The organism is Streptomyces sp. NPDC056600 (genome assembly GCF_042792855.1).
Lineage (GTDB): Bacteria > Actinomycetota > Actinomycetes > Streptomycetales > Streptomycetaceae > Streptomyces.
Genome location: NZ_JBHTVQ010000045.1, coordinates 1 through 57128 on the forward strand (window position 1 = coordinate 1; position 57128 = coordinate 57128).

Annotated in this window: 48 protein-coding genes (1 of these 48 running past the window's edge); 16 read left to right on the plus strand and 32 right to left on the minus strand. The window is 74.4% G+C overall.

The features are described from left to right. Window positions 1-67: 67 nt before the first annotated feature. Together typA and ACFRAV_RS21705 are read right to left on the minus strand one after the other, a co-directional pair. A complete protein-coding gene (gene typA, locus ACFRAV_RS21700; RefSeq protein WP_382557913.1) occupies window positions 68-1975 on the minus strand; it encodes a translational GTPase TypA in 1908 nt (635 codons plus the stop codon). 293 nt (window positions 1976-2268) lie between these two features. Continuing rightward, window positions 2269-4536, minus strand: a complete 2268-nt coding sequence (locus tag ACFRAV_RS21705; protein ID WP_382557965.1) for an ABC transporter family substrate-binding protein — start codon at window positions 4534-4536, stop codon at window positions 2269-2271. Between the two features lie 368 nt (window positions 4537-4904). Here ACFRAV_RS21705 and ACFRAV_RS21710 point away from each other — a divergent pair, with 368 nt between their 5' ends. Then, complete coding sequence (locus ACFRAV_RS21710; protein WP_382557914.1) at window positions 4905-6683, plus strand: hypothetical protein; 1779 nt, start codon at window positions 4905-4907, stop codon at window positions 6681-6683. 72 nt (window positions 6684-6755) lie between these two features. Here the strand turns inward: ACFRAV_RS21710 and ACFRAV_RS21715 are convergent, their stop codons facing one another. The 7 genes from ACFRAV_RS21715 to ACFRAV_RS21745 all read right to left on the minus strand — a co-directional run bounded on the left by ACFRAV_RS21715 (window position 6756) and on the right by ACFRAV_RS21745 (window position 15292). Beyond that, on the minus strand, window positions 6756-9356 hold the full coding sequence (locus ACFRAV_RS21715; RefSeq protein WP_382557915.1) for a SpoIIE family protein phosphatase: 2601 nt from the start codon (window positions 9354-9356) through the stop codon (window positions 6756-6758). A gap of 188 nt (window positions 9357-9544) precedes the next feature. Beyond that, complete coding sequence (locus tag ACFRAV_RS21720; RefSeq protein ID WP_382557916.1) at window positions 9545-10015, minus strand: ATP-binding protein; 471 nt, start codon at window positions 10013-10015, stop codon at window positions 9545-9547. 62 nt (window positions 10016-10077) lie between these two features. Further along, window positions 10078-10485, minus strand: a complete 408-nt coding sequence (locus tag ACFRAV_RS21725) for a (deoxy)nucleoside triphosphate pyrophosphohydrolase (protein WP_382557917.1) — start codon at window positions 10483-10485, stop codon at window positions 10078-10080. A 24-nt stretch (window positions 10486-10509) separates the two neighbouring features. Further along, the gene (locus ACFRAV_RS21730; RefSeq protein WP_382557918.1) at window positions 10510-10722 is read right to left on the minus strand and encodes an SPOR domain-containing protein; all 213 of its coding nucleotides are present in this window, start codon (window positions 10720-10722) and stop codon (window positions 10510-10512) included. 251 nt (window positions 10723-10973) lie between these two features. Beyond that, the gene (locus ACFRAV_RS21735) at window positions 10974-11726 is read right to left on the minus strand and encodes a GntR family transcriptional regulator (protein WP_351114758.1); all 753 of its coding nucleotides are present in this window, start codon (window positions 11724-11726) and stop codon (window positions 10974-10976) included. A gap of 326 nt (window positions 11727-12052) precedes the next feature. Continuing rightward, window positions 12053-13126: a DUF4190 domain-containing protein gene (locus tag ACFRAV_RS21740; RefSeq protein ID WP_382557919.1), complete on the minus strand. Its 1074-nt coding sequence runs from the start codon at window positions 13124-13126 to the stop codon at window positions 12053-12055. Window positions 13127-13726: 600 nt separating this feature from the next. Then, window positions 13727-15292, minus strand: coding sequence for a S8 family serine peptidase (locus tag ACFRAV_RS21745; protein ID WP_382557920.1), 1566 nt, complete (start codon window positions 15290-15292; stop codon window positions 13727-13729). A 539-nt stretch (window positions 15293-15831) separates the two neighbouring features. Between ACFRAV_RS21745 and ACFRAV_RS21750 the strand changes: the two genes are divergently transcribed. Together ACFRAV_RS21750 and ACFRAV_RS21755 are read left to right on the plus strand one after the other, a co-directional pair. After that, the gene (locus ACFRAV_RS21750) at window positions 15832-17178 is read left to right on the plus strand and encodes a glycoside hydrolase family 18 protein (protein WP_382557921.1); all 1347 of its coding nucleotides are present in this window, start codon (window positions 15832-15834) and stop codon (window positions 17176-17178) included. A gap of 269 nt (window positions 17179-17447) precedes the next feature. Continuing rightward, complete coding sequence (locus ACFRAV_RS21755) at window positions 17448-18980, plus strand: von Willebrand factor type A domain-containing protein (RefSeq protein ID WP_382557922.1); 1533 nt, start codon at window positions 17448-17450, stop codon at window positions 18978-18980. Between the two features lie 15 nt (window positions 18981-18995). Here the strand turns inward: ACFRAV_RS21755 and ACFRAV_RS21760 are convergent, their stop codons facing one another. From ACFRAV_RS21760 to ACFRAV_RS21770, 3 genes are all read right to left on the minus strand, one after another. After that, window positions 18996-19805: a GNAT family N-acetyltransferase gene (locus tag ACFRAV_RS21760; protein ID WP_382557923.1), complete on the minus strand. Its 810-nt coding sequence runs from the start codon at window positions 19803-19805 to the stop codon at window positions 18996-18998. A 44-nt stretch (window positions 19806-19849) separates the two neighbouring features. Further along, a complete protein-coding gene (locus ACFRAV_RS21765; protein WP_382557924.1) occupies window positions 19850-21934 on the minus strand; it encodes an MMPL family transporter in 2085 nt (694 codons plus the stop codon). Between the two features lie 157 nt (window positions 21935-22091). Then, window positions 22092-22517: a DUF6281 family protein gene (locus ACFRAV_RS21770; protein ID WP_382557925.1), complete on the minus strand. Its 426-nt coding sequence runs from the start codon at window positions 22515-22517 to the stop codon at window positions 22092-22094. A gap of 183 nt (window positions 22518-22700) precedes the next feature. Between ACFRAV_RS21770 and ACFRAV_RS21775 the strand changes: the two genes are divergently transcribed. Further along, on the plus strand, window positions 22701-23477 hold the full coding sequence (locus tag ACFRAV_RS21775; RefSeq protein ID WP_382557926.1) for a restriction endonuclease: 777 nt from the start codon (window positions 22701-22703) through the stop codon (window positions 23475-23477). 42 nt (window positions 23478-23519) lie between these two features. Here ACFRAV_RS21775 and ACFRAV_RS21780 read toward each other — a convergent pair whose 3' ends face one another. Together ACFRAV_RS21780 and ACFRAV_RS21785 are read right to left on the minus strand one after the other, a co-directional pair. Then, window positions 23520-23885, minus strand: coding sequence for a hypothetical protein (locus tag ACFRAV_RS21780; protein WP_382557927.1), 366 nt, complete (start codon window positions 23883-23885; stop codon window positions 23520-23522). 171 nt (window positions 23886-24056) lie between these two features. Beyond that, the gene (locus tag ACFRAV_RS21785; RefSeq protein ID WP_382557966.1) at window positions 24057-24878 is read right to left on the minus strand and encodes a DMT family transporter; all 822 of its coding nucleotides are present in this window, start codon (window positions 24876-24878) and stop codon (window positions 24057-24059) included. 73 nt (window positions 24879-24951) lie between these two features. Here ACFRAV_RS21785 and ACFRAV_RS21790 point away from each other — a divergent pair, with 73 nt between their 5' ends. The 5 genes from ACFRAV_RS21790 to efeU all read left to right on the plus strand — a co-directional run bounded on the left by ACFRAV_RS21790 (window position 24952) and on the right by efeU (window position 30612). Then, entirely contained in the window at window positions 24952-26409 is a 1458-nt protein-coding gene (locus ACFRAV_RS21790; RefSeq protein ID WP_382557928.1) for a PLP-dependent aminotransferase family protein, read from the plus strand. Between the two features lie 148 nt (window positions 26410-26557). Then, window positions 26558-26995 (plus strand): hypothetical protein, encoded by a 438-nt coding sequence (locus ACFRAV_RS21795; protein WP_382557929.1) that lies wholly within the window; start codon window positions 26558-26560, stop codon window positions 26993-26995. A gap of 240 nt (window positions 26996-27235) precedes the next feature. Beyond that, the gene (gene efeO, locus ACFRAV_RS21800) at window positions 27236-28399 is read left to right on the plus strand and encodes an iron uptake system protein EfeO (RefSeq protein ID WP_382557930.1); all 1164 of its coding nucleotides are present in this window, start codon (window positions 27236-27238) and stop codon (window positions 28397-28399) included. A 46-nt stretch (window positions 28400-28445) separates the two neighbouring features. Further along, window positions 28446-29684, plus strand: a complete 1239-nt coding sequence (efeB, locus tag ACFRAV_RS21805; RefSeq protein ID WP_382557931.1) for an iron uptake transporter deferrochelatase/peroxidase subunit — start codon at window positions 28446-28448, stop codon at window positions 29682-29684. 61 nt (window positions 29685-29745) lie between these two features. Then, window positions 29746-30612 (plus strand): iron uptake transporter permease EfeU, encoded by an 867-nt coding sequence (gene efeU / locus ACFRAV_RS21810; RefSeq protein WP_382557932.1) that lies wholly within the window; start codon window positions 29746-29748, stop codon window positions 30610-30612. Between the two features lie 95 nt (window positions 30613-30707). On the opposite strand, the gene ACFRAV_RS21815 is transcribed toward efeU, so the two are convergent. Then, window positions 30708-32075 carry a M28 family metallopeptidase gene (locus tag ACFRAV_RS21815; RefSeq protein ID WP_382557933.1) on the minus strand — a complete coding sequence of 456 codons (1368 nt, stop codon included), beginning with the start codon at window positions 32073-32075 and terminating at the stop codon, window positions 30708-30710. Between the two features lie 186 nt (window positions 32076-32261). Between ACFRAV_RS21815 and ACFRAV_RS21820 the strand changes: the two genes are divergently transcribed. Continuing rightward, entirely contained in the window at window positions 32262-33320 is a 1059-nt protein-coding gene (locus tag ACFRAV_RS21820; protein WP_382557934.1) for an aminoglycoside phosphotransferase family protein, read from the plus strand. Between the two features lie 24 nt (window positions 33321-33344). Here ACFRAV_RS21820 and ACFRAV_RS21825 read toward each other — a convergent pair whose 3' ends face one another. From ACFRAV_RS21825 to ACFRAV_RS21875, 11 genes are all read right to left on the minus strand, one after another. Beyond that, window positions 33345-34244: an alpha/beta fold hydrolase gene (locus tag ACFRAV_RS21825; protein WP_382557935.1), complete on the minus strand. Its 900-nt coding sequence runs from the start codon at window positions 34242-34244 to the stop codon at window positions 33345-33347. A gap of 130 nt (window positions 34245-34374) precedes the next feature. Beyond that, window positions 34375-35556, minus strand: a complete 1182-nt coding sequence (locus tag ACFRAV_RS21830; RefSeq protein WP_382557936.1) for a PDR/VanB family oxidoreductase — start codon at window positions 35554-35556, stop codon at window positions 34375-34377. An 82-nt stretch (window positions 35557-35638) separates the two neighbouring features. Beyond that, on the minus strand, window positions 35639-36517 hold the full coding sequence (locus ACFRAV_RS21835; RefSeq protein WP_382557937.1) for a metal-dependent hydrolase: 879 nt from the start codon (window positions 36515-36517) through the stop codon (window positions 35639-35641). 210 nt (window positions 36518-36727) lie between these two features. After that, window positions 36728-37666 carry a MerR family transcriptional regulator gene (locus ACFRAV_RS21840; protein ID WP_382557938.1) on the minus strand — a complete coding sequence of 313 codons (939 nt, stop codon included), beginning with the start codon at window positions 37664-37666 and terminating at the stop codon, window positions 36728-36730. Window positions 37667-37758: 92 nt separating this feature from the next. Then, complete coding sequence (locus ACFRAV_RS21845; RefSeq protein WP_382557939.1) at window positions 37759-38064, minus strand: chorismate mutase; 306 nt, start codon at window positions 38062-38064, stop codon at window positions 37759-37761. Between the two features lie 167 nt (window positions 38065-38231). Continuing rightward, a complete protein-coding gene (locus ACFRAV_RS21850) occupies window positions 38232-38648 on the minus strand; it encodes a hypothetical protein (protein WP_382557940.1) in 417 nt (138 codons plus the stop codon). Window positions 38649-38702: 54 nt separating this feature from the next. Beyond that, window positions 38703-39170: a PLDc N-terminal domain-containing protein gene (locus ACFRAV_RS21855; RefSeq protein ID WP_382557941.1), complete on the minus strand. Its 468-nt coding sequence runs from the start codon at window positions 39168-39170 to the stop codon at window positions 38703-38705. A 156-nt stretch (window positions 39171-39326) separates the two neighbouring features. Continuing rightward, window positions 39327-39524: a hypothetical protein gene (locus ACFRAV_RS21860; protein ID WP_108954570.1), complete on the minus strand. Its 198-nt coding sequence runs from the start codon at window positions 39522-39524 to the stop codon at window positions 39327-39329. 142 nt (window positions 39525-39666) lie between these two features. Further along, the gene (locus ACFRAV_RS21865) at window positions 39667-40179 is read right to left on the minus strand and encodes a hypothetical protein (protein ID WP_382557942.1); all 513 of its coding nucleotides are present in this window, start codon (window positions 40177-40179) and stop codon (window positions 39667-39669) included. 12 nt (window positions 40180-40191) lie between these two features. Continuing rightward, window positions 40192-41517 carry a diacylglycerol/lipid kinase family protein gene (locus tag ACFRAV_RS21870; RefSeq protein WP_382557943.1) on the minus strand — a complete coding sequence of 442 codons (1326 nt, stop codon included), beginning with the start codon at window positions 41515-41517 and terminating at the stop codon, window positions 40192-40194. A gap of 132 nt (window positions 41518-41649) precedes the next feature. Then, on the minus strand, window positions 41650-42078 hold the full coding sequence (locus ACFRAV_RS21875; protein WP_382557944.1) for a hypothetical protein: 429 nt from the start codon (window positions 42076-42078) through the stop codon (window positions 41650-41652). 279 nt (window positions 42079-42357) lie between these two features. Between ACFRAV_RS21875 and ACFRAV_RS21880 the strand changes: the two genes are divergently transcribed. Further along, window positions 42358-43764 (plus strand): DUF2252 domain-containing protein, encoded by a 1407-nt coding sequence (locus ACFRAV_RS21880; RefSeq protein WP_382557945.1) that lies wholly within the window; start codon window positions 42358-42360, stop codon window positions 43762-43764. Window positions 43765-43811: 47 nt separating this feature from the next. Here the strand turns inward: ACFRAV_RS21880 and ACFRAV_RS21885 are convergent, their stop codons facing one another. From ACFRAV_RS21885 to ACFRAV_RS21895, 3 genes are all read right to left on the minus strand, one after another. Then, a complete protein-coding gene (locus tag ACFRAV_RS21885; protein ID WP_382557967.1) occupies window positions 43812-46490 on the minus strand; it encodes a LuxR C-terminal-related transcriptional regulator in 2679 nt (892 codons plus the stop codon). Window positions 46491-47041: 551 nt separating this feature from the next. Then, window positions 47042-47638, minus strand: coding sequence for an NAD(P)H-dependent oxidoreductase (locus ACFRAV_RS21890; RefSeq protein ID WP_382557946.1), 597 nt, complete (start codon window positions 47636-47638; stop codon window positions 47042-47044). Between the two features lie 166 nt (window positions 47639-47804). Then, entirely contained in the window at window positions 47805-50198 is a 2394-nt protein-coding gene (locus ACFRAV_RS21895) for an FhaA domain-containing protein (RefSeq protein WP_382557947.1), read from the minus strand. A 434-nt stretch (window positions 50199-50632) separates the two neighbouring features. Here ACFRAV_RS21895 and ACFRAV_RS21900 point away from each other — a divergent pair, with 434 nt between their 5' ends. Both ACFRAV_RS21900 and ACFRAV_RS21905 read left to right on the plus strand, forming a co-directional pair. Beyond that, window positions 50633-51790, plus strand: coding sequence for a hypothetical protein (locus tag ACFRAV_RS21900; protein ID WP_382557948.1), 1158 nt, complete (start codon window positions 50633-50635; stop codon window positions 51788-51790). A 132-nt stretch (window positions 51791-51922) separates the two neighbouring features. After that, window positions 51923-52993 carry a hypothetical protein gene (locus ACFRAV_RS21905; protein ID WP_382557968.1) on the plus strand — a complete coding sequence of 357 codons (1071 nt, stop codon included), beginning with the start codon at window positions 51923-51925 and terminating at the stop codon, window positions 52991-52993. A 121-nt stretch (window positions 52994-53114) separates the two neighbouring features. Here ACFRAV_RS21905 and ACFRAV_RS21910 read toward each other — a convergent pair whose 3' ends face one another. After that, window positions 53115-53714, minus strand: coding sequence for an adenylate kinase (locus ACFRAV_RS21910; protein ID WP_382557949.1), 600 nt, complete (start codon window positions 53712-53714; stop codon window positions 53115-53117). 211 nt (window positions 53715-53925) lie between these two features. On the opposite strand from ACFRAV_RS21910, the gene ACFRAV_RS21915 reads away from it, so the two are divergent. After that, window positions 53926-54378, plus strand: a complete 453-nt coding sequence (locus tag ACFRAV_RS21915; RefSeq protein WP_382557950.1) for a VOC family protein — start codon at window positions 53926-53928, stop codon at window positions 54376-54378. Between the two features lie 45 nt (window positions 54379-54423). Here the strand turns inward: ACFRAV_RS21915 and ACFRAV_RS21920 are convergent, their stop codons facing one another. After that, window positions 54424-55413: a DUF5937 family protein gene (locus ACFRAV_RS21920; protein WP_382557951.1), complete on the minus strand. Its 990-nt coding sequence runs from the start codon at window positions 55411-55413 to the stop codon at window positions 54424-54426. Between the two features lie 383 nt (window positions 55414-55796). Here ACFRAV_RS21920 and ACFRAV_RS21925 point away from each other — a divergent pair, with 383 nt between their 5' ends. Together ACFRAV_RS21925 and ACFRAV_RS21930 are read left to right on the plus strand one after the other, a co-directional pair. After that, entirely contained in the window at window positions 55797-56063 is a 267-nt protein-coding gene (locus ACFRAV_RS21925) for a hypothetical protein (protein WP_382557952.1), read from the plus strand. Beyond that, the gene (locus tag ACFRAV_RS21930) at window positions 56060-56452 is read left to right on the plus strand and encodes a twitching motility protein PilT (protein ID WP_382557953.1); all 393 of its coding nucleotides are present in this window, start codon (window positions 56060-56062) and stop codon (window positions 56450-56452) included. The genes ACFRAV_RS21925 and ACFRAV_RS21930 overlap by 4 nt, the downstream gene beginning before the upstream one ends. A 165-nt stretch (window positions 56453-56617) precedes the next feature. Here ACFRAV_RS21930 and ychF read toward each other — a convergent pair whose 3' ends face one another. After that, a protein-coding gene (ychF, locus tag ACFRAV_RS21935) for a redox-regulated ATPase YchF (protein WP_382557954.1) crosses the window boundary here: on the minus strand, window positions 56618-57128 show its 3' portion. It continues 578 nt past the right edge of the window; 511 of the gene's 1089 nt are visible here — the last part of the coding sequence; the start codon falls outside the window, past its right edge; it ends in the stop codon at window positions 56618-56620.

Consider the following 57128-nt stretch of genomic DNA (forward strand, 5'->3'; position numbering starts at 1 on the left):
CCCCGTCGGGGCGCCCGGGCTTCCGGGAACAGGCCGTGCGCGGCCGCGTGGCGGCCGGCGCGGTGGGTCAGGAGTGCTTGGCGCGGGAGGCCGAGCGGGCGCGGTCACGCTGGTCGAGGACGGCCTTGCGGATGCGGACGGCCTCCGGGGTCACCTCGACGCACTCGTCGTCGCGGCAGAACTCCAGGGACTGCTCCAGCGACAGCTTGCGCGGCGGCACGATCGCCTCGAACGAGTCGGCCGAGGCCGACCGCATGTTGGTGAGCTTCTTCTCCTTGGTGATGTTGACGTCCATGTCGTCGGAGCGCGAGTTCTCGCCGACGATCATGCCCTCGTACACCTCGGTGCCCGGCTCCACGAAGAGCACGCCGCGCTCCTGGAGGTTGGTCATCGCGAAGGCGGTGACGGCGCCGGAGCGGTCGGCGACCAGCGAGCCGTTGTTGCGCGTGGTCAGCGTGCCGAACCAGGGCTCGTGGCCCTCGTGGATGGAGTGGGCGATGCCGGTGCCGCGGGTCTGGGTCAGGAACTCCGTGCGGAAGCCGATCAGACCGCGGGAGGGCACGACGAACTCCAGGCGCACCCAGCCGGAGCCGTGGTTCGACATGTTGTCCATGCGGCCCTTGCGGACGCCCATGAGCTGGGTGACGGCGCCCATGTGCTCCTCGGGCACGTCGACGGTCAGGCGCTCGACGGGCTCGTGGACCTTGCCGTCGACCTCCTTGGTGACCACCTGCGGCTTGCCGACGGTCAGCTCGTAGCCCTCGCGGCGCATCTGCTCGACCAGGATGGCCAGCGCCAGCTCGCCGCGGCCCTGCACCTCCCAGGCGTCGGGGCGCTCGGTGTCCAGGACGCGGAGCGAGACGTTGCCGATGAGCTCGCGGTCCAGGCGGTCCTTGACCTGGCGGGCGGTGACCTTGCGGTCCTTGACGGCCGCCTTGTTGTCGGCGCCCTTGCCGGTGGCGCCGCGGCCGACCAGCGGGGAGGTGTTGGTGCCGATGACCATGGAGATGGCCGGCTCGTCCACCTGGATCAGCGGCAGGGCGACCGGGTTCTCCGGGTCGGCCAGCGTCTCGCCGATGGTGATCTCGGGGATGCCCGCGACGGCGCAGATGTCACCGGGGCCGGCCACCTCGGCCGGCTTGCGGGTGAGCGCCTCGGTCATCAGCAGCTCGCTGATGCGGACGTTCGTCACCGAGCCGTCGCGCTTCATCCAGGCCACGGACTGGCCCTTGCGCAGCTCGCCGTTCTTCACGCGCAGCAGCGCGATGCGGCCGAGGAAGTTGTCGGCGTCCAGGTTGGTGACGTGCGCCTGGAGCGGGGCGCTCTCCTCGTACGTCGGCGCCGGGATGTGCTCCAGGATGGTGGAGAAGAACGGCTCCAGGTTGGTGCTGTCCTCGGGGACCGTGCCGTCGGCGGGCTTGGTCAGCGAGGCGACGCCGTCACGGCCGCAGGCGTAGACGATCGGGAACTCGATCTGCTCCTCGTCGGCGTCCAGGTCGAGGAACAGGTCGTAGGTCTCGTTGACGACCTCGTCGATCCGGGCGTCGGGGCGGTCCGTCTTGTTGATGCACAGGATGACGGGCTTGCGGGCCATCAGCGCCTTGCGCAGCACGAAGCGGGTCTGCGGCAGCGGACCCTCGGAGGCGTCCACCAGCAGGACGACGCCGTCCACCATCGACAGACCACGCTCGACCTCGCCGCCGAAGTCGGCGTGGCCGGGGGTGTCGATGATGTTGATGGTGATGGGCTCCCCGCCGTCCTTGGGGTGGTACTTCACCGCCGTGTTCTTGGCGAGGATCGTGATGCCCTTCTCACGCTCCAGGTCGTTCGAGTCCATGACGCGGTCGTCGACGGACTCCAGCTGGTGCGCGGCGAAGGCGCCGGCCTGCTTGAGCATGGCATCGACGATGGTCGTCTTGCCGTGGTCGACGTGGGCGACGATGGCGACGTTACGGATGTCGTGGCGCGTGGCCATATTGCGACTATCTCCCGGAGTGTGAGGTGGCCGACGCACGCCTCGGTGGGTGGCGCGGGGCCTTCTGCCGGGCTGTTGCACGCCACGGCCTTACCCCATCGTACGGGGGTACGGCGGCTTTTCCCGCCCCAGGGAGAGTCTGCCCAGCTCATCGCCCATTTGTCCGCCTCCGCCGAGCCGCCCGCCGGCCCGTGCGGCGCCCGTCGCCGGTCCCTGCGGCGCCCGGGGCGGTGGGCAGCCCGTGCCGGAGCGGCCCCGCTCCCGGGGAGGGGCGGGGCCGCGGCGGGCGGGGATCACTTCTTCAGGAAACCCATGTCCTCGTGGACGGGGGTGCCGAACCCGAACGCCCCGGCGTTGGCGACGGTGCGACCGACGGCCACCAGCTGCGGCCGCTGGTACAGCGGGACCGACCCGGCCGCCGTCCAGATCCGCTCGTCGGCCCGCCGCATCAGCTCGCGCCCCTCCTCCTCGTCCAGCTCGGCGACGGCCCGGTCGAAGAGCTGGTCCACCTCGTCCGTGCCGACCCGGGTGTAGTTCTGCTCGACGACCAGCGACCCGTCGGCCGCCGGGACCGGCTTGGCGAAGATCGGCCGGGCGTCGGTGGCCGGGTAGGCCGAGACCGGCCAGGAGTACAGCGCCAGGTCGTACTGGCCGTTGGCGACGTGGTCCTTGAAGTAGCCGTCGTCCGGCACCCGGGTGATCTCGGTGCGGATACCGACCCGCCGCAGCATCTGCTGGACGCGGTCGCCGACCGCCCGCAGCGACTCCGAGCCCGGGCCGGACGGCAGCACGAACCGCAGCGAGAGCGGGCGGCCGTCCTTGGCGAGCTGCGCCGTCTCCGCGCCGGCGGGCGCCGCGGTGCCCCGCGGGGCGTAGGCGCCGGGCATGCCGCCGCCCTGCTGCTCGTGCGCGTCCCGGGCGGGCTTGTTGTCCTCCCCGACCACGTAGGTCGCGTCACCGTCGTCCTCCTCGGCGACCGAGGGGGACGGTGAGGACGGCTCGGACGGCTCGGACGACGAGGACGACGCCGGGGCGGAGGGGGCGCCGGTGGAGTCGCCGGTACCCGCCGGGCGGGAGGCGCCGGGGGACGGCGAGGTCACGGGCTTCCCGCCGGGCCCGTTGCCCGCCGCGCCCGCCACGCCGGCGGGCGGCTTCTCCTTGACCGGGCCGCCCGCCTTCCAGCCGGCCTCGGCCAGCAGCGACAGCGCCTTCTCGGTGTCGTGGCCGCCGAGGGCCCCGCTGCCGTCGGCGTAGTACGGCTGCCCGGCGAGCGCGACGTGGCTGCCGACCGGATCGGTGGGCAGGCCCAGCGGTCCCAGCACGGTCTTCGCCAGTTCCTCGCGGTCCAGCGCCCTGGCCACCGCGCGGCGCACCCGCTCGTCGGCGAGCGGGCCCTGGGAGCCGTTGAGGGCGAGCTGGGTGTAGGCGGGCTCCAGGGACTTGCGCACCGTGTACCGCGCCAGTCCCTGCTGCTCGGCGGCGAACTTCTTCTCCGCCTCGGCCCGCTTCGCGCGCGCCGTCCGCTCGGCCGCGGCGGCCTTGGCGTCGGAGCCGTGCAGGGCGGCCCAGGACAGGGTGGCCGCGGCGGCCCGCACCGTGCCGGCGGCGCCCGCCCCGGGCGCGCCGGTCAGCAGCAGGGGCGCGGCCGCCTTCGCGGCGCCGGGGCCCATCAGCGGCCGGCCGGACCCGCCGGGCGCGGGGCTGCCCTTGGGGCCGGGGGCCGCGGAGGTGATCCGGCGGGCCTGGGCGGCGTCCACCTCGGCCACGTCCAGCCTGCCCGCGACCAGCTCGGCCGTCCGCTTCTCGCGCGGCACCGCGCGCAGCTCGATCCGGTCCAGCTTGGCGGCGTCGCCCCACCACCGCCTGTTCCGCTCCAGGGTGACGTCGCCTCCCTTCCGGTCGACCTCCTTCACGGCGAAGGGACCGGCGGTCACCCGCAGCTCGTTGCGGGCCCCGTTGTTGAAGGCCTCGGCAGTGCCCATGACGTCCTTGGGGTACAGCGGGGTGAACAGCGAGCGCCAGTCGGCGTAGCGGCGGGCGAAGGTGACCTCGACCTCCTGGTCGGTCTTGCCGCGCCGGACCCGTTCGATCCGGTCGTAGCCCGCGTTGTGGGCGGTCCAGAAGGCGCTGTTGCGTCCGGAGAGCGCCTGCCACTGGGCGGCGAAGTCGGCCGCGCCGAGCTTCCTGCCGTCGCTCCAGACCGCCGCCCGGTCGAGCTTGTAGAGCACCACCTGCTTGGGCTCGGTCCGCACCACCTCCGCCGACTCCAGGAACTCGGCGGCGCGCTGCGGGCGGCCCCGGGAGTCCAGCCGGAACATGGCGGGGAGCACCGCCTGGGCGACGCGGGTGGTGGTGGCGTCGGCGTCGGACTGGAAGGTGTTCAGGGTCTGCGGGACGGAGTCGACGGCCCAGCGGAGGGTGCCGCCGTCCTTGATCCGGTCACGGGTGGCGGGCGCGATGTCCGGGCCGGCCAGCGGCTCGCTCGACCGCTCCCCGGAGCCGCAGCCGGACAGTGTGGTCACCGCGAGCAGGCCCGCGGTGAGAAAGACGACCGAGCGCATGACGGCGCGCGGTCCGACACGGTGGTGGTACGTCACTGCTGCCTCCGGGGCGAGCCGCTCCTCGTACGTCCGGGCAACGCGGCCTGCGGTCGATTTTCCCGATTTACCGATGAGATTTATGGCTCACTGAAGGCGACATCACGCACTCCTGTCCCCCGACTCGGCGACAGTTCGCCGCGGATCCCACCCGTTGGGAGCAACGTGCGGCCGAACGGGGAGGGGCCGAGGCCGTTGCGGGCGCGGGGGTGCGGTGATGCGGACCGGACCGCTGTCGATCACTTCGCGTCCACTCCGCGACCTGCACATGGCCTGATTCAGACGCATACCGGTCGCGAGCGGACGCACCCGGCCATACGCTCCCCTCTGTGATGCCCACCCCGTCACCATCGCCCCGCACCCGGCCCCACCGGCGCACCCCTCTGCCGGCCAGGGCCGCCGCCCTCCTTCTCCTCCTGACCACCCCGGCGTGGAGCCCGCCCGCCGCCGCGGCGACCGCCACGGTGGCCGCGGCGGCGGCCGACGGGCGGGTCGAGGATCCCGCGGCCGACCGTGCCCGCGGATCCGCCGGGGGTCCGGCCGGGACGGCACGGGGTTCCGCCGCCGACCGGACGCACCGCCCCGCCGCCGACCGGGGCGCCGGTGTCGCCGCGCGACCGGCCGGGAGCCCCGCCGCGGCGCGGGCCGCCGCGTCGGTGGCCGACGTGGCGCTGCCGGTCGCGATCGGGGGCGCGGTCGGCGTACTGGCCGGGTACGGCTACGTCCGCCGCACCCGGCGCTCCCGGACCCGGACCGTGCGCACCGGGGCGGACTCCCCCGCCGCGCCGGCCGCCGGGGCGCCGCCCGAGCCCGCCGTGCAGGGCGGCGCGCTGACCCGGCTGCGGGCCAGGTCGGGTCGCGGCGACGTGCCGGTCCCGGAGCTCGAGGCGCGGGCCGGGGCGGCGCTGGTCGCGGCCGACGACTGCGTGCACACCAGCCGCGAGGAGCTGGGGTTCGCCGAGGCGAGATTCGGTGCGGCCGCCGTCCAGGGCTTCGCCCGCGCGGTCCGCGGCGCCGAGAGCGAGGTCGCCGCGGTGTTCGCCCTGCTCCACGACGCCGGCGAGCCGCCCGCCGAGGGCACGCCGCCCGGGCCCGGGCGGATCGCCGTGCTGCACGACGTGCTGGAGCGGTGCCGTGCGGTGGGGCGGCGGCTGGACGAGGAGTCCGAGGAGTTCGACCGGCTGCGCGCCCTGGAGGACGGGACCGGCATCCCCGAGGCGCTGACCGTGGCGGAGCAGCGGTTCCGCGCCCTGACCGGGCGGGTCGGCGCGAGCGAGGCCAATCTGGCGGCGATCGGGGCGCGGTACGCGCCGTCCGCGGTGATGACGGTGTCGGGTCAGATGGAGCTGGCCAAGGAGCGGCTGGTCTTCGCGACCAGCCGGCTCAACCGGTCACGGCAGACCGGCGACCTGGGCGACCCGGTCGCCGCGGCGATGCACCTGCGGGCCGCCGAGGGGGCGATCTCGCAGGTCGGCGCACTGGTGAACGGTGTGGACCGGCTGGCGGCGGAGCTGGCCGAGGCCGACGAGGCGATCCCGCAGACCTTCGAGGCGGCGTTCGCCCGGGTGGGCAAGGACGCGCTGGCGGCGCTGCGGGCGGAGGTGGACCAGGGGGCGTGCGACCCGCTGGACGTGCTGCGGCGGGTGGTGCGGACGGCGACCACGGCGGTGCCGCTGCCGGAGGCGGTGCCGCCCGGGGAGGACGACGCGCTGTTCCCGGCGGCGGTGCTGGTGGCGCGCTGCTCCGCGGCGGCCGCCGAGGACTACGTGGGGGCGCACCGCGGTGCGGTGGGGGTGCGGGCCCGGGTGCGGCTGGCCGAGGCGCACCGGCTGCTGGGCCGCGCGGTGCAGGAGCGGGCGCCGGAGGACGCGCGGGACGCGGACGGGCTGGCGCGGCAGGCGCGGAGGCTGGCGGAGGAGGACGTGCGGGCGTACCGGGACGCGTACGGGCCGCAGGGCGGGGGCGTCGGCGGCGCGGTGCTCGGGGGTGTGCTGCTGGGCGGCGGCGCGGACGGGGGGCCGCCCGGCTCCTTCGGCGGCCCCGTCACCCGTGGGCGCCGCGGCTCCACCACCGCCCCCCGCGAGGCCGACCCGGGCGGCATCGCCCCCTGATCGCGCCGGGGACGACGCGCCCGGGCGGCCGGAGGGGGACCCGGGCGGTCGGAAGAGGTCTCGGAAGAGTTCTCAGAAGAGGTCGAGGAAGGCCGCGGTGGGGTCGGGGGCGGGGGCGCCGGCCTTGGGCAGGGCGAGCTCGAACCAGACGGTCTTGCCCCGGTGGGTGCGCCGCGACCCCCAGGCCGCGGACAGCAGCTGCACCAGCTGAAGCCCCCGGCCGCCCTCGTCCGTGTCCCGCGCGCGCCGCCGCCGCGGCTGCACCAGCCCCGCGTCCCACACCTCGCACACCATCGTCCGGTCCAGCAGCAGCCGCAGCCGTATGTCGCCCTCGCCGTACCGCAGCGCGTTGGTGACCAGCTCGCTGACCAGCAGCTCGGCCGTGTCGTCCAGCGCGTCCAGTCCCCACGAGGCCAGCTGCTCGCGCGTGTGGTCGCGGGCCCGGCCGACGCTGCGCGCCTCGGCGGGGAAGGTCCAGTCCCCCACCGCCTCGCGCGGCAGTCCGCGGATCCGGGCCAGCAGCAGCGCGATGTCGTCCTCGCCGTGGTGGGTGTCCAGCGCGCCCAGGACCTGGTCGCAGACCTCCTCCAGCGGCCGTGTCGGGTCGGTGATCGCGGCGACGAACGCGTCGAGCCCGTCGTCCAGCGGCTGGTGGCGGGACTCGACCAGGCCGTCGGTGTACAGGGCCAGCAGCGCCCCGTCGGGGAGTTCGACCTCGACCTCCTCGAACGGTTCGCCCCCGACGCCCAGCGGCATCCCGGGCGGCACCTCCAGCATGCGCCCGGGGCGGCCGCCCGGTTCCACGACCACCGGCGGCAGGTGCCCGGCATTCGCGAAGACGCAGCGCCGGGTGACCGAGTCGTAGACGGCGTAGACGCACGTCGCGAGGTACACCTCGGCCGGGTCGGCGCCGTCCGGCCGCCGTGCCGTGCGGCCGCTCTTCTGCGCGGGCAGTCCCGGCGAGCCGAGGCCGCGGGCGATCTCGTCGAGCGCGCCCAGCACCTCGGCGGGGCTGAGGTCGAGCAGGGCCAGGGTGCGGACGGCGGTGCGCAGCTCGCCCATGGCGACGGCGGCCCGCAGACCTCGGCCCATCACGTCGCCGACCACCAGGGCGGTGCGGTGACCGGGCAGCTCGATCACGTCGAACCAGTCGCCGCCCACCTCGGCGGTGGAGCTGCCGGGGAGGTAGCGGCAGGCGATGTCCAGGCCCGCCGCCTCCGGGTCGCCCGGCGGCAGCAGGGAGCGCTGCATGATCAGCGCCCGCTGGTGCTCGCGCCGGTACAGGCGCGCGTTGTCGATGCAGACGGCGGCCCGGGAGGCCAGCTGCGCGGCCAGCGCCCGGTCCCGCTCGCCGAAGGGCTCGCTGCCGGTGACCCGGGCGAACTTCACCAGGCCGACCACGGTGTCGTGGGCGACCATCGGCACGGCCAGTGTGGAGAGGGTCCTGCGGTGGCCCCCGGTGGGCGGCACCAGCCGCGGCTCGGCGGTGCGCAGCGCGTCCGCGCAGGGGGAGTTGAACGGGTAGTGGTGCACCGTGCCGACCTCGTGGGGCGCGTCGTCGGCGGGGAAGGCCAGATCGGCGACGGCGCTGGAGAAGCCGACCCGGCGCAGCGCGGCGCTGCCGTCGGCGAGCCCGGGGGCGGCCTCGTCGCCCACGAGGAGCGCCTCGTAGAGGTCGACGGTGGCCAGGTCGCAGAAGTGCGGGACGACGACGTCCAGCAGCTCGCGCGCGGTGGTCTGCAGGTCGAGGCTGTTGCCGATGCGGGCGCCGGCCTCGTTGAGCAGTTGCAGGTTGCGGCGGGCCGCGGCGGCCTCGCGGGCGGCCTCCTTGCGGGCGGTGACGTCGATGCCGAGCCAGGCCACGCCGATCGGGCGGCCGCTGCCGGCGTGCACGCGGTAGAGGTTGATCGACCAGTCGCGGGGCTCCGCCCCGTCGCCGACGCTGCCGGTGACGTGCATGTCGGTGACCGAGTGACCGGTCTCCAGGACCTGGCGCAGCGCGGTGGCGACGCGTTCGGCCTCCGGGGGCGCCAGGTAGTCGTGGACGCCGTGGCCGAGGTGGTCCTCGGGGCGGCCGCCGAAGACCGAGGCGAAGCGCTGGTTGGCGCGCTGGATCCGCAGGTCGGTGTCGATCAGCAGGAAGCCGAACGGGGACTGTCCGAATATCGCCTGGGAGGCGGCCAGGTCCGCCTCGAGTCCCTGGAGCGTGCGGACGTCGATCACGAGACAGAGCGCGGCGCGCTCCCCCTCGGCGTTGCGGGTCGGCATCACGTGGATCTCGGCCAGGGCCTCGGTCCGGCCGGCGCTCTGGCCCGGGCGGTCCGCCGTACCGTCGGCGCTTCCGGCGCCCTCGGCGCCCTCGGCGGGCCGGAGGTAGGGGACGACGCCGGTCCATTCACGGCCGTCGAGTATCTCGGCCATCTTGCGGCGGACGCCGCCGCGCAGCTCGGGCCGTACGAAGGTCTCCACCGGGTCGCGTCCGACGGCCAGCCGGGCCGGCACGCCGAGCAGACTCTCGGCGCGGGCGCTCCACTGGTCGACCAGCCCGTCCGGGCCGAGTGAGAACGTGGCGATGCCCAGCGCGTCGCTCAGAGATCCGGGCGGCCCGCTCTGCCACACCCCGTCGACCTCCGGGGCCTCTTCTCCCGGGCCCCTCGGTGGTATCCCGCCCACGCGAACCGTCCCCTCCAGCACACCCACCCGGGCCGGTCACCTCGGGCGGCTGCCCGCAGTATCCAGCACCGCGCCGCCGTGCGACACCGTCCTTCACTCCCCCGGTCTCCTAACCACCCATATCCCGCCCGAACCGCCAGCACGTCGAGTGGCCTGAGAGATCTCGAGCCGCGACCGGCGCGGGGCCCTCACCCGGGCACCGCCAGCTCGAACCACACCGTCTTCCCCCGGGGTCCTGGGTGCACACCCCACGCCCTCGCGAAGGAGGTGAGGAGCAGCAGTCCGCGTCCGCTCTCGTCCTCCGGCCGCACCTCCTCCCGCGGCCGCGGCGGAAGGGGGTCCTCGTCGCGGACCTCGATCCGCACGGTCCCCTGGCCGCCCCCGCCGGGACCCGGGCCGAGGATCGCCAGGTCGATGGGGCCGCCCCGTCCGTGCCGGACGGAATTGGTGATCACTTCGGTGACGAGCAGGGCCGCGGTGTCCCGCACGCCGTCCAGGCCCCACTGCTCCAACCGTCGCACGACCGCCGACCGGGCGGCCGGCACCGCGCGGGGCGACGACGGGAAGGTCCAGTCGGCGCGGTGCGTCTCCCGTGCGTCGAGCACCACGACCACCTCTCCCCGGAAGAGCCCGACCGCCCACCGGACGACCGATGACATAAGGGCTCATACCCGCACAGAAAGGTGATTACCGTGAGATTCGCCGGGATGTTCGGGAATGTTCAGCGGGCGGCGGGACGGTGCTCCAGCGCCTCGCGCACGGCCGGCACGTCCTGGTCCAGCCAGTCGACGTCCCAGATCTCCCCGGGGGACAGCCAGCGCAGCACGTCGTGGTCCTGCAGCGGTTCGGGGGCGGGGGATCCCGGCTCCAGGAGGGCCGTCCAGACCCGCAGGACATAGGGCTCGCGCAGCGGCCACTCGCCGGGGACCCGCCCGACGGTGCGCGCCTCGACGCCCAGTTCCTCGCGCAGCTCGCGCACCAGGGCCTGCTCGGGCGCCTCGCCCTTCTCCACCTTGCCGCCGGGCAGCTCCCAGCGGCCCGCCAGCTCGGGCGGCGCGCTGCGGCGCGCGGCCAGCAGTCTGCCCTCGTCGAAGAGGGCCGCCCCGACCACGGTGACATCAGCCGTCATGCGTCGGAGCATAAGGGGCGCGGCTCAGGCCGCGCCGGACGGGCCGGGGAAGCCGGCCGGACCCGCGGTCCCGCCGATCCGCTCGACCCAGTACAGCTGCTTGGGCCCGCGCGAGTCGAGGTTGTCGGCGATCTTCTGGGCCTCCGCGCGCGTGGCGTACTGGCCCACCCGGTAGCGGTTGCCGTTGTCGTCCTGGCGGATGACCTGCCAGGGAAGGGTGATCGTGCCGTCGCTCATCGCGCCTCTCCGATTGCCGGCCTCGCCGATGAAACCGCTGTACGCATATGCCCGAGCGTACGCCCAACCTTCACGCAGCGAACACGACTTCAGCCAAAGAGGCAGGCAACCGGCCATAACGAGGGGGCGCACGCCCCCCTCCGGCGCACGCCTGACCTTCACGCTCCCGTGCCGCGGAACAGCCCACAGGCCATCAGGTCGTCCGAAATCCGACGCCCGCGACAGGCCGCCCACCGCGGCCGGTAAGGGAGTTACCGCACCGGAAGATGGTAGGAGACCCGGTACCGGTCGGCCGGAACCACCACGTCCGCGGTCTCGACCGGCCGCCCCGAGGCGAAGAACGTCCTGCGGATCACCAGCACCACGTGGCCGGGCACGCCGCCCAGTTCCAGCAGTTCCTCGGCCAGCCCGGGGCGGGCCGACACCTCCTCGGTGACGTTGTCGACCACGACGTCGATCCCGGCCATCCGCTCGACCACGCCCATCCCGCCGAGCGGCCCCTCCTCCGGCAGCATCACGGGGGTCCGCCCGGTGACCTCGAGGGGCTCGAAGGAGGTGGAGAGCATCATCGGCTCCCCGTTCTCGCGGAACACGTAGCGGGTGCGCATCACCCGGTCCCCGGGCTCGATACGCAGCCGCTCGGCGATCTCCGGCTCCGCCTCGGCCTGCTCGCTGCGGGACTCCCAGGTGCCGCGGGACTTCTCGTCGGCCTGCTCCTGGCGGAACGGGTTGGCGCCGCCCGCCGGGCGGTAACCGGAGCGGGCGACCGGGCGCGGCACCGGGCGCTCGCGCACGTAGGTGCCGGAGCCGGAACGGCCTTCGACCAGCCCTTCGGCCATCAGCACCTTGCGGGCCTCCAGGGCGACCGTGTCGGAGACCCCGTACTCCTCGCGGATCCGGGCCTGCGAGGGGAGTCGGGTGTGCGGCGCGAGCGAGCCGTCGACGATCTTCTTCCGGAGATCACCCGCGACGCGCAGATACGCCGGCTGCTCACCGAATGTCACTGGCCGCTCCGCTTCGCTCGGGCTGTACAGGCAGCCACAGAGTGGCAACCGTGAGTATCTGCACGCAAGCAAGGGCCAGCGTTTCACTCGATGTGATGAACCACGGTTGACCAGGCTCTGGACGGGCAATCCCTGCCCAGCGTGGGCCCCGTTCAGTCCGCCGCCCACGGCCTGTCCCGGCGCGTTCCGGTACGCCCGGCGCGCCCGGGCGCCACAGGCGGACGCCCGTGCGCCGGGGCTCGTCACCTCACGGAGCGGAACCGGCCGCACGACACCGCCCCCGTCGCGGCGAACCACGGCGGGGGCGGACGGGAGGCGGGCGGTGCCTAGAGGGCGCCGGCGGGGGTCACGGTGTCGGAGTCGGCCTCCGGACGCTCGGTGCTCAGCTTCAGCGCCTTCCGCAGGTCCTTCGCGCCGTCGGTGCGGTCGGTGAGCGCGAAGAGGGCCGCCGACCAGCCGACGCGGAACTCGTCGGCACTCCTCGCGCTGTCCAGCTCCTCCCACAGGCCGCGGGCCACGTCGACCTGGTCCGCGAGCTGCCCGGCGGCCGGGCTCGCCCCGGGGTCCCAGTCATGGTCCCGCAACGCCCGCGATACGGCCGAGAGTTCGCCGGTCACCTCGGCCGCCCACTCCTGGTGGGCGGCCAGATCCTCGTCCACGCCGGCGAACGGCGCCCCGGCGAGTGCGGTGTTGAGACCCGCGACCGGCTCCAGGTAGGCCAGCTGGTCGCCGCCGAGGACGGTTTCGTCCAGCCGCACCGGCCCGGCCAACTGTCCCTCCTCCGCGGCGACGGCGCAGACGACGGAGCGGTCGCCGAGCGACCAGGCGGCCTGCGACGGGTAGTTGTAGAAGTAGTCCGCCGCCTCGGGGGCGAGTTTCCACGCGTCCATGGCGTACCGGGACAGATGCGCGACGCAGCGCCGGTCGGCCTCGTCGATCACGCCGTCCTGCCCGGGGTAGGCGTCCTCACTGAGATCGAAGCGCGCGAAGGCCTCGCCGTCGTGGGGAACGTCGCAGGACACCTCTTCGATCAGGTCGGCCTGCGCGTCCTCCTCCACGCCGTCCCAGTCGCCCGGCCGGTCGAAGCAGTCGCCCGGCTGGAGCGTGGCGGTGGCGTCGGTCTCGCGGAGGCCCTCCTCGAAGCCGCCCTTGAACGACGTCCACCCACCGGTGGTGAAGAACAGCACGGTGAGGAGCGTGCCGATCGTGGAGAGCGCGATGCCGGCGACGGCCAGGCCCTTGCCGCGCTGCCCCGTCTTCCTGATCTGCGCAAGGGCGATCACGCCGAGGATCACGCCGACCAGCGGGACGCAGCACAGCAGGCCGAGCACCAGGGCGGTGATCGCCAGACCGTTGTAGGGCGGCTTCTGCGGGGCGAACTGGCCGAACGGCGCGGGCACGCCGTACGGGTACGGACCCGCGCCGTGCGGACCGGGCGGCGTCGGCGGCCCGAACCCTCCGGCGGGCGACCCGGGACAGGGCGCGGGGGCCGGGGGCGCGGGCGCCCGCGGAACGCTCCCGGGCTCCGGCGGGGCCCACAGGTCCTGTGGGGCCGCGGGCGCCGGCGGGACCACGGGCGCCGGCGGCGGGCCGACCGGGGCGGGGGGCGGCACGGCATCGGAACGCGCGGGGGTCGGCATGGCGTCGGAGGGCGCGGACGGCTCGACAGGTGAGGGCTGGTCGCCCGAGGTGGCCGCGGGCTTGCTGAAGGACACCGCCGGGGGTGTGGGTGCGGCGGCGTCCGCGCCGTCGCGCTCGGGACTGCCGGGGTGCGGCGGCGGGGTGGGCGGTTCGGTGGCCACTGGGCGGTGCTCCTCGTGCGGGGTGGGCGGTGTCGCGTCGGCGCGGGTGCCGGGGCCCGCGGGGGTGAGGAGCGCATGCTAATCGAGCGGTCTTTCCCCCACCGACCGGGTGTCCACCGGCTCCTGGCACCCCAAAGGCCCCGCCCCCGTCACGACGGACGTGACGGGGGCGGGGCGGTGGGACGGGACAGGACGACCTCAGAAGGTCAGACCCCAGCTGTTGATGTAGCCGGTGTCGCCCGCGGCGTTGTCGCTGACCCGCAGCTTCCACGTGCCGTTGGCCACCTCGGAGGAGGCGTTCACCGTGTAGGTGGTGTTGATGTTGTCCGTGGAGGTGCCGGTGCCGTACGCCTTCAGCGTGTAGGCCGAGCCGTCGGGGGCGATCAGCTGGACCTGGAGGTCACCGATGTAGGTGTGGACGATGTTGACCGGCACCTGCAGGGTGGCCGGCGCGTTGCCGGTGACGCCGCTGACGGTGATCGAGGACTCGACGGTCTTGTTGTCGCCGATCGTGTAGTCCGTGGCGTTGCTGAACGACTTGCCGGCCGGCGGGGTGGTGCCGCCCGCGCCCACGTACAGCAGGCGGTTGGGCGAACCGGTGCCCGGGCTCGTGACCTTGCCGGAGACCGAGTTGGCGATCAGCGCCGAGGCGACCGTCGCCGGCGAGGCCGAGGTGTTGTCGGCCAGGTACAGCGCCGCGGCGCCCGCGACGTGCGGGGTGGCCATCGAGGTGCCGGAGATGGTGTTGGTCGCCGAGTCGCCGGTGTTCCAGGTCGACGTGATGGACGAGCCGGGGGCGAAGATGTCCAGGGCCGAGCCGTAGTTGGAGTAGCTGGCGCGCGCGTCGGTGCTGGTGGTGGCGCCGACGGTGATGGCCTCGCTCACCCGGGCCGGCGAACCGGTCGCGGTGACGGACTCGTTGCCCGCGGCGACCGCGAAGGTCACGCCGGAGGCGATGGCGTTGCGCACCGCGGTGTCCAGGGTGGTGGAGGCGCCGCCGCCGAGGGACATGTTGGCGACGGCCGGCTTGACCGCGTTGGACGCGACCCAGTCGACGCCGTCGATCACCCCGGCGGTGGTGCCCTCGCCGTTGTTGTCCAGCACGCGGACGCCGACGATGTTCGCCTTCTTGGCCACACCGTAGGTGGAGCCCGCGATGGTGCCGGCGACGTGGGTGCCGTGGCCGTTGCCGTCCTGGGCGACGCTGTCGCCGTCGACCGCGTCGTAACCGTTGCGGGCACGGCCGCCGAAGTCGGTGTGCGAGATGCGCACGCCGGTGTCGATGACGTACGCCGTGACGCCGGCGCCGGCCGTGTCGTCGTAGGTGTACGAGCTGTTCAGCGGCAGCGCGGTCTGGTCGATGCGGTCCAGGCCCCAGGTGGGGTTGGTCTGCGTCGTCAAGGTGGTGAAGGTGCGGTTCTGCTCGACCAGCGCGACGGCCGGGTCGGCGGCCAGCTTGGCGGCCTCGGCCTCGGTGGCCTCGATCGTGTAGCCGTTGACCGCCTTGCGGAAGGTCTTCTCGACCTGGGCGCCGTGCTTCTTGGCGACGTCCTTGCCCTTGGCCGAGCCGGCCTTGGTGTCCGACTTCAGCGTGACGATGTAGCTGCCCTTGACCGCGTTGTCCGCGTTCGCGTAGGCGATCGTGCCGGTGGCCCCGGCAGCCTGGGCGGGAAGCGCGGTGACCAGGCCGCCGGTGAGGGCGGCCGCGACCAGGGCGCCGACGCCGGCGAGCATTCTGCTACGGGAGCTCCGCATGACTGCCATCCGAGGGTTCCTCCTGCTGGGGGGAGCGGTGTCGGGAGGACCGGTCGGGTCCGCCCCGGGGCACGAACGGCGAACAGGTACATGCCAATCATGGTCGGATCGACCTCGACGGCTTCCCTGTCGCCAAGCCGAAAGATTGGTGGGTCTACGCGGATTGCACAAGAGGCTCCGCGGCGTCACCGGCCGACTTTCGCACGGCCGTAACACCGGTTTCATATAGCGGGACGACACAACGCCACCAAACGGCACACACACGCTCGGTAAACGAGACGAGGGTCACACCTCTCCGCGCGGGAGCACACCGCCGCGCTTCCGGCATGCGGCGCCATTGGTCTGACCTGGCACGAACCGCGCCCACGCGCCCAGCGGACCGCTTTCCGGGCACCGGCGCCCACCCCTCGCCCCGACGGCCACCCGGCACACAGAGTCACCTTCACGCCGCCCGCCTACCCGCCCCGGAGCTCTCAACTCCTCCTCCCACTCCTCCCGTTCACCCCTTCCCCCTTGACCCACGTGGTCCAGACCAATAGCTTCCGCGCATGCGTCTGCCTCGAAGACTCTTCTCCGCAGCGGGAGTTGTCGCTCCCGCGCTCGCACTGGTCGTCGGGCTCGCCCCGGCCTCGTCCGCCGCTCCCGGCGACGCGCCCTCCACCACCGCCTCGTCCCGCTCGCACCACACCCCGCGGCAGGTCGGCTACTTCACCCAGTGGGGCGTCTACGGCCGTGACTACCAGGTCCAGGACGTCGACCTCAGCGGTACGGCCGAGCGGCTGACCCACCTCAACTACGCCTTCGGCAACGTGAGTCCGCAGGGCGAGTGCCTGACGGGCAACATCCCCGGCGAGGCCGACGCCTGGGCGGACTACGTGCGGCCGGTGGCCGCCGCGGACTCGGTGGACGGCGTGGCCGACACCTGGGACCAGCCGCTGGCGGGCAACTTCCTGCAGCTGAAGAAGCTCAAGGAGAAGCACCCGGACCTCAAGGTGATGATCTCGCTGGGCGGCTGGTCCTGGTCGACCCACTTCTCCGACGCGGCCCGCACCGAGGCCTCCCGCAAGCGCTTCGTCTCCTCCTGCGTCGACCTGTACCTGAAGGGCGACCTGCCCGCGGACAGCGGCCGCGGCGGCCCGGGCTCGGCGGCCGGCGTCTTCGACGGCATCGACCTCGACTGGGAGTGGCCCGGCTCCTCCGGCGACACCGACACGGTCTTCCGTCCGGAGGACCGCAGGAACTTCACCAAGCTGGTCGCGGAGTTCCGTCGGCAGCTCGACGCGCTCGGCCGGCGGCAGGACAAGCACTACGACCTGTCCGCGTTCGTGCCCACCGCCGAGGCCAAGATCGACGCGGGCTTCGACGTCCCGAGGATCATGCGGGACCTGGACTTCGTGACCCTGCAGGGCTACGACTTCCACGTCAGCGGCGAGCCGGTCACCGCCCAGCAGTCCGCCCTGTTCGCGGCCGGCGACTACAGCGTCCACGGCACCGTGGAGGCCTGGCGCAAGCGGGGCGCCCCGCTGCGCAAGCTCGTGGTGGGCGTCCCCTTCTACGGCCAGGGCTGGACCGGCGTGAGCGGCGGCGGCGACGGCCTCGGGCAGCCGGCCGCGGGCCCGGCGCCCGCGCTCTGGGCGAACGGCTACGCCGACTACGAGGAGCTCAAGGCGCTGGCCGGCTCGGGCGGCTTCACCGTCCACCGGGACCGCGCCGGCGGCCACGCCTGGATCTTCGACGGCACCACGCTGTGGACCTACGACGATCCGCAGGTGCTGGCCCGCAAGGCCGCGTACGTGAAGTCCCGCGGGCTCGGCGGGGCGATGATCTGGTCGCTCGACGGGGACACCCCGGACGGAGAGCTGATCAAGGCCCTGGACAAGGGTCTGAACGGCTGATCCCCCGCGGCGCACCGCCGATGGCCGCCCGCGTCCGCACCCGCCTGCCGGGGCGGGCGCGGGCGGCTCCGTCCTCGCGCCCGCGCCGGCCCGTGAGCGGAACGTCTCCTGCCGCTCACGGGCCGGTCACGGGCGCGGCACACCGTGTCCGCTCCGATACCGAAGCGCAACCGGCCGTGCCGCACGTTCCGCCGCTCCCCCGCGTCACAGTGGCACAAGGGCACTCCACAGGCGTCCGAGGACGCCGACATCCCAGGGGGGAACGGGAGATGAGCATCCCGCACACGACAGGAACCGTCACCGCGCCGGCCGGCCCGCGCCGGCTGCGCGCCCTGCTCGCGGGGGCGGCGGCCGCGGGGCTGCTGCTCACCGGCTGCTCGGGGAGCGGCAGCGGCAGCGGCGTGGCACAGGACAAGTCCGCCGCCCAGGAGGGCGCGCCCGCCCCCTCCGCCGCGCCCTCACGCGGCGAGGACGACCGGGGCGGCGACCAATTGTCCACGTTCGCGCTGGACGTGGACACCGCCTCCTACGGCTACGCCCGCAGTGCGCTGGCCGACGGGCGGCTGCCCGAGCCGTCGACGGTGCGGGCGGAGGAGTTCGTCAACAGCTTCCGGCAGGACTACCGCAGGCCGAAGGGCGACGGCTTCTCGGTGAGCCTGGACGGGGCGCGGGCCGGGGAGGCGGGCTGGGCGCTGATGCGGGTGGGGCTGGCCACCCGGCCCGAACCGGGCGCCGGTGACGGTGAACGGAAGCCGGCCGCGCTCACCTTCGTCGTGGACGTCTCCGGCTCGATGGCCGACGAGGGCCGGCTCGACCTGGTCCAGGAGGGTCTGCGCACGATGGCCGGCCGGCTGCGTGACGAGGACTCCGTCGCGCTGGTCGCCTTCAGCGACGAGGCCGAGACCGTCCTGCCGATGACCCGCGTCGGCGGGCACCGCGGCGAGGTCCGCGACGCCGTCGACCGGCTGGAGGCGCTGTCCTCCACCAACCTGGCCGCGGGTGTGCGCGCCGGGTACACCGCGGCGCTGGACGGGCTGCGCGACGGCGCCACCAACCGGGTGGTGCTGATGTCGGACGCCCTGGCCAACACGGGGGAGACGGACGCCGACGACATCCTCCAGGAGGTGGCGCACGCCCGGAAGGACAACGGGATCACCCTCTTCGGGGTGGGCGTGGGCAGCGAGTACGGGGACGACCTGATGGAGCGGCTCACCAACCGGGGCGACGGCCACACCGTCTACGTCTCCTCCACCGAGGAGGCGGAGCGGGTCTTCTCCGAGGACCTGCCCCGCAACGTGGACCTGGTGGCGCGGGACGCCAAGGCACAGGTGGCCTTCGACCCCCGGACGGTGTCCGAGCACCGGCTGATCGGTTACGAGAACCGGCGGGTGGCCGACGAGGACTTCCGAGACGACCGGGTCGACGGGGGCGAGGTCGGCCCCGGGCACACGGTCACCGCCCTGTACGCGGTGCGGCTGAAGGAGGGGAAGTCGGGGCGCCTGGCCACCGCGACGGTGCGGTGGCTGGACCCGGAGACGAAGGAGGCCCGGGAGGCCTCGCGGTCGCTGGGGACCGGCGCGCTGCACGCCTCGGTCCGTGAGGCGTCGGCGCGGTTCCAGGTCACGGCGGTGGCGGCGCACTTCGCGGCGGCGCTGCGGGAGAGCGGGTTCGGCCCCGCGACGCCGAAGCTGTCGAGCCTCGCGGACCACGCGGACGCGCTGGCGGAGCGCACGGAGGACCCGCAGGTGCGGGAACTCGCCGAGGCGCTCCACCAGGCGGTCGCCCTCCGCGGCGGGGAGTGACGCCCCGCGGCCCGGTCACTGCCCCGGGCCGCGGGACCATTCGTACGGCGTCGTCGTGGTGACCCGGAGGAAGCCGTAGCGTTCGAGGATGGGGCGGCTGTACTCGGTGGAGTCGCTGTGGACCAGCCGCTTGCCGCGGGCGATCGCGGACCGGGCCCGCGCGGCCGTGAGGGCCCGGTAGACGCCCCGGCCGCGCCACTCCTTCCGGGTGCAGCCGCCCCAGATCCCCGCGAACTCGGTGCCCTTCACCGGCTCGAGCCGTCCGGCGCTCACCACCCGGCCGTCCTCCGTCTCGGCGACCCACAGTTCCAGGTCCTCGCCCGCGGCCAGCCGCCGCAGCTGCTCGTCGGCGTCGCGGGCGCCCCCGTCGGCGGCGTGGCCGAACACCTCGGCCTGCATGCGGCACATGGCGCGGACGTCCGCCTCCCCGGTCACCTGCCGCAGCGTCACGCCCGGCGGCAGCGGGACCTCGACGGCGAGCGCGCGGGCGTCACCGACCATCACCGACTCGGGGTCCTCGGGGACGAACCCGTGCTCCAGCAGCGTCTCGTGGAGGCCGGGCGCGTGGTCGTGGCCGCGGGTCTTCCACTCCGCGCGGACCACCGAGGGGTCCGCCCGGAAGTGTTCCACCGCCCCGGCGACCAGCCGGCGCACCTCGGCGGCGTCGGGGCGGCCGAGGTCCTGGTAGGTGACGAAGCCGCGGCCGCCCTCGTAGCGGGCGAGGTGGAGCGGGCCCAGCCGGGTCACGGCGAGGGCGCTGGAGGTCTCCGCGTCGGTGCGCAGCTGGGTGTCGTAGGCCCGCAGGAGGGCGGTGGCATGGTCCATGGGGGCGAACTCTGCGGCCCCGCCCTCCCGGGGGCAACCGAATATCAGGGCCGCATCGACCGGTTGGGCCACCACACCCGCGACCCGAGGTCCCGCGCCAGCGACGGCACCAGCAGCGAGCGCACCACCAGCGTGTCCAGCAGCACGCCGAACGCGACGATGAAGGCGATGAACGCCATGAAGGCCAGCGGGATGACGGTGAGCGCCGCGAAGGTGGCGGCCAGCACCACGCCCGCCGAGGTGATCACCCCGCCGGTGGCGGCGAGCCCGGTGCGGATGCCCTCCCGGGTGCCGTGCCGCAGGGTCTCCTCGCGGACCCGGGTCATCAGGAAGATGTTGTAGTCGACGCCCAGCGCCACCAGGAACACGAACCCGTACAGCGGCACGGAGGCGTCGGTGCCGGTGAAGCCGAAGCCGAAGCGGAAGAGCAGCGCGGTCACGCCGAGGGTGGCCAGGTAGTTGAGGCCCACCGTGAGCACCAGCAGGACGGGCAGGAGCAGGCCCCGCAGCAGTACCACGAGGATCACCAGGATGATCGCCAGCACCACCGGCACGATCAGCGTGCGGTCCCGCGCGGCGGTGGCCTGGGTGTCGTACTGCTGGGCGGTGTAGCCGCCGACCAGCGCGTCGGCGCCCTTCACCTCGTGCACGGCGTCGCGCAGCCGGGGGACGGTCGCCTTGGCGGCGTCGCTGTCCGCGGCCGCCTCCAGCGTGGCGTCGATCCGCACCTCGCCGTCGACCACCAGCGGCTTCCCGCGCCCGGGGCCCTCCGCGGAGACCGGCACGGCGCGGCTGACGCCCTCGGTCGCGGCGGCCGCCCGGGTGACCTCCTGGACCTTGTCGGCGCGGGCGACGATCACCGCGGGGTTGCCGGAGCCGGCGGGGAAGTGCCGCCCCAGCGCCTGCTGCCCGGTCACCGAGGGGGCGTCGTTGACGAAGATCTCGTCCAGCGGGGTCCCCTTGGCGTTGAGCAGCGGGGAGAAGGCGGCGCAGGCGGCGAGGCCGATCAGTGCGGTGATCCAGATCCGGCGCGGCCGGCGGTCCACCAGGTCCGCCACGCGGTGCCACAGACCGTGTTCGCGGCGGTCCTTGGCCTTGGCCGAGGCGGGACGGGTGGGCCAGTAGGCGGCGTTGCCCAGCAGGACCAGGACGGCGGGCAGGAAGGTGAGCGCGGCGGCCATCGCGCAGACCACGCCGATCGCGCCGACCGGGCCGAGCGCGCGGTTGTTGGAGAGGTCGCTGACCATCAGGGCCAGCAGGCCGAGGGCGACCGTGAGCCCGCTCGCGGTGACCGCGCCGGCGGTCTGCCGCAGGGCGGTGCGCATCGCGGCGTACTTCTCGTGGCCCAGGGTGAGTTCCTCGCGGAACCGGGCGGTGAGCAGCAGGGCGTAGTCGGTGGCCGCGCCGATCACCAGGATGAAGAGGATGCCCTGCACCTGACCGTCGACGGAGACCACGTCCCGCCGGGCCAGCGCGTAGACGACGGCGCAGGCGAGGGAGAGCGCGAACACCGACGTGATGATGACGACCAGCGGCAGCAGGACGCTCCGGTAGACGACCAGCAGGATGAGCAGCACCACGCAGAGCGCCACCAGGAGCAGGATGCCGTCGATCCCCGCGAAGGCCTCGGAGAGGTCGGCGCGGGTGGCGGCCGGGCCGGTGACGTAGACGTTCATGCCGTCGACCCGGGCGGCGTCGGAGCGGATGGAGTCGACGGCGGCCTTGGACTCCTCCTCGTCGGCGGACTCCAGCGGCAGCACGGCGGACAGGGCCCGCCCGTCCTCGGAGGGGATCAGCTGCCCGGCGCCGGGGGTGTCGGCCTTCACGCCGGGTGTCCTGGCGGCCTCGGCGAGCGCCTCTCCGGCGGCCTGGCGCTGGGCCGCAGTGACGCGTCCTTCCTCGGCCACCCAGACGAGGATGGCGGGCACGGTCTCGTCGCGCTGGAACCTCCGCTGTTCCTCCGCGACCTTGGTCGACTCCGCGCTCTCGGGCAGGAACGCGGCCTGGTCGTTGGTGGCGACGCCGCTGAGCTTGCCGGCGTACGGACCGAGGAGGCCTCCCGCCAGCAACCAGACGACCACCACGAGCAGGACGGGAACGAGCCGCCGCCACCGGCGGGATGCTTGCATGGGCTGTCTCCTCCGCTGCACCGTCAGGTCTTGCCGCCCTGTGCGGACCCTACGGTTCCGAGTGCCCGGTGCCCCGCCTGGCGCGCCCCATCCCCCGCGGTTGGGTGCGCCGTCCTCCGGCGCCGGTGCGGCGGGCCGCCGGTGCCGTGGACCGCCGTCAGGGCCCGGGGCTCAACTCCCCCGGGTCCGTGCCCTCGCCCTCCGAGACCACCAGAACGGCGCTCTCCGGGTCCGGGCCCACCGCGAGCGCCACGGCCGGGTCGATGCCCTCGATCCGGTAGGCGCCGGTCGCCTGCCCCGGAGTCTCCCGCGGCTCCTCCCCGACGCAGCCGGTGTCGTCGCAGCGCGGGACGACGGCGACGCCGAGCCTCTCCCCGACGGTGAAGTCCTTGAGGGTCACCCCGTCGTGGTACGTCCGCCCGTCGTACTCCGCCCGCAGCGGGCAGTCGGCGGCCGCGAGGGCCTCCTCCCGCCCGCCGCAGACCACCGTCCCGTCCAGCAGGGCCGTCACCGCCACCCCCACCGCGGCCACCGCCCCCACCGCTGGCCCCGCCGCCCGGGCCACGCGCGTTCCCCGTCTCATGAGCTTCCGCCTCTCCGGAGGCCGCCCGGCCCCACGGAACCTCGACGCGGCGGACCGCCTCTTCGTTCACCGTCCCGAACGACCCCGTGAACACGCGTTCGGTGAAACGCCGTCACCTGGGTAGACGGCCGTCGACGGCGGCCGGACGGCGGCCCGTCGGGCGACGGCGAGGGGGAGGACGGCATGACCACCACACCCGGTGAGCGGATACCGGCGACGGGCCGCCGTCGCCGCTTCGACCTGCACTCGACGGCGATGCAGTTCGGCCTGCTCGCGGTGCTGGTGCTGATGCTGGGCCTGGTGGCCCGGGTCGCCGCGGGGGCGATCGGCCGCCGGCCCGGGTGGATCGCCGTGCTGGCGCTGCTCGCGGTCTTCGTCCTGCTGGCCGTGCGGCGACGGCGGCGCCGCCGCTCGGTCGCCCAGCTGGCCCGCACCACCGCCGACGCGCTCGACCTCGCCACCGAGACGGCGATGGACGAGCTGGAGACGGAGCCGGCGGAGCCGGCGCACACCACCGACCTGCCCGCCTCCGCCCCCGAGCCGACGGTCGCGCTCCCTCCGCTGCCCGACTACGACGCCATGGACGCCGACGAGTTCGAACAGGCGGTGGCGGCGTTGTGCGAGCGGGACGGCTGCACCGGCGTCGAGGTGGTGGGCGGCGCGGGCGACCTGGGGGCGGACGTCCTCGCCGTCGCCCCGGACGGCCGCCGGGTGGTGGTGCAGTGCAAGCGCTACAGCACCACCAACAAGGTCGGCTCCCAGGACCTCCAGCGCTTCGGCGGCACCTGCTTCACCGTCCACGAGGCGCACGTCGCCGCCCTCGTCACCACCAGCGACTTCACCGCCCCCGCCCTGGAGTACGCCGAGCAGTGCGGCATCCTCTGCCTGGACCGCGAGGCGCTGCTCGCCTGGACGCTGGGCGCCGCGCTGCCGCCCTGGGGCGCGCCCGCCCCCGCCTGACCGGCAGGCCCCGGGGCGACGCGATCGCCCAGCCGACCGGCTTCAGCACCTCGCAGGCCACCGTCCGGCGCGCCCCGGCCAGTTCGGCGGCGATCCGTCCCTCGCGGGCCGCGTCGACGTCGATCCGGGGGATTCGGCGGGGCCCAGCGCCAGGCACCGCCGGCGCAGGTGGGTGGGCGGGTGGGTGGAGTCGACGGTGTGGCCCTGGCGGGCGCGGGCCCGGCGCAGCCGCTCGATCTCGTGGTCGGGGACGGAGGCGATCTCCTCGGCCAGCCGCTCCCACAGGCCCTCGGCCCGTCGTGCGGTGTCCGCGGCACGCGAGGTCCTCATCAGACCGCGATTGCGCTCGCGGCCCAGCCTGGTCACGACCGACTCGCAGCGGGTGTCGGCCTCGATCCGCTCCCGCACTCGGGACAGGGCTGGTCGATCCGCTCGGCGGCTGGAGCACTCATGGGACGGATGTCCTCCTCCGACGGCTCCTGGCGAGCCGTACTCCAGTTCGGGGCGCGACATCATCACACGAGCCGGACGGTGACGTCCGCTCGAACAACGCACGCCGGAGCGGTACTTCAGGTGAGGTCAGGTCCGGGCCCGCTGCGTCACCGCGATGCAGGCCAGCACCACCAGGGCGGTCAGCGGGGCGAGGGGCGAGAGGCGCTCCCCCATCAGCAGGACCGCCCAGCCGATCGTCAGCAGCGGCTGGGCGAGCTGGAGCTGGCTGGCGCGCGGCACCCCGACGACGGCCATCCCCCGGTACCAGACCACGAAGCCGCCGAACTGCGAGACGGCGGCGACGTACGCCATCCCGGCCAGCGCCCGGCCGCTCGGGTGCACCGGCTCGACCGGCAGGGCGAGCGCGGTGACCAGCGCCGAGACGGGCAGCGCGGCGACCACGCCCCAGCCGATGACCTGCCAGCCGGGCATGTGCGCGGCCAGCCGTCCGCCCTGCGCGTACCCGGCGGCGCAGACCAGCAGGGCGGCGAACAGGTAGAGGTCCCCCAGGGCCGGCAGGCCGCCGCTGTGGTGGAGCGTGAAGACCAGCACGGCGAGCGCCCCCGTCCCGGCCGCCGCCCAGAACGCGCGGGAGGGCCGTCTGCCGGTCAGCGCGGAGGAGAACACGGCGGTGGCCAGCGGCAGCAGGCCGACGACCACGGCGGAGTGGGCGGTGGTGGACACCCGCAGCGCCAGCGTGGTCAGCAGGGGGAAGCCGACGACGCAGCCGCCGGCCACGGTGAGCAGGGCGGGCCAGTGCTCGCGGGCGGGCACCGGCACCCGGGCCAGGCGCAGGCAGAGGGCGGCGAGCAGACCGGCGAGCAGGCCGCGGACGCCGGTGGCGGTCCAGGGGCCGAAGCCGTCCAGCGCCCACACGGTGGCCGGGAAGCTCAGCGAGAAGGAGACCACGCCGAGGGCGGCGGGGAGAGTACCGCTGCGGAAGTCCGGTGCGGTCGCGACGGTAGCGCTATCGTGTGCTGTCATGAATGACGGTAGCAGTGTGGACCGGCTGGCCGCGATCCTGCGCAGGGAGCTGGAGCACTGCCCTTTGGGGCACAAGCTGCCGTCCAGCCGGGAGCTGACCGACCGCCACCAGGTGAGTCCGGTGACGGTCTCCCGGGCGGTCGCCGTGCTGGCCGACGAGGGGCTGGTCGTGACCCGGCCGGGCGCCGGCGTCTTCCGCGCCGCCGCCCCGCCCCGGGCCGCGGCCTCCGGCGACCTGTCCTGGCAGGAGGTCGCGCTGAGCGCCGACCCTCCGCACGCCGCGCTGGACGTGGGGGCGCGCGCCGCGGACGCCTCCGGCATCCTGACCACCCTCTCCGTGCCGCCGCCCGAGGTGGTCGACCTCAGCGGCGGCTACCCGCACGCCTCGCTGCAGCCCGAGCGCGCCCTCGCGGCCGCCCTCGCCCGGGCCGGTCGGCGCCCGGGCACCTGGTCGCGCCCTCCGGTGGAGGGGCTGCCGGAACTGCGGGAGTGGTTCGCCCGCGACATCGGCGGCCCCGGCGGAGCGCTGACCGCCGGCGACGTGCTGATCACCGCCGGCGGGCAGAGCGCGCTGACCACCGCGTTGCGCGCCCTGGCCGCCCCGGGGTCGCCGGTGCTGGTGGAGTCCCCCACCTATCCGGGCACGCTCGCCGTGGCCCGGGCCGCCGGACTGCGCCCGGTGCCGGTCCCGGTGGACGGGGACGGCGTCCGGACCGACCTGCTGGCCGAGGCCTTCGCCGCCACCCGGGCCCGCCTGCTGGTCTGTCAGCCCCTCTTCCAGAACCCCACCGGCGCGGTGCTCTCCCCCGCGCGCCGGGAGGAGGTACTGGGCGTCGCCCGCCGGGCGGGCGCCTTCGTGGTGGAGGACGACTTCGCCCGCCGCCTGGTCCACGCGGACGCCCCGGCGCCGCCGCGGCCGCTGGCCGCCGACGACCCGGACGGGGTGGTCGTGCACATCCGCTCGCTCACCAAGGCGTCGGCGCCGAGCCTGCGGGTGGGCGCCCTCACCGCGCGAGGCCCGGCGCTGGAGCGGCTGCGCGCGGTGCACGCGGTCGACAGCCTCTTCGTACCGCGCCCGTTGCAGGAGACCGCCCTCGAACTGGTCTGCTCCCCCGCCTGGTCACGTCACCTGCGGACGCTCGCCGCGGCCCTGCGCGACCGCCGCGCCACCCTGCTGACCGCCCTGGCCTCCGTACTGCCCGGCCTGCTGCCCGCGCGCCCGCCGCACGGCGGCTACCACCTGTGGCTGCGCCTGCCCGGCGGCCTCGACGAGCGGGACGTCACCGCCGCCGCCTTGCGCCTGGGCGTGGCCGTCACCCCCGGCGCCCCGTACTTCCCCGCCGGGCCGTCCGCGGCCCACCTGCGCCTCAGCTACGTCGGCACGCCCGGCGCCGCCCAGCTGGAGGACGGCGCCCAGCGGCTGGCTCAGGCGCTCGGGAGCCCGGCCGCCCCCTGAGGCCGGCGCACCGGACCGCAACGGAGACGTGATCAAAAATGACTGCACGCCAACAAGGGTGATCACCTACGCTGCCCTGCGGCCCGTCCCCGGTGGGGGACGGGCGCCCCAACCGTCACACCCGTGCACCAACCCCAGGGGGGGTCCCGTGGAACGCCTCTTCGCGCTCCGGCAGTTCCTGATCATGATCGTCGGCCTGGTCGGCGGCGTCTGTCTGATCGGCTTCAGCATCATCCGTATGGACACGCAGCTCACCGGCACGCCCGGTCAGTTCACGGCCCAGCACTGCGAGAGCGAGAAGACCCGCCGCGGCGGCGTCAATTGGTCCTGCACCGGGTCGTTCGTGGCCGACGACACGTCGTTCACCCTCGAGTCTGCCGAGATGGACACCACCTTCGACTCCGAGCCCACCGCCCCGGTGGCGGCCAAGGCGGAGGACGCGGACGCCACCACCGTCGTGGCCGACGACCCGAAGAAGTGGGCGATCCCCGGCGGCACCGGCGTGATCATCTTCGTCATCGGCGCCTTCATGCTCCGCGGCCGCCTGCGCGACCGCAAGGAGAACCGGGCCGCCGCGGCGGTCTGACGCCGCTCGCCCCGGCGACCCAGCAGGCGCCCCGTGCGGTCCGTCCGCCCGGGGCGCCTTCGCGCGTTCCGGTGACCGCCGACGCACCTCCTCGAGGAAAGCCGCGGGTCGGGCCCGCGTAAGCTTGACCAAATCCTGATAAGGGCAGCCTTTCCTTACCCGCCGCCAGGTGCCTAGACTCCGCTGCGGCCGGACTCCCACGCCCGCGCCATCAGGCCCACCCGCGTGAATCGAGGAACCATGTCCGCCAGTACTCGCCCCCTTCTTCTCGGCGCCGGCACCGCGCTGGCAGCCGTCGTGGCCCTGTCGGGCTGCACCCAGAAGGCCGCGAGCGAGGACGAGGCCCTTCAGGTGACGGCCTCCGACTCGGCCTGCGAGGTGTCCGCGAAGGACTTCCCCGCCGGCCATGTCACGCTGAGCGTGGAGAACAAGGGGTCCAAGGTCACCGAGGTGTACCTCCTCTTCCCCGACGACCGGATCGTGGCCGAGCGCGAGAACATAGGCCCCGGCACCAAGGCGTCCCTGGTGGCCGAGGTGAAGGCCGGCGACTACGAGATCGCCTGCAAGCCCGGCATGAAGGGCGACGGCATCCGTCAGAAGGTCCGGGCCACCGGCGGCGACAAGGCCCCCGCCCGCAGCGCCGAGGCGGACGCCGCGGTCGCCTCCTTCCGCTCCTACGTGCTGGCCCAGGCCGAGCAGACGCTGCCCCGGGCCCAGGCGTTCGCCGACGCCGTCAAGGCCGGCGACGTCGAGAAGGCCAAGGAGCTCTACGCCCCGTCCCGCATCGGCTGGGAGCGCACCGAGCCCGTCGCGGAGTCCTTCGGCGACATCGACCCCAAGGTCGACGTCCGTGAGGACGGCCTCGAGGAGGGCCAGGACCCGGCGAAGGACTGGACCGGCTGGCACCGCCTGGAGAAGGCCCTCTGGGACGAGGGGAAGATCGGCGACCGCGAGAAGGAGCTCGCCGACCAGCTGATGAAGGACCTCGAGGACTGGGTCCAGCGCGTCGGCGAGGCCGAGATCACCCCGACCTCCATGGCCAACGGCGCCAAGGAACTCCTCGACGAGGTCGCCACCGGCAAGGTCACCGGTGAGGAGGAGCGTTACTCCCACACCGACCTGGTCGACTTCAAGGCCAACCTCGAGGGCGCGTCGAAGTCCTACGAACTGCTCAAGCCCGTCGCCGAGAAGAACGACCCGGAACTGGTCAGGACGCTCGACGAGCGGTTCGCCGCGCTGACCGAGCTGCTGGACGGGTACCGCACGGACAAGGGCGAGGAGCAGGACTCCTACACCTACGTCTCCTACGACAAGGTCGGCAAGGCGGACCGCAAGGAGCTCTCCGACGGCGTGAACGCCCTCGCCGAGCCGCTGTCCAAGCTGTCCGCCGCCGTCGCCAAGTAGCCGGCCGGCGCACCCCGCCCGCACGACCGTCAGGGAGAAGCAAGACATGTCCGAGAAGCCGCACGGCGACACAGCGCCCTCGCGTCGCGCGCTGCTCGGCTGGGGCGGCGCCGGGCTCGCGCTCGGCGCCGCCGCGGTGGGAGGCACCGTGGCCGTCGCCGGCGCCGGGGAGGACGAGCGGTCCGCCCCCGACGGCGTCGTCCCCTTCCACGGCCGGCACCAGGCGGGCATCGCCACGCCCGTCCAGGACCGGCTGCACTTCGCCGCCTTCGACGTGAAGACGAAGGACCGCGCCGAACTGGTACGGATGCTGAAGGGGTGGACGCGGGCGGCCGAGCGGATGACGGCCGGCCGCACGGTGGGCGAGGGCGCCTACGGCGGCATACCGGAGGCCCCGCCGGACGACACCGGTGAGGCCCTCGGCCTGCCGGCGTCCCGGCTGACCCTGACCGTCGGTTTCGGCCCGTCCCTCTTCGACGACCGCTTCGGCCTGGCCGGCCGGCGCCCCGACGCGCTGGCCGACCTGCCGAAGTTCCCCGGCGACAACCTGGATCCGGCCCGCGGCGGCGGCGACCTGTGCGTGCAGGCCTGTGCCGACGACCCGCAGGTCGCGGTGCACGCCATCCGCAACCTGACCCGGATCGGCTTCGGCACGGTCGCGATCCGCTGGTCCCAGCTGGGCTTCGGCAAGACGTCCTCCACCACGCCCGAGGCGCACACCCCGCGCAACCTGTTCGGCTTCAAGGACGGCACCCGCAACATCGCCGGCACCGACACCGCCTCCCTCGACAAGCACGTCTGGGCGGGCGGGAAGGGCGCCGGCTGGATGGAGGGCGGCTCCTACCTGGTGGCCCGCCGGATCCGCATGAACGTCGAGACCTGGGACCGCACCTCCCTGCAGGAGCAGGAGGACGTCTTCGGCCGCGACAAGCAGCGGGGTGCGGCCGTCGGCAAGAGCAAGGAGCACGACGAGCCGTTCCTGAAGGCGATGAAACCGGACTCCCACGTGCGCCTCGCGCACCCGGACTCCAACGGCGGCGCGGCGATGCTGCGGCGCGGCTACTCCTTCACCGACGGCACCGACGGCCTCGGCCGCCTGGACGCGGGCCTGTTCTTCCTGGCCTACCAGAGCGACCCGCGGACCGGGTTCGTCCCCGTCCAGACCGCCCTGGCGCGTTCCGACGCGCTCAACGAGTACATCCAGCACGTGGGTTCGGCACTGTTCGCCGTTCCCCCGGGCGTCCGCGGCGAGGACGACTGGTGGGGCCGGGCGCTGTTCACCTGACGCGCCGCACGGCCCCGCCGCCCGTCCCCTGTTCGTCACCGCTCGGAAGAAAGGAACCGGCGTGTTCGCCAACTACCTGATCGGCCTGCGTGAGGGGCTGGAGGCGAGCCTCGTCGTCTGCATCCTGATCGCCTACCTGGTCAAGACCGGCAACCGGGACCGGCTCGGGCCGGTCTGGGCGGGCGTCGGCGTCGCCGTGGCGCTGTCCCTCGCCTTCGGCGCGGCGCTCCAGTTCGGCTCCTCCACGCTCACCTTCCAGGCGCAGGAGGCCCTCGGCGGCACCCTGTCCATCGTGGCCGTCGGCCTGGTCACCTGGATGGTCTTCTGGATGCGGCGCACCGCCCGTCACCTGGCCCGCGAGCTGCACGGCAAGCTGGACGCCGCGCTCGCCCTGGGCACCGGCGCGCTGGTGGTCACCTCCTTCCTCGCCGTCGGCCGGGAGGGGCTGGAGACCTCCCTGTTCATCTGGACCGCCGTCCAGGCCAGCGGCGACGGCGCCCGCCCGCTGGTGGGCGCCCTGCTGGGCCTGGCCACCGCGGTGGCGCTGGGCTGGCTGTTCTACAAGGGCACGCTGCGGATCAACCTCTCGAAGTTCTTCCGCTGGACCGGCGCCATGCTGGTCGTGGTGGCGGCGGGCGTCCTCGCCTACGGCGTCCACGACCTCCAGGAGGCCGACTTCCTGCCGGGCCTGGGCGACCGCGCCTTCGACATCAGCGCGACGATCCCGCCCGAGTCCTGGTACGGCACCCTCCTCAAGGGCATCTTCAACTTCCAGCCCGACCCGACCGTCCTTCAGCTCGTCGTCTGGCTGCTCTACCTGGTCCCCGCGATGGCCCTCTTCCTCGCCCCCGAGCGCCGCCGCCCCGCCGCGGCGGCCGCCACCGAGGCGCCGGCGGCCACCGGGTCCACCACGGCCGACCGCGGCTGACCCGCACCGCGCACGCCGAACGGCCCCGCCCGCTGCACGCGGACGGGGCCGTTCGTCTGTCCAGGCACCCGGGGCAGGGGCGCGGGACCACCGGCTCAGAAGGTCAGCTTCCAGCTGTCGATGTAACCGGTGTCCTGGGAGGCGACGTCCTGGACCCGCAGGCGCCAGCTGCCGTCGGCCGTCTCGGTGGAGGCGTTCACGGTGTAGGTGGCGATCACGTTGTCCGCGGAGTCGGAGCCGCTGGAGCTCTTCAGCCGGTAGGCCGTGCCGTCCGGGGCGAGCAGGTCGACGACCAGGTCGCCGCGCCAGGTGTGCTTGATGTCGACGCCCACCTTCAGCGTCGAGGGCGCGTTGCCGGTGCGGCCGGTGACGGCGATGGTCGAGGTGACCGCGGCGCCGCCGTCCGGGATGGCGACGTCCGTGGTGTTCTCGAAGGTGGTGCCGGGCGCCGGCGGGGCCTGCGTGCCCAGGGTCCAGACGGCGTTCGCGAGGGCGTCGGTGTTGCGGTCCAGGGCGGTGTCGTTGATGTTCGTGGTGCTGTCGCAGGACGAGTGGTAGCAGCGGTCGAAGGCCTGGCCTGCCGTCCCGCCCCACTTGGTGGCCTGCGCGGAGGTCTTCACGCTGCTGGCGCCGGTGAAGAGGCCGCCGACGGGTATCCCCGCGGACTTGAACGGGGCGTGGTCGGAGCGGCCGTCGCCCTCGGTCTCGATCTCCGTGGGGACGCCGATGCCCGCGTACCAGTCCTTGAAGACCTTCTCCAGCGTCGCGTCGTCGTCGTAGACGAAGTAACCCGGGTTCGGGGAGGCGATCATGTCCAGGTTGAGGTACCCGGTGATGCGCGAACGGTCGGTGCTCGTCAGGCTGTTGACGTAGTACTTGGAGCCCACCATGCCGAGCTCCTCCGCGCCCCACCAGGCGAACCGCAGGTGCTTGGTCGGCTGGAGCTGGGCCCGCGACACGGCGAGCGCGGTCTCCAGCACGCCCGCGGAGCCGGACCCGTTGTCGTTGATGCCCGCGCCGCTGGAGACCGAGTCGAGGTGCGCCCCGGCCATCAGGACCTGGCTGGTGTCGCCGCCGGGCCAGTCGGCGATCAGGTTGTACCCGGTGGCGCCGGAGGACGTGAACTGCTGGACGGTGGTGGTGAACCCGGCGGCGTCCAGCTTGGCCTTCACGTAGTCGACGGAGGCCTTGTAGCCGGTGCGGCCGTGGGCGCGGTTGCCGCCGTTGGCGGTGGCGATCGACTGGAACTGGGTCAGGTGCGCCTTGACGTTCGCCAGCGGGATGTCCGGCGCGGCAAGGGCGCCCGCCTGCGTGGCCGTGCTCGGGGCGGAGGCCGCGGAGGCGCCCGCCGTGCTGCCGTACGAGGAGGGGGTGACGGCGAGCAGCGCTCCCACCGCCACGGCGGCGACGGTCGCGGTGCGTCTGCGGAACGATCGGGGCGGGCCGGCCTGGTAGCTCGTCATGAGGGCCGCTCTTTCTCGTCGAGGGATCCGGAGGGTGTCCGGACGGGGGGTCAGGGCCGGGTGGGCCCTGTGCGGCCCCGATGCTCACCGAGTTGTCAGTGTCCCGTCAATACCGCTTCCGGACGGGTCCCGTCGCTCCCCGGCCACGCGCCCCCGCGGGCGGGGAGCCGGGGCTACGCTCGTCGCATGACGAAGCGCGTTCCCTTCGACGAGGCGCTGCTGTCCACCGTGGGCGCTCCCCGCGCGGTGAAGCTCCTGGACAGCAGTCCGCGGTCACGGGTGTGGCGGGTGCGGCTGGCCGGCCCGCGGACGGTGGTCGTCAAGCAGATCACCGACGGCGGGGACCCGGGCGCCGACGCGGACACCCGCTTCGCGCGGGAGGCCGCCGGCCTGCGCCTGGCCGGGCGCGCCGCCGGGCCCGCCGTGGCCCCCGCGGTGCTCGCCGTGGACCCGTCCTCGCGGCTGATGGTCCTGGAGCACGTCGACGACCTCGGCAGGACGGACGACTGGATGCCGGGGTACGCCGAGGCGCTCGCGCGGCTGCACGCCCTGACCGGGCCCGCCGACGTGGGCGCGCTGCCGCCCTGGCGGGGCCCCACGGCGGCCGACGCGGAGTCCTTCCTCGCCCTGGCCCGGGCGCTGGACGTGCCCGTGCCGTCCGGGGTCCCCGGCGAACTCGCCGGCCTGCTGGAGCGGCTGGAGCCCACCGCGCACCACGCGCTGCTGCACGGCGATCCCTGCCCCGGCAACGACCTGCGCACCGCCGAGGGCGTCCGCTTCGTCGACTTCGAACGGGCCTCGCTCGGCAACGGCCTGGTCGAACTCGCCTACTTCCGCATCGGTTTCCCGACCTGCTGGTGCGCGATGTCGGTCGCCGCGGCCCCGCTGACGGAGGTCGAGGACGTCTACCGCGCCACCTGGCGCGGCCTCACCGGCAGGGACGTGCCGGGCGACCTCGCCGACGCGTGCGCGGGCTGGCTGATCCAGGGCGACGCGCTGGTCGAGCGGGCCCACCGGGGGACGGCCGACCAGCTCGCGCGGGTGCCCGTCGAGGACTTCGCGTGGGGCTACATCTCGGCCCGTGAGCGGCTCGTCCACCGTCTGGTCGTGGTCGCGGGCCTGACCCGCGACCACGACCACCTGCACGCCCTGGGCCGCCTCTGCACGGCCCTGGCCGGCCGACTGCTGGCACGCTGGCCGGGGCTGCGCCCCCTGCCGGCGCACGACACCCGCCCCTGGTACTAGGCCACGGGCGGCGGGCCGACCGGGCTACTTGCCGGCGGCGAACTTCCGCACGAGATCGGCCAGTTCGGGCGCCTGGTTCAGCAGGGCGGACCAGTGGGTGGCGGGCAGCTCCCGGCGTTCGAGGTGCGGGACCCACTCCTCCAGCCCTTCGCTCAGCGCGGAGCTGACGAAGGCGTCCTTGGTGAGGGTGACGAGCTGGACCGGCACCTCGGTGGGGCGCCGGCGGGGCCTGCGCAGCCGCTGCCGCATGTTGGCCCGGTACAGCTCGATGCCCCGCACCGCGTCGGAGGCGATCGTGGCGGCCGGGTGACCGGGGCGGGGGCTGACCCCCTGGAACACCCGCAGCACCGTGCCCCACCGGCGGGCCAGCCCGAACTTCCAGGCGGCGGGCGCCAGCACGGGCACGTGGAACAGGTAGATGTACCAGGAGGACACCCCCTGCACGACCAGCTGCCTCAGGTGACGCGCGGTCGGCCGGCGCACCCTGCGGCGCAGCCAGAACCCCATGTGGTCCAGGCAGGGGCCCGACATGGTGGTGTACGAGGCGATGCGCGCCGGGGCCTGCGGGTCCGTCACCGCCTCCCAGGACTGGATGGACCCCCAGTCGTGGGCGACGACGTGCACGGGCCGCCCGGGGCTGGTGGCGTCGGCGACCGCGAACAGGTCCTGGGCGAGGAGTTCCAGGCGGTATCCGGCCCGGTCCGCCGGGACCCCGGAGTCGCCCGCGCCGCGCACGTCGTAGCGGACCACGTGGTGGTCGGCGGCGAGCACCTCGGCCACCTCGTCCCAGACGCGGTGGGTGTCCGGGTATCCGTGGACGAGCAGCACGGTCGGCGCGGCCGGGTCCCCCTGCTCGTACACGGCCAGGGAGACGTCGCCGGAGGCGACCCGGCTGCGGCGCACGTCGGCGGCGGCGGCGCTCACCGGGCCACCGCCGAGGGGTACGCGCTCCGGCCTCGGCGCGCCGCGGCCGGCTCGTCGACGGGGAACACAGGGAACGCGGGGAACACCGGGAACGCGGGCGGCGCCGGGAGGGGCCGTGCGGTGACTGTGCTCATGGCAGCGGGGTCTCGCCTTCGTCGGTGACAGCGGGAGCGGTGGCAGCGGCAGAGGGGACGGCGGGAGCGGGGACGACGCCGGGGGCCGGCGCGTCCAGTGCGAGAAGGGTTCCCTCCTCCGCGCGGGAGACGCAGACCAGCATGTCGCCGGCCTCCCGTTCGGCCGGGGTGAGCCTGCGGTCGCGGTGGTCGACGGCGCCGGACAGCACCCGCACCTTGCAGACCCCGCAGAACCCCTGACGGCAGGAGTACGCGGTGGCCGGCTCCGCCGACCGCAGCACGTCGAGCGCGCTGCGGTCGGCGGGCACCGGGAGCCGTCTGCCGTCGCGCAGGAGCAGGGTGAAGGGCCTGCCGTCGACGATCGGCGCGGCGGTGAAGCGTTCGAAGTGCAGCCCGGCGGCGGCGCCTGCCGGGAAGGCCCGGCGCACCGCGTCGAGCATCGGCGCGGGCCCGCAGCAGTAGACGGCGGCGCCCTCGGGGGCGCGGGCGAGCAACGCCGCGGCGTCCGGGCGGCCGTCCTCGTCGTCGGCCAGCACCACGACCCGGCCGGGGTGCCGGCGGGCCAGCGCCTCGGTCTCCTCGGCGAAGGGCAGGGAGGCGCGGCTGCGGCCGGTGTGGACCAGGGTCCAATCGAGTCCGCGGCGGGCCGCCTCGTGGGCCATCGGCAGGACGGGCGTGATCCCGATGCCGCCCGCGAGGAGCAGGACCCGCTGCTCGCGGGCGAACGGGAACGCGTTGCGGGGCCCCGCGACCCGGACCCGGGCGCCTTCGGTCAGCTCGCGGTGCACCTCGGCCGAACCGCCCTGCCCGCCGGGGATCAGCCGGACCGCGATCCGGTAGGCGGACGGGTCGGCCGGGTCGCCGCACAGCGAGTACTGTCGCCGGCGTCCCGAGGGCAGGTCCAGGTCGATGTGGGCCCCCGGCTGCCACCGCGGCAACGAGGCGCCGTCCGGCGCGGCCAGCCGCAGCGCGACGACGTCGGGTGCGGCGAACTCCCGCCCGACGACTTCCAGTTCGCCGGGGCGCTCGCTCCGCGCAGGGCGCGGGCGGTCCGTGCCGCGGCGGCCGGCCAGCGGGACGTACCAGGACGTGATCCGCTCCAGGCCGGCCATCAGCCGGGACGGGCGGCCGTTCCCGTACAGGCCGGGCGGCGGGGTCCCCGGGGGCAGGGTGGGCATGCTGCGTTCTCCTGCGGCGATGTCGGTGGGCGGCGATGTCGGTGAGCGGCGGCGCCGGTGGGCGGCGGCGTGGGCAGGGGTGTCAGTGGGCGGCGGCGCGGGCCGCGGGCGAGGTGGCCAGGTACGCGACGGCCTGCGGCGTCGAGCCCTCCTGGCTGGGGTGGTAGCGGGGGCTGAAGTACCGCGCCACGGAGACGAACAGCTTCGCCGTGCTCGGCATCAGTCCCCGGCGTGCGGTCCTCGGCACGTCCCGCCAGCGCGCCTTGGTCCCGGGGGCGAGTTCGGCGTCGACGGACATCAGGTACCGGGCCCCGCGCACCCACAGGTGCACCAGCACCGTGGTGGCGACCGCCATCGTGCGGACCCGGCGCAGGTAGCCGGGGTCCAGGTGGCGCAGCAGGTCGTAGGCGACGGCCCGGTGCTCGACCTCCTCGGCGCCGTGCCAGCGCAGCAGGTCCAGCATGACCGGGTCGGCGCCCGCCCGGTCCAGCGCCCCGGCGTTGAGGATCCAGTCGCCGAGGAAGGCGGTGAAGTGCTCGATGCCCGCGATGATCGCGACCCGTTCGATCAGGTACTGCCGCTCCTGATCGGGGGCGAGGTCCGGCCGGTCGCCGAGCACCTTGCGGAAGAGGTACTCGATCTGGGCGACGTAGGGCCCGATGGGCACCTTCTTGGCGGCCAGGTGGTCGAGCACGCCCTGGTGGGCCTCGGCGTGCACGGCCTCCTGCCCGGTGAAGCCGAGGACCCGGGAGCGCAGTTCCTCGTCGGTGATCAGCGGCATCGTCTGACGGAAGACCTTCACGAACCAGCGCTCGCCCTCGGGGAGCAGCATGTGCAGCACGTTGACCACGTGGGTGGCGAAGGGTTCGCCGGGGATCCAGTGCAGCGGGAGGCCGTCCCAGTCGAACCGGACGTCGCGGGGCGTCAGCACCAGGTCGTCGTGCTCGTCGCGCTTCTTCATGAGGCAGCTCCTGGGCGGGCGGCCCGCCGGTCGATCTCCGGAGTTACCAACGGTAAGCGTTGTCGAATTCCTGTCAATAGAACCGGCCTTCGCAGTTCACCTCCCCGACCGGGGCGGAAGCGGACCGGGACCGGCCCGTCGGCGGCATCGCGTCCGGGCGGCGGCTCCGGCGACAGCCTCGTCCATGCCGCCCGGGTGGCCGCCGCCCCGTCATCGCCGCAACCGGGCCCGCAGTGCGTCGACGGACCAGTCGAGCACCGGCTGCAGGCTCTCCGGCCCCGGCCAGCCGTTGACCACGGCGAGCAGCGAGAGGTACCGCTCCCTGCGCGGGTCGTTCATGCCTTCCAGCCGGGTCAGGAGCCGCCCGCGGGACCGGCTGTCGTCCCGGCCTCCGAAGAGGTGCGCGCAGCCGGTCGTCAGGGCCGCGACGACCGGGTCGGCGCGGCGTGAGGCCGGCGGGATCCCGGCTGCCACGGCCGGCGCGGTCCGGTCGCGCACGATCGCGGCCAGATCACCGTGCCGGCTGGGGGGAGCGCCCGGGGTGCGCCCCGCCACCTCGTCCCGCGCGAGCTGTCGCACATGGGCGCGGAAATCCGGGTCCTCGGCCAGTTCGGCCAGCTCGACCCACGCCTGGAGCTGTTCCGCGTCGGGGTCGTCCGGCAGCTCCGGGGTCATCGAGCGCCTGATCCCCACGACGCCCGGACCGATTCCCGCACCGCCGAAGGCGGCGTCGAGGAAGTCGGCGATCAGCCGTCGGCGCTGGGCTTCGGTGAGTGTCGCGAGCCTGTGCATCAGATGCGTCTCCTCGGGTGTGGCCCCTCGTCTCGCCACAGCGGTCAACACCGCGCGCCGCAGGCGCAGGACGCGGATCTGCGCGTCCAGCGCCTCGGCATGCGTCGCGGCGACCTCCGACAGCGCGAGTTCCCGGTCCATGACCTTCCGGATGGCGGCGAGGTCCAGGCCCAGGTCGCGCAGGGTCAGGACGAGGTCCAGGCGTGCGACGGCAGGGTGGTCGTAGAGGCGGTAGCCGGCCGGGCTGCGCTCGGTGGGCGGTACGAGCCCGCAGTCGGAGTAGAACCGGACGGTCTTGACCGTGGTGCCGGTTCGCCGGGCCAGCTCGCCGATCGAGTGGAGCGTGTGGCCGTTCATGTCCTCCACCTTCGCGTCTCCCCCCACGGGAGACTCAAGCTCCGGCGCCCGCAGGGGCTGTCTTCCACGGCACCGGGCTCACGGGCCGGCGGTCAGGGCTGGGCCCGGAGCCGGCCGTGGGCGGTCAGTTCCAGGTCGACGAACGCGGCGATCATGGCCCGCCAGACCGCCTCGGCGACCTGCGGGCTGAGCCCTGCCCGCTCCGCCTCCGTCCGTGCGGCCGCGACGACGCGCTCGACGCGGTCGGGCGCCCGCACCGCCTGCTCGTCCTTCTTGAAGCGGGCCGCGGCACGGACCAGTTCCTCGCGCCGCGCCAGCAGTTCGACCAACTCGGTGTCGAGCGCGTCGATGCGGTCGCGTATCTCGTCCAGTGAGGCGGGGGTCCCGGGCTGCGGCATGGCCCCATGCTTCCAGCCCCCGCCGGTGGGCGGGGCGCTTTCGCCCGCACGCCGGGCGCCTCGCCCGTTCCGTCCGGCAGCCGCCGCCGTCCGGGCACGGAGCAGGGCGACGGCACCGCCCCCGGGCGGTGCCGGAAGCGATGCCGCTGCGGGCCGGGGCCGCCCGGTCAGTGCCCCCGGGGCCGTCCGCCCCCGCACAGGGCCCAGACGACGAAGGCCGCCAGCACGATCACCACCACCGACCACAGGGGCGAGTACGGCAGGGAGAGGAAGGAGGCGACGACCAGGAAGACGGCGACGGCCACCCCGGCGACCCGCCCCCACCGCTCCCGGCGGAACAGCCCGAGGGCGACGAGCACGCCCAGCACGCCCAGGGCCAGGTGGATCCAGCCCCAGGCGGTCAGGGTGAACCCGAACACGTAGTGCGGCGCCGCGACGAAGACGTCGTCCCCGGCGATCCCCATCACGCCCCGCAGCAGGTCCAGGACTCCGGCGAGCAGGAGCATCACGGCGGCGAAGAACCACAGGCCGTCGGAGGTCCCCGCTCCCGCCGTGCGGGCCGGCCGGTCGTGCTTCCGAGTCATGGTGTGCCTCGTTTCGCGCGTGGGGCGGACGGTCGGGACGCGGTGTCCGGACGCTCAGGAGCCGGGGGTGGCGGAGGACGAGGACGAGCCGGGGGCCGCCGGGCCGTGGCCGCTCAGCACCAGCTCCTTCGCCCGCCGGAACTCCTCGTCCGTGATGTCGCCCTTGGCGCGGATCTCCGACAGCCGGGCCAGCTCGTCCACGCTGCTGCGCCGCCCGCCGTCCCCGCCGTCCGCGAAGTACTCCCACAGTTCCTCCCGCTGTGCCCGCGCCCGGTCGCGCTCCCGGCGGCCCATGCCCTTGCCGCGGATCAGCACGTAGAGGAAGACGCCCAGGAAGGGCACGAACGTGCACACCACGAGCCAGCCGGCCTTCGCCCAGCCGCTCATCGCGTCGTCCCGGAAGATGTCGAGGACCACCCGGAACAGCAGGGCGAACCACATCACCCAGACGAAGAAGACGAACATGGTCCACAGGGCGCCCAGCAGGGGATAGTCGTAGGCCAGATAGGTGGGGGTGTTCATGTCCGTCCTCCGTCCCTCGCCGCTCCGGGAGGGTTTCTCCCGGCAGCGGAGGTGTACCGGTGTTCAGGGTGCGCGCGGCGGCGGCGGTCCGGCCTCACCCGGCACGGGTGACTCGGCGGCCGCCCGGCCGCGCCACGTCGGTGCGGCCGCGCCACGTCATTCCGGGAGCTGCCGCATCTCCACCACCCGCAGTCCCAGCGACCGGCAGCGCGCCAGCAGGCCGTACAGGTGGGCCTCGTCGACGACGGGGCCGTACAGCACCGTCTGCCCGGCCATCACCACGTGGTCCAGCTCCTGGAAGGTGCTGGCGAGCGTCTCCGACAGGTGTCCCTCGACTCGGATCTCGTAGCGCACGAGGTGTCCTTCCCCGGATCAGGCGTCTCCGGCAGGTCCGACGGTGCCCTCTCCCCGCGATACTCCACCCCCGCTCCCCCGCGTGCCTCACCCCTCGGAGGTGACCGTCACCCGGTACGCGGGTCACCCGTACGCGGGCCGGTCACTTGAGGACCACCTTGAAGGAGATGATCAGCAGCCCGAGCAGCAGGTTCACCGACGCGGTGACCGCGACCAGACGCCAGGGGGCGCCCGCGCTGCGCGCCGCGGCCACCGACCAGCCCACCTGCCCGGCCACGGCCACCGACACCGCGAGCCACAGGGAGCCCTGCACGTCCAGACCGAGCAGCCCGCCGGCCGCCACCGCCGCGGCCGGGGGGACGGCGGCCTTGACGATCGGCCACTCCTCCCGGCAGACGTGCAGCACCGTCCGGCGGTCCGGCGCGTGCCGCGCCAGGCGCGCCCCGAACAGCTGGGCGTGCACGTGGGCGGTCCAGAACACCACGCCGGTGAGCAGCAGGAGCAGCACCAGGTGCAGGCGCGGGAACCGGCCCAGGCTGCCGGCGCCGATCACCACCGAGGCGGCGAGCAGGGATCCGTGGATGCCGCCGGTGTAGTCCTGCCGGGTCCGTCCCGCCCCGTCCGGTGCTCCGGGGGTGCCTGCGATCGTGGACACGGGCCTCTCCCTTCAGGGTCGTCCCCGTCCGTCACCGTCGTCGTCCGTCTCCCGGGCGCGGCCCAGGGCCAGTCGGGCGACCTTCCGCCAGTCGGTGACCGTGGCGCGGGACGGGCGCAGTCGGCGCCGGCGCGGCACGCGGACCCGGAGCGCGCCGGGCTCGACGCGGCACACCACCGGCGACGGCAGGACGGCGTGCTCGCCGTCGATGCCGACCGGCAGGGCGGTGTCCGTGGCGGACGTGACGACGACCTGTTCCGCGGTGAGCCGGACCAGGCCCTCCGCGTGCGGACCCCGGACGAGTCCCGCGGCCTGGGCGGCGTCGGCGACCCGTACGCCCACCACTCCGAGCAGTCCCGTGTCGAGCCGTTCGCGGCGCCCGGGGGAGGCCGCGTCGACGGCGCGCCCGTAGGGGTTGTTGCTGACCAGCAGGGCCTGGAGCCCGTCCACGCCGACGTCGCCGGCCCGCATCCGCAGCCGGGGCGCGTCCTCGCCGGTGAGGAGCGCGGGCAGGGCGCGCAGGGTGGTGCCCGCCTTGGCGTCGCGGTACGCGGGGTCGGTGACGACGAACCCGTACACGCCGAAGGAGGCGTTGTTGACGAAGACCCGGTCCGCGGCGAAGCCCAGGTCCACCCGAATCTCGGTCCCGTGCGCCAGCGCGTCGAGCGCGCCCGCCGGGTCCTCGCGGTCCAGGCCGAGGTCGAGCGCGAAGTGGTTGCGGGTGCCGGCCGGGATCACCATGAACGGCACGTCGTGGCGCGCGGCGACCTCCGCCACCAGGGCCTGGGTGCCGTCGCCGCCCGCCACCGCGAGGAGGTCGGCCCCGTCGGCGACCGCCTGCCGGGCCAGTGCGGCGACGTCCTGGCTCCCGTCGAGCAGGACGACCCGGCAGCCCGCCGCCTCGGCCCTCTCCACCAGGTGGAAGCGGCCCACCTTGCCTCCGCCGGAGCGCGGGTTCATCAGCACCCAGGGCGCGCGGGGCGCCTCGGTGGGGGCCCGCCCCCGCTGCCGTGCGGCGGCGGAGGCCGCTCCGGGCCCCAGGGCGGTGCGTGCCGTCGTGGAGGCGAGCGCCCACAGGGCGAGGGACAGCAGCGCGGGCAGGAGCATGCCGACGACGGCGAACAGGACCAGGACGGCGACCGGCGCGGCCACCGCGAGGAGGGCCCCGAGGGCCCGCAGGACGCCGGTGTGCGCCAGCATCCACCACAGGCCGGCCGCGGCGAGCGCCAGGCCGGCGAAGCCGAGCAGCGCCCACAGCACGCTCCGCAGGCCCGCGGCGACCAGCGGCACCGCCGCGCTCGCCAGCAGGGCGAGCACGGCGAGCCGCGCCCGTGCCACGGGGCCCACGAGCGCGGGGGCGGCTGTCGCCGCCCCCGTCGCCGCGGGTTCCCGTCCGGCCTCGGTCCGGTCCCGGTTCCCGCCGTCAGGTGTCACCGGTCGTCCCGCCTTCTCCGCGGAGGACACCGGACCTCAGCGGTCGAACCCGGCGTCGCGGTGGACGCACAGGGCCCAGATGACGAAGCCCGCGATGGCGATCATCACCAGCGACCAGATCGGGTAGTACGGCAGCGACAGGAAGTTGGCGATGATCAGCAGCGCGGCGATGGCCACGCCGGCGACCCGCGCCCAGGTGGCGTCCTTGAACAGCCCGACGGCGAGCAGGATCCCGACGGCGCCGAGGATGAGGTGGATCCAGCCCCAGCCCGTCAGGTCGAACTGGAACACGTAGTTCGGAGTGGTGACGAAGACGTCGTCCTCCGCGATGGCCATGATCCCCCGGAAGAGGTTGAGCAGGCCGAGGAGGAACAGCATCACGGCGGCGAAGGCGGTCAGGCCGCTCGCCCAACCCTGCTTGGCCGTGTGCGCCGACCGGGTCTGAGTGGTGTGGGACGCGCTCATCGTGCACCTCGTTTCGTGTGGTCCGGACGCTCGGCGACCGGTGGGTACCAGGTCAGCGTGGACCGGCGGACCCCGCTCGGGCCTCACCCGGCAGGGGTGAGCCGCGCGGGACCCGCGGGTGGTGCCATGGAAGGGCCAGTCGCCGTGTCCGCACGGGTCCGCACGGGTCCGCGCAGGTCCGCGCAGGTCCGCACAGGTCCGCGGAGGTCCGCGGAGGTCCGCACAGGTCCGTAGGAGTCCGCACGGCTCGCACGGTCCGCACCACCAGGAGGCCGGACGATGACCGAGTCCAGCGCTTTCACCCCGTCCCTGTCCCCCGCCGAGCGCGCGGCCCACGGAAGGGACGCGCGCGCCCGGGCTCCACGGTCGGGCCACGGCCGGTACGAGCCGGCGAAGGGGCGTTTCGACCCGATCCGCCTGCTGGAGGAGCAGTCGCGGTCCCGGGTCGCCGAGCTGGTGCCGATCCGCTACGGCCGCATGCTCGAGTCGCCGTTCCGCTTCTACCGCGGCGCCGCGGCGATCATGGCGGCGGACCTCGGGCCCCTGCCCGACACCGGGCTGCGGGTGCAGCTGTGCGGTGACGCCCACCCGCTGAACTTCCGGTTGCTGGCCTCCCCCGAGCGGCGGCTGGTCTTCGACGTCAACGACTTCGACGAAACCCATCAGGGCCCGTTCGAGTGGGACGTGAAGCGTCTGGCGTCCGGGTTCGTGACGGCGGCCCGGGCGAACGGCCTGTCCGTCCGGCGGCAGGACGAGGTCGTGCGGGCCTGTGTGCGCGCCTACCGGGAGCGGATGCGGCAGTTCGCCGGCATGCGCACCCTGGACGTCTGGTACGCGCAGGACGACGCCGACCGGATCCGGGAGCTGGCCGCGACGGCGGACGCGGAGGCCGGCCGCCGCACCGCCGTGGCCGCCGACCGGGCCCGCACCCGGACCCATCTGAAGGCCTTCGCCAAGCTGACCCGGATGACGCACGAGGGCCGCCGCATCGCCTCGGACCCCCCGCTGCTCACCCCGCTGCACGAGCTGCGCGACCGCCCGTCGGAGGCCGCGCGGGCGCAGGAGATGCGGGCGGTCCTGGACGGGTACGCGGCGTCCCTGCCGCCCGAGCGCCGGCACCTGCTGCGGCACTACCGCCTGGTCGACATGGCGAGGAAGGTGGTCGGCGTCGGCAGCGTCGGCACCCGCTGCTGGGTGGTGCTGCTCCTCGGCCGGGACGACGACGATCCCCTGCTGCTGCAGGCCAAGGAGGCGCAGGAGTCCGTCCTGGCCGACCACGTGGACGGCGAACGGCACGAGAACCAGGGCCGCCGGGTGGTGACCGGCCAGCACCTGATGCAGACGACCAGCGACATCTTCCTCGGCTGGACGCACGTCGTGGGCCTCGACGGGCAGGAGCGGGACTTCTACGTCCGCCAGCTGTGGGACTGGAAGGGCATCGCGCGGCCGGAGACCATGGACCTCGAGCTGCTCGTCCTGTTCGCCCGGCAGTGCGGCGCCTGCCTGGCACGGGCCCATGCCCGTTCCGGCGATCCCGTCGCCGTCGCCGCCTACCTGGGCGGCGGCGACCGCTTCGACCGGGCCCTGGCGGAGTTCGCCCAGGCCTACGCCGACCAGAACGAACGCGATCACGCGGCGCTCCGGGCCGCCTGCGCCTCGGGCCGCCTCCCCTCACGGCACCTGTGAGGGGGAGGCTCACGGCACCTGTGAGGCGGGCGGCCCGGTGGCGGCGGTCAGAGCAGCCCGAGCTCGCGGGCGCGGCGCACCGCGTCGCCGCGCCGGTTCACCGCCAGCTTCCGGTAGACGCTCTTGAGGTGCGACTTCACCGTGTTGACCGACACGTGGAGGTCGGCGGCGATCTCCTCGGTGGACATCATCCCGGCCAGCCGCACCAGCACGTCCCGCTCCCGCCCGCTCAGCTCGGCCGCGACGAGGTCCGGGGCCGGCGAGGGCGACGGCGACGGCCGCTCCCCGTGCCGCACCGACGGCCCGGGCGTGAGCCAGCCCGCCGCCAGTTCGCGGGTCCCGCCGGAGGCCAGGACCGGCCGGATCCACGCCCCGGCGTCGAGGAAGGGACGCCGCAGCTGCTCCCGCCGGGCGTCGAGGAGGGCCCGCTCGACCAGCTTGCGCGCGGTGGCCCCGTCCCCCGCGGCGTCCGCCGCCCCGGCGCGCACCAGCGCGGCCCGCACCGCCACCGCCGGACCCGCCCCGCCGTGGGCGCGCAGACCGTCGAGCAGCCCGGCGGCGGCCTTGGCGCGCCCGGCGGCGAGCTGGACCGCCGCCGCCTCCACGGCGCAGGCCGGCTGGTCGCCGGGCACGCCGTCGAGCAGGGCCGCGGCCGCGTCCGGGCGCCCCTCGGCCAGGTGGGCGGCGGCGGTGACGACCGCCGCGTGCCCGGACGCCCACGGCGAGGCTACGACGGCGGCGACCGGCGCGTCCACGGCCTCGGCGGCGGCCCGGGCCTTGCCCTCGGCGAGCAGCAGACGGGCGGTGGCGAGGGCCCTGGCGGCGGCCGGCACCGGGTCGCGGGCGCCCGTGCCGAGGTGGCCGGACGCCGGGTCGGCCGCGCCGAGCAGCTCCCTGGCCCGGTCCAGCTCGTGACGGTCCACGGCCACGACGGCCAGCACCAGCCGGGCGAGGCCGGAGCCGGAGGGCCCGGCCAGTCCTGCCCGCTCCTCCTCGGCCAGCGCGGCCGAGGCTCTGCGCTCCGCCCGGCCGGTCCAGCCGGTGAGGTGGTCGAGCAGCGCCAGGTGTGCCAGCGCGTCCTCCCGGGGCAGCACGGTGGAGGGGCCGGCGGGGGTGCGCACCACGGCGGTCAGGGCGGCGCGCGCGGCCTCGAACCGTCCGGCCCACAGGCGTGCCGACCCCACGTGGGTGAGCAGGAGGGCGGTCAGCTCGGGGTGCTCCGCCAGGAGGCGCTCGGGAACCTCCCGCCGCAGCTCGTCGGCGGCCCGGGCGGCCTCGTCGGCGCGCGCCGGGCTGCCGGACAGCCGTGCGGCCAGCGCCTCCAGCAGCGCGCGGCTGAGCCGTGCGGCGGCCGGGTCGGGCGTGCCGTCGGCCAGGCACTCCTCGGGGAAGCGTCCCTCGGGCAGGCCCGCCTCGACGCGGCGCAGGCGGGCCACCGCCCGCTGCGGGTCGCACCGTGACAGGTCGCGGGCCGCCCGCACCAGGTCCGTCGCGGGCGTCCGGGCCTCGGGCGTCATGCCGGAGAACAGTTCCGTCAGGTCGCCGGCGCGCAGCCCGGTGAAGAGGCGGCCGATGGCGAGGTCGCCGACGAGCGCGCCGGCCGCGAAGTCCCACTCCCCCGCCGCGGCGCTGTGGGCCAGGGTCTCCGGGAGGAACCCCGACCGGTGCAGCCACCGTGCGGCCCGCCGGTGCAGCTCCGGTTCGACGCCGGGCAGGCGCACCCGCAGGTGGGCCCGCAGGATCTCGCCGAACAGCGGGTGGAGCCGGTACCAGGAGTGTCCGAGGTCCTCGACGAAGGCGTTCGCCCGGTGCAGGTCGACGAGCAGCGGCTCGGCGTCGACCCGGCCGGTCAGCGCGTTCGCCAGGTCGGGGCAGAACCGTTCCAGGACGCTCACCCGCAGCAGCAGGTCCTGCGTCCGCTCCGTCCGCCCCTCCAGCACCTCGGCCAGCAGGAAGTCCGCGATCGCGCTGTGGCCCGCCTCGAACTCCTTCAGGTAGCCCTCCGGGTCGGCGCTCTCCCGCGCCGCCAGTGCGGACAGGCCGAGCCCGGCCGCCCAGCCGCGGGTGCGGTCCACCAGGGCGCGCGCGGTCGGCGCCGTGAGGCCCAGTCCGTGCAGCTCCAGCAGGGAGACGGCCTCCTCGGGCGTGAACGCCAGGTCGGCGGCCCGGATCTCGGTCAGTTCGCCGGCCGCCCGGTAGCGGTGCAGGGGGAGCAGCGGCTCGGTGCGGGTGACCAGGACCAGGTGCAGGCAGGGCCCGGCGTGGTGCAGGACGAACTCCAGCTGCTCGGCGACCTCCGGGGCGTCCACCCGGTCGAACTCGTCGAGCACGACGACCACGGGCCGCCCGCCCTCGTCCAGCTCGGCGGCCAGCGCCGCCAGCAGCCTGCCGTCCATCTGGGCGGCGTCCGCCGGGAGCGGGCCGGGGCCGAGCGCGCCGCAGCCGCGGAGCGCCCTGAGCAGGTACGCCCAGAACACGCCCGGCCGCTCGTCGCCCGCCTCGACGGTGAGCCAGGCGACCGGCTCCCGGAGGCCGGCGACCCAGTCGGCCGTCAGCAGGGTCTTGCCCGCGCCGGCCGGCCCGTCGACCAGCGTGAGCGGGGTCCGCAGCGCCCGGTCCAGGTGCCGCAGCAGCCGCGGGCGCGGCAGGTAGGTGGCGGGCCGCACCGGCGGCACGATCCGGGTCCGCAGGAACGGGTCCGCGGGCCATTCCTCGGCCGGCCGGATGGGCCTGGTCCGCCCGGTGGGCCCGGTGGGCCCGGCCGGCTCCGCGGGAGGTCCCGCCGACTCCGGCGGCTCCCCGGGAGGTTCCAGCAGCACCGGCGGCTCCCCAGGAGGCTCCAGCAGCACCGGCGGCTCCCCGGGAGGCTCCGGCGGCTCTGGCGAGGGCTCCGGCGGCGGTGCCGTCCCTCGCCCGGCGTCCGGCTCCGCCTGGGCGTCCGCCGGCCCCTCGGCCGGCGGTTCCTGCACCGTGCTCGCACCGGTATCCGGCACGGCGCTCGCACCAGGACCCGGCACCGTCCCCGCATCAGGACCCGGCGCCGGGCCCGCACCGCGATCCTTCGCGGAAACCGCCCCGCTCCCGGCCCCGTGATCGCTTCCACCCCCGGTCCCGCTCCGCTTCTCTGCCACAGCGCTCACCACCACTGTCCGCAGGGCATGGGACGCCCGGCCACGTCTCCAGCATCCCAGCCCTCCGGCCGCCGCGCGCGGCGTGCGAAACGTGTGCGGTCCGCGCGCCGGACCCCGGCACCGCAGGCCAGGAGCACGGAGCCACGTCACTCCAGCAGGGCGGCCGCGTGCCGGCGTGCCTCCCCGAGCCATGCCTCACGGGTCGCGTCGTCGGAGCCGGTGACCGTCCGGAACACGACCCGGCGGACGTCCTCGACCCCCACGTACGGCAGGACGCACGCCGCCCAGATCCGCTCCAGCGGATCGCCGAACACGGCGTCCTCCCTCTCGGCGGGGGTGTCGGAGGTGTTCAGCACCAGCGCCCGGCGGGCCCGCAGCATGCCGTCCGGCTCGCCCTCCGCGGTGCCCAGCTTGTACGCGACGCCCGGCACGAACACCCGCTGCACCCACCCGGCCAGCACGGCCGGCGGCATGCCCCACCAGTTCGGGTGGACGAGGACCAGGACGTCCAGCGTGGCCACCTCCGCGCGGTGCAGCGCGACCTGCTCGTCGCCGTCGTCCGCGGCGCCGGTCTCCACGGTCCCCGTCTCCCGCGCCGACAGCACCGGCGGGAACCCCTCGGCGCACAGGTCGTGCGCGACGACCTCGCAGCCGCGGCCCCGCAGCTCCCCCACCACCGCGTCGAACACCGCGTGGTTGAAGCTCCCCGCCCGTGGATGAGCCAGGTACACCCCTGCCCGCATCGCCACTCCCCCGTCCCTCGTCGTCGGTCGTCGTCCCTCGTCGTCGGGCCCGACTGTTCCACCGCGGCAGCGCCGCCACAACGGCCCGCCCGCCGGGATCGACGACGGCCCCCGGAGCGCGCCGTGAGCGCGGGTCCGGGGGCCGTCGTCGGCGGCGGGCCGTCGGTCAGCCCCAGGCGGGGGCGGTGAACATGCTGGCCGCGTTGTACCCCGCGTGCGGGTAGGAGGCCCCCCAGCTGACGGGCTCGGGCTGGGTGCGGGGGAAGTCCGCGGCCACCAGCGTCGCCAGGTCGAAGTAGGCCTCCCGGGTCCGCGACTTCAGCTGCTCCAGGTCCACCTCGGAACCCGCGGCGAGGTGCTCGTCGAAGGGGACGATCACGACGCCCCGGCAGCGGGCGTGGAAGTGGTGCACGACGTCGTCCACCCGCACGTTCCTGCTCTTCCGGCGGGCCTCGGAGATCACCGTGATGCTCCGGTGGACGAGGTCCTCGTAGCCGTGCGCGTTGAGCCAGTCCAGGGTGGTGCTGGCGCTGGTGGCGCCGTCCACGCTGGGCGTGGCGACCAGGATCAGCTGGTCCGCGTGGTCCAGGATGCCCCGCATCGCGCTGTGCAGCAGGCCGGTGCCGGAGTCGGTGAGCACGATCGGATAGTGCTGGCCGAGGCAGCCGATCACCTTCCGGTAGTCCTCCTCGCTGAACGCCGTGGACAGCGCGGGGTCCGCCTCGTTGGCGAGGATCTCCAGTCCGCTCGGCGACTGGGAGGTGAAGCGCCGGACGGCCATGTAGTTGTCGATGTTCGGGATCTCGGCCACCAGGTCCCGGATGGTGGCGTTGGTCCCGCAGCGCACCCGCCGGCTGAGGGTTCCGGCGTCCGGGTTGGCGTCGATCGCGACGACGCGGTCCTGTCGCTCGGTGGCGAGGGTGGCCCCCAGCGCGGTCGTGGTGGTCGTCTTGCCGACCCCGCCCTTCAGGCTGATGACGGCGATCTTGTGGCACTGGGTCACCGGGGTGCGCAGGACGGCCAGCTTCTGCTCCCGCTCCCGCTCCGCCTTCCTGCCGCCGATGCGCAGACGGTTCAGGCCGCGGCGCTCGCCGGCCCGCTTGCGCAGCAGACGGTCGGAGGAGAGCTCGACCGCGGCGCTGAGCCCCAGGACCCCGGCACGGGCGCCCGGGTCCGGCGCCGGCCAGTGCGCCTGACCGTAGTGCGCCTGCGGCCCGTAGGACTGCGGCATCCCCGGAGCGCCGTGCGGCGGCGCGTACCCGCCCCAGCCCACCTGCGGGGCGTGCGGGGGCGGCGGCGGGTGCTCCACGCCGGGGCCGGCACCCGGACCACCGCCGGGACCGCCGCCGGGACCGATGCCGGGACCGATGCCGTGCGCGACCGGCGCGGCGTGATGCTGCTGCGCCCCGCCGGGTGGCGGGGGCGCCTGCCCCACGCCGTTCGGGTGCTCCTCGGCCGGGGCCTGCGCGGGAGTGGGCACGAGGTCGGCTCCGTCGGATCCCTCCGGCCTCCCGTCGGGCGTGGGGCTGCCGCCGGAGGCGTCGCGGTCGTTGGTCACGGTGGGTCCTTTCGCAGGGGTGGGAGATCGGTCGGGCACCGGGTCGGCGGCATGACGACGGCCCTGTTCCCCGGCCGGCGGCAGGGTCCGGCGGCCGGACCGGAGGCGGGCGGCGTCCGCGCGCGGCGGACCGTCGAGGGCCACGGGAGGGACCGGCGGTCCCCCCGTGGTCAGGCGCCCGCCCCACGGCTCGGGCGGGTTGGCGAGGTGCCGTCGGCCGGCCTCCCGCCCCCGGCGGGCCGTACGGCCGACGTCCGCGGGGACGAGCGCGGGACGCACCCCGTGAGCAGGAGGGAGCGCGGGAGGTATCCCGTACGCGGGAGGCAGGGCGCGTGGCTCCGGGCCCGCTCCCGCCATCACGGCCACCCCCGTGTGGTCCGTACCGGACTCCAGCAGGCGTGGCGGCGGCTTCACCGAGCCGGTGGGAGCGCTCGGCGGGTAGACACGGGCGAGCATGCCGTCCTGGGTGAACGTCAGGCCGAGGGATATGAACTGCTCGACGGTCAGCACCCGCTTCTCCTCCCTCACGACGTGCGGGGGCGGCTGCCAGGCCGGGCCTCGTTCCTTGCCCATCACGGCCGACATCGCGTACGTGGTGTGGTAGCGCTCGTTGGCCTGCAGGGCGCGCTGCACGTCGGGAGGGACCTCGATGCGGCTGCGCACGCGGAACCGTCCGGCCTTCAGCCGCTGGGTCCGCTGCAGCTGCACCTTCAGCGGGCCCACGAACGAGTAGTGCTGCTGCTCGGCGTACTCGCGGAGCTTGTGCACCAGCTCCTCACCGAGCATGACCAGGCACGAGCTCTGCACCTCGTGATCGCCCGGGTTCAGCTCGATGACGAAGCAGTTGGGCACGATGACGCAGTCGCGGTCCCAGATCCTGGCATTGATGTCGCACTCGCGTTTGAGCGCGCCGATGTACTCCACGGGCTGGACCGCGGACTTGAACACTTTGGCGAACGCCCCGTTCACCATGGTCTCGAAGCTGCGTTCTATTTTGTCCAACGCCCCCACTACGGCCTCCGGGGTGACGATCCGCCGTGACTTGATCAGACGATCCGAAGAGATTGCGGATAGTGGTGATATAGCCACACAGCGTGATTAGACGCGGCGTGTCGCTGTAATTCACCGGATCGGTCGCCGGACCGGCCCCTCCCGGGCGACGCCACGCACACGCGCCCCGGACCGGCCGCACCCCGCAGGCGGCGGCAATCTCCCCGCCTTGCCGCTCCTCCCTCCGGCCGGCCGGGGCTTGTCGCCGGAGGAGATCGCGGGCCGCGAGGCCGGGGCGACACGGCCGGGCGCGCCGGCGCTCCGGCGGGCGGCCTCGAGGTCCCGTCACCTCGTCCGAGCACCGGTGCCGCACCGTCCCCGCCCCGACGCGCTGAGTGACGGCGGCGCTACACTCGCCCGACCGAGGGGATCACGGGGGTGACGGGATGGACGAGGCGCGCGCGAAAGCCGGCCTGCTGCGCGGGCGGTTGCCGCACAGCGGGCGCGGTCGGCTGCTGCTGACGTCGGCCGTGGTGCTCGTCCTGGCCGGTACCGGCCTCGGCACCTGGGCGGCGGACACCTGGCCGTGGCCGAAGGAACGTTACTGCTGGGGTGCGTGGGAGGAGGACAGCGGTCCCGGCTTCCTCGGCGACGAGGCCTTCGGCGAGGACGACGAGGGTTCACGGACCAGCGAGGAGACGGCTCCCACCCACGAGCGCCCGACCGGCAGCTGCGAGATCGTCATCGCCGCCGACTACACGAGCGGTTACGACGGCGACGAGGTCACCAGCGACGAGCGGGTGACCGTCGAGTACGGCCCGCTCCCCGAGGCCGCGGAGCCCCGCTTCGAGAAGCTGCGGGACGGCTTCCTGGGCGGTGACGTGGTCCCGCTCCCGGACGGCCTGCCGGGCACGGTGAACGCGCACGGTGGCCTGCTGGTCCTCCCGGAGTCCTGCGACACCGAGGACGGCCGGCCGACCGTCGTCACCCTGCGGACCTCCGGCGTCTACACCAGCGGCTCCTCGTACACGACGGACAGCCCGGCCGACCTGGGCGGCGCCCGGCAGGCGGCGGTCCTCCTCGTGGAGGTGGCCAACCGCGGTATGGCGGCCGCCGGCTGCGCGCCCGACGAGCCGCTGGAGGTCACTTCACCGCTCCTCGACCTGCCGGGTGCCGAGGAGAGCTTCATCGGCTCCGAAGAGGACGTCTGCGGCGTCCGCGGCCTGTACCTCGGCATGGAGAGGCTCGAGTACCGGATCGGCGCGTTTACCCGGGACCTGCAGACGTGCAGTGTCCGCAGCGACAAGGACGGCACGCCCTACCTGGACCTGGCGGCGGTCGCACAGCCCCGGCTGGCCGCGGTGTTCGACGGCGTCACGGGGCAGCGGCCGGTGGCCCGTGGCTGGCGCGGCACGGGCAGCCTCGGCAAGGAGTACGCGGTCGTGCGGGCCGAGTGCGCCGGCCGGACCGTCGTCCTCACGGCGAACGGCGTCTCCACCGACCTCCGCCATCTCGCCGCCTTCGCCGACGCGGCCGCTGCCCGCCTGGGCTGCGCCCCCATCGCCCCCAGCGACGCCAGCGACCCCGAGGGAGCCGACCGGTGAGCAGCACCGCGGACGAGTCGAACGCCTCCCCCCGGCCCGAGCCCGAGCCCGAGCCGCAGACCCCCCCGCCGACCTCCGGCCGTCGGCCGGGACACACCGGGTGAACGACCCCCACGCTGGTGGCACTTGGGTGTGCTGCTGCGCGGCCGGGTGCGCCCGTTGCTGGCCGCGGGCCTGGCCGGGATGCTTCTCGGCGCCGGCGCGGTGGCCTGGCAGACGCAGGCCGGACCGTTCGCGCCGGACGAGCTGTGCTGGGGCGCCCTGTCCCGCGACGACCTCGCGGCGACGTTCCGCGAGCCGGAGAACGTCACGGCGGTCGACGCTCCCGTTCTTCACAACGAGCAGTCGACGACCGGTCCCGCCGGCGGCTGCCGGCTCACGAACAGCGACGGCGACGCGTGGGCACTGACCGTCCGGGTGCACCGGCTGGACGACCGCCAGGGCGGCGACGACCAGTGGACCGAGGAGTTCCTGTCCGCTCGTCTCACTCCGCTCGGCGGGGGCCTGCTGGGCATGGCCTCGGACAACCGCGCCTGGCTCGCCCTCCCGGACGGCTGTCTGGGGCGCCCCGGCAAGGACGAGGGGCCGACCGTCGTGGACGTCGCCCAGGGCACGTGGGTCACCGACAGGGAGCCGGGCACCGAGGAGCGTGACGCAATGGCCCGCATCGTCGTGAAACTCGTCAACAAGGTCGGCGAGGACCTCGGCTGCGCCGGCACGATCGCCGATCCTGTCGAACGCCTGCCGGAGGCCGCTCGCTACACCCGCGGCGAGAAGCCTGACGCGCTCTGCGGCGTCAAGGGGCTGACCCTGCCGAAGGCGCGCCGGCCACACCAGGCTCCCCTGATCACCGTCGGGCACGGCCCCGTGCGCACCTGCGACCGGGACATCTCCCTCTCGCAGCCGAGGCAGCGCCTGATGACCGTCGAGGACCCGAGGCTGACCGGGATGTTCAGGAAGGCGGCGCTGTACGAGGGCGACCGGGTGCGCTCCGCCGTCGGGTTCGGCGGCCTCGGCACCAACCTCGGCATCTTCGTGGCCCCTTGCCCGACGGGCGAGACGGCCTTCGTCGTCCGTGCCTCGCAGAGCGGGGCGAGCGCGGACGTGCGCGACCTCTTCCCCCGCTACGTCGAGGCCGAGGCCGCCCGCCTCGGCTGCGGCCCGCTGGAACTGGAACTCCCGCGGCACGGCGAGGACCGCTGAGGACCACCGAGCCGCTGAGAACCGCTGAGCCGCTGACACGACTCCGGCCGGCCGCCGCCCCACGGCCCACGGCACGCCGGGGTCGTGTGAGGACTCCCCTGCATCGGACCGCCCTCGTGGGCTACCCCTCCGGGCGGTCGTGACGATCGTGACGGTCGCGCGCGAGGCCGGCCAGGAAGTCCTCGACCTCCTTCGCCGTCCTCAGCCGGTGGAAGACCAGGTGCGCGGCCCGTGGATCGCGCATGGCCTCCTCGTAACGCTTCTGGACGCCCGGATACGAGGACCACGCCCACCACAGGATGGAGTCCTCGCCGCGCCAGAACATCAGACCGCGCCACGTCTCACGGTTGCCGTTCCACAACTCCTGGCCGGTCGCCGCCCGCCGCACGGTCCGGCTCAGGGCGCGCCACAGCACCCGCCACCGGGAGGGGTTCACCCATACGACGGTGTCCGCCCGCTCCCACACCAGGGTGCCGATCTTGCTCTGGTAGTTGCCGTCCACGATCCAGGCGTCGGCTGCCGTGGCCCGCCGGACCCGTTCGCTCAGCTCCTCGGCCGAGGCCTCGGTCCAGCCGGGCCCCCAGTGCAACGCGTCCAGCTCGACGTGCGGCACACCGAGTATCCCGGAGAGCCGCCCCGCCACCGTCGACTTGCCCGACCCCGAGCACCCCACCACCGAGACCCGCCGCACCCCGTCCGCCCCCTCCGGCTCGACCACCACTCCGACGCGCCATTCAACCGGAACACCGACCGAGGGGCGCCCCTCCCCCTTGCCGGACGACCCTGTCGGCTCTGGGGCCATGACCAGTCGCCGCACGGAACCGCGTGACCTTTCGACGTCGGTCGAATCGATGGGACGTCCACGCCCCTGGTGCCAGCCTGATCTCCGTAAGGCAACGGCAGGAACGGCCAGTCCGACATCAGGAGACCTCATGATCTTCGTCAACCTCACCACGACCGACCTCGAGCGCAGCAAGGCCTTCTACACGGCGCTCGGCTGCGACATCAACCCCATGTTCACCGACGAGAACGCCGCCTGCGTCATCTGGGACGAGCACACGAACTTCATGGTGCTCACCCACGGACACTTCTCCCAGTTCACGGACAAGGAGATCGCCGACCCGCACAAGGTCGCCCAGGCGCTGGTGTCGTTCTCGCGCGACTCGCGGGAGCACGTCGACACGACCGTCGACGCCGGTGTCACCGCCGGCGGCCGCGAGCCGCGCCCCGCGCAGGACCACGGGTTCATGTACGGGCGCTCCCTCGAGGACCCGGACGGCAACATCCTCGAGTTCCTCTACATGGAGCCCCAGGCCGCCGAGCAGGGTCCGCAGGCGTACGTCGCCGAGCACGGCACGGGACCGGACCCCGTTCCCGGGCGGTGACCCTCCGCGGCCTCCGCTGCGGCCCGGCCGCGCTCGTCCGCCACGTCAGACGCGGTGGACGAGCGCGTCGCCGAGCGGCGTACGCGCGTGCAGCACGCGCCGCCCGGCGCGCCGGGACGCGATGAGCCCGGCGGCGCGCAGGGCGTCGAGATGGTGGGACGCGGTGGAAGCCGCTATCCCTGCCTCTCCCGCGGTCTCCGTCGTCGACAGCGGCGCGCCGAGCGCGAGGAGCACCGCCGCACGGCTCTCCCCGAGCAGGCCCGCCAGCGCGTCCGCCGAATCGGCACGGTGCCACACCTCGGACACACCGAGCGCGGGGTGGAACAGCGTCGGCTGCGCGGGCGGCTCCGTGAGCACCGCGCAGTGGCGTGCGAAGAACGACGGCACGAGCACGAGGCCCCGCCCCTGGCAGTCGACGACCTCCTCGTGCCGTTCCATCCGCACGCGCACGGTGTCGAAGCCGGTGTCGGCGCTCCACTCAACCGCTTCGCCGAGGTCGGCCGCCATCCCGGCCAGGCCGTCCGTGGTCATCCGTCGCACCCGGGAGCCGATGTCCGCATGCAGGATGCGTTCGATCTGCGCCCAGTACGGCGCGAGTGCGGTCTCCCACAGCGCCTCGACGTGGCGCACGATCACGGCGCGGATCCTCTCGGGATCGTCCGCCATCCTCTCGAGCGCGGCCCGCGCGACGCCGGCGCTGCGGACCGCGCGCTTGCGCAGGTCCACCGAGATCGGCTGGAGCGGCGCCTGCCGCAGTCGCTCGATCTCGTCCGCGGGCGTGAGATCCCACGACGCGGGCGAGGTGAACAGATCGGGCGCGTACCCGTCCTCGCCCACGACGAGGCGCAGCAACTCGAGGGTCTCCCGCGGGACGTCGGCACGCACGGCCCGGACCCATCCCCACTGCAGCGGCTGCTCCTGCGGCCGGCTGAGGGTTCGCACGGCGTGGACGATCTCATGCCCCGGCGACACGCCGAACCGGACGGTGGAGATGTCCTCCGATGCGAGACGGAACTCGACGTACTTCTGCGGCACGCCGAGCAGGCTACCGCCGACCCGTCTCAGCCGACCGACCGCGGACCGGCTCCGTCCGACGACTCCCGCCCCGCCTCGACGCCCCCTTGGCAGAGGCCGCAGCGTCAGCCCGGTCGAGGGCTCGGTCCGCTGTCACGCTCTCGGCACCCCGCCGCGCCGCCGCCCAGGGTGACCGCGCACCGGACCACGACCACCGGACCGACCCCGCTGACCTAGGCACTGCCGGCTCTACCGAGCGCCGAGCTGCGAGAGCCCTGGCGCGTTGAAGCGGAACGCCGCCCAGAGGGCTGCCACCTGCGGAGACGGCTGGCGGGCCCCACGAGCCGACAACCAACCAGCAGACTTGCGATCCACACGATGCCATACCGAGGTATGGTGTTTGTATGGCTACCAAGAAGGTGACGATCACCCTCGATGAGTCCTTGGTCGCGGCCTTGGCAAGCGCCGCCGAGGAAGAAGGCATCCCGCTGTCCCGGCTCGTCGCCGGAGCAGCCGAGCGCGAGCTGCGGCTACGCGCCGGACGGGCCGTGGTCAAGGAGTGGCAGGCGGAGAACAGTGCCTTCACCCCCGAAGAGCTCGCCGACGCCCGCGCCGAAATGGCCGACGCCGACGCCGAGTATCTCAGCACCACGGGAGCCTCCGCCGCGTGAACATCCCCTACCTTTACGACGCTGGTGCGCTCATCGCCATCGACAACGGTGACCGGCGCATGTGGGCCCGCCACCACCTGGCATTGGAGGACGGGCGCGACATCCACGTCCCCTCCGTCGTCGTGAGCCAGGCGTGGCGGGACTCCCGGCGTCAGGTCCGGCTCGGCCGGTTCCTCGCCGGATGCAACGTCGCGCCCGTGGGACTGCAGACCGCCAAGGCGGCGGGCATCCTCTGCGGCAAGGCGGGCACTGCCGATGTCGTCGACGCCACCGTCGTCGTGATGGCGGCCACCCTCGGCGCCATTGTCTGGACCTCCGACCCGGACGACATCCGCACCCTCATCGATGCCCAGGACATCAAGCCCGCTTCCGTCATCCGCACCGTCTGACCACCCGCGACCCTCCGGCCGTGGAAGGGTCAGTGCCACGTCAGCACACGACCCGGGCACGCCCTGAACCGCCCCACGCCAACCAGCAGAAATCCAGCACCAGGAACGCCGGCGGGGCCGGCCCGAGACGGGACCGACCCCGCTGACGTGCACGTCTGGCACCCGCTAAACGTTGAAGCGGAACTCCACCACGTCGCCGTCCTGCATGACGTACTCCTTGCCCTCCATGCGGGCGCGGCCCTTGGAGCGGGCCTCCGCGACCGAGCCGGCCTCGACGAGGTCGTCGAAGGAGATGACCTCGGCCTTGATGAAGCCCTTCTGGAAGTCCGTGTGGATCACGCCGGCCGCCTCGGGCGCGGTGGCGCCCTTCTTGATGGTCCAGGCGCGGGTCTCCTTGGGACCGGCGGTCAGGTAGGTCTGCAGGCCCAGGGTGTTGAAGCCGACGTGGGCGAGGGTGGCGAGGCCGGGCTCCTCGGCGCCGACGGACTGGAGGAGCTCCATGGCGTCCTCCTCGTCGAGCTCGGCGAGGTCCGCCTCGAGCTTGGCGTTGAGGAAGATCGCCTCGGCCGGGGCGACCAGCGCGCGCTGCTCGTTCTTGAAGGTGTCGTCGGTCAGCTCGTCCTCGTCGACGTTGAAGACGTAGAGGAAGGGCTTGGTGGTGAGGAGGTGCAGGTCG

What these genes read in the sequence shown, in the direction of transcription:
- typA (WP_382557913.1), bottom strand. Translation starts at nt 1,975, where the DNA reads ATGGCCACGCGCCACGACATCCGTAACGTCGCCATCGTCGCCCACGTC.
- ACFRAV_RS21705 (WP_382557965.1), bottom strand. Translation starts at nt 4,536, where the DNA reads ATGCGCTCGGTCGTCTTTCTCACCGCGGGCCTGCTCGCGGTGACCACA.
- ACFRAV_RS21710 (WP_382557914.1), top strand. Translation starts at nt 4,905, where the DNA reads ATGCCCACCCCGTCACCATCGCCCCGCACCCGGCCCCACCGGCGCACC.
- ACFRAV_RS21720 (WP_382557916.1), bottom strand. Translation starts at nt 10,015, where the DNA reads ATGTCATCGGTCGTCCGGTGGGCGGTCGGGCTCTTCCGGGGAGAGGTG.
- ACFRAV_RS21725 (WP_382557917.1), bottom strand. Translation starts at nt 10,485, where the DNA reads ATGACGGCTGATGTCACCGTGGTCGGGGCGGCCCTCTTCGACGAGGGC.
- ACFRAV_RS21730 (WP_382557918.1), bottom strand. Translation starts at nt 10,722, where the DNA reads ATGAGCGACGGCACGATCACCCTTCCCTGGCAGGTCATCCGCCAGGAC.
- ACFRAV_RS21745 (WP_382557920.1), bottom strand. Translation starts at nt 15,292, where the DNA reads ATGGCAGTCATGCGGAGCTCCCGTAGCAGAATGCTCGCCGGCGTCGGC.
- ACFRAV_RS21750 (WP_382557921.1), top strand. Translation starts at nt 15,832, where the DNA reads ATGCGTCTGCCTCGAAGACTCTTCTCCGCAGCGGGAGTTGTCGCTCCC.
- ACFRAV_RS21755 (WP_382557922.1), top strand. Translation starts at nt 17,448, where the DNA reads ATGAGCATCCCGCACACGACAGGAACCGTCACCGCGCCGGCCGGCCCG.
- ACFRAV_RS21760 (WP_382557923.1), bottom strand. Translation starts at nt 19,805, where the DNA reads ATGGACCATGCCACCGCCCTCCTGCGGGCCTACGACACCCAGCTGCGC.
- ACFRAV_RS21765 (WP_382557924.1), bottom strand. Translation starts at nt 21,934, where the DNA reads ATGCAAGCATCCCGCCGGTGGCGGCGGCTCGTTCCCGTCCTGCTCGTG.
- ACFRAV_RS21770 (WP_382557925.1), bottom strand. Translation starts at nt 22,517, where the DNA reads ATGAGACGGGGAACGCGCGTGGCCCGGGCGGCGGGGCCAGCGGTGGGG.
- ACFRAV_RS21775 (WP_382557926.1), top strand. Translation starts at nt 22,701, where the DNA reads ATGACCACCACACCCGGTGAGCGGATACCGGCGACGGGCCGCCGTCGC.
- ACFRAV_RS21790 (WP_382557928.1), top strand. Translation starts at nt 24,952, where the DNA reads ATGAATGACGGTAGCAGTGTGGACCGGCTGGCCGCGATCCTGCGCAGG.
- efeO (WP_382557930.1), top strand. Translation starts at nt 27,236, where the DNA reads ATGTCCGCCAGTACTCGCCCCCTTCTTCTCGGCGCCGGCACCGCGCTG.
- efeB (WP_382557931.1), top strand. Translation starts at nt 28,446, where the DNA reads ATGTCCGAGAAGCCGCACGGCGACACAGCGCCCTCGCGTCGCGCGCTG.
- ACFRAV_RS21815 (WP_382557933.1), bottom strand. Translation starts at nt 32,075, where the DNA reads ATGACGAGCTACCAGGCCGGCCCGCCCCGATCGTTCCGCAGACGCACC.
- ACFRAV_RS21820 (WP_382557934.1), top strand. Translation starts at nt 32,262, where the DNA reads ATGACGAAGCGCGTTCCCTTCGACGAGGCGCTGCTGTCCACCGTGGGC.
- ACFRAV_RS21830 (WP_382557936.1), bottom strand. Translation starts at nt 35,556, where the DNA reads ATGCCCACCCTGCCCCCGGGGACCCCGCCGCCCGGCCTGTACGGGAAC.
- ACFRAV_RS21835 (WP_382557937.1), bottom strand. Translation starts at nt 36,517, where the DNA reads ATGAAGAAGCGCGACGAGCACGACGACCTGGTGCTGACGCCCCGCGAC.
- ACFRAV_RS21840 (WP_382557938.1), bottom strand. Translation starts at nt 37,666, where the DNA reads ATGAACGGCCACACGCTCCACTCGATCGGCGAGCTGGCCCGGCGAACC.
- ACFRAV_RS21845 (WP_382557939.1), bottom strand. Translation starts at nt 38,064, where the DNA reads ATGCCGCAGCCCGGGACCCCCGCCTCACTGGACGAGATACGCGACCGC.
- ACFRAV_RS21850 (WP_382557940.1), bottom strand. Translation starts at nt 38,648, where the DNA reads ATGACTCGGAAGCACGACCGGCCGGCCCGCACGGCGGGAGCGGGGACC.
- ACFRAV_RS21855 (WP_382557941.1), bottom strand. Translation starts at nt 39,170, where the DNA reads ATGAACACCCCCACCTATCTGGCCTACGACTATCCCCTGCTGGGCGCC.
- ACFRAV_RS21875 (WP_382557944.1), bottom strand. Translation starts at nt 42,078, where the DNA reads ATGAGCGCGTCCCACACCACTCAGACCCGGTCGGCGCACACGGCCAAG.
- ACFRAV_RS21880 (WP_382557945.1), top strand. Translation starts at nt 42,358, where the DNA reads ATGACCGAGTCCAGCGCTTTCACCCCGTCCCTGTCCCCCGCCGAGCGC.
- ACFRAV_RS21890 (WP_382557946.1), bottom strand. Translation starts at nt 47,638, where the DNA reads ATGCGGGCAGGGGTGTACCTGGCTCATCCACGGGCGGGGAGCTTCAAC.
- ACFRAV_RS21900 (WP_382557948.1), top strand. Translation starts at nt 50,633, where the DNA reads ATGGACGAGGCGCGCGCGAAAGCCGGCCTGCTGCGCGGGCGGTTGCCG.
- ACFRAV_RS21915 (WP_382557950.1), top strand. Translation starts at nt 53,926, where the DNA reads ATGATCTTCGTCAACCTCACCACGACCGACCTCGAGCGCAGCAAGGCC.
- ACFRAV_RS21925 (WP_382557952.1), top strand. Translation starts at nt 55,797, where the DNA reads ATGGCTACCAAGAAGGTGACGATCACCCTCGATGAGTCCTTGGTCGCG.